At 40.3% G+C, this 41,398-nt stretch carries 38 protein-coding genes; 9 read left to right on the top strand and 29 right to left on the bottom strand.

Translation table 11 applies throughout. The annotated features are described in order from the left end of the window. Both I2F89_RS15820 and I2F89_RS14830 read right to left on the bottom strand, forming a co-directional pair. Nucleotides 1–92 (bottom strand): hypothetical protein (locus I2F89_RS15820; protein ID WP_153830417.1); only part of this gene is annotated, 92 nt, incomplete at its 3' end. A 98-nt stretch (nucleotides 93–190) separates the two neighbouring features. Next, nucleotides 191–442 (bottom strand): DUF896 family protein, encoded by a 252-nt coding sequence (locus I2F89_RS14830; RefSeq protein ID WP_074799670.1) that lies wholly within the window; start codon nucleotides 440–442, stop codon nucleotides 191–193. A gap of 151 nt (nucleotides 443–593) precedes the next feature. Here I2F89_RS14830 and lexA point away from each other — a divergent pair, with 151 nt between their 5' ends. Together lexA and I2F89_RS14820 are read left to right on the top strand one after the other, a co-directional pair. After that, entirely contained in the window at nucleotides 594–1,217 is a 624-nt protein-coding gene (gene lexA / locus I2F89_RS14825) for a transcriptional repressor LexA (protein WP_010735571.1), read from the top strand. A gap of 177 nt (nucleotides 1,218–1,394) precedes the next feature. After that, on the top strand, nucleotides 1,395–1,613 hold the full coding sequence (locus I2F89_RS14820; RefSeq protein WP_023519576.1) for a hypothetical protein: 219 nt from the start codon (nucleotides 1,395–1,397) through the stop codon (nucleotides 1,611–1,613). A 203-nt stretch (nucleotides 1,614–1,816) separates the two neighbouring features. On the opposite strand, the gene I2F89_RS14815 is transcribed toward I2F89_RS14820, so the two are convergent. The 9 genes from I2F89_RS14815 to I2F89_RS14775 all read right to left on the bottom strand — a co-directional run bounded on the left by I2F89_RS14815 (nucleotide 1,817) and on the right by I2F89_RS14775 (nucleotide 11,796). After that, nucleotides 1,817–2,329 (bottom strand): adenine phosphoribosyltransferase, encoded by a 513-nt coding sequence (locus tag I2F89_RS14815; RefSeq protein WP_010735573.1) that lies wholly within the window; start codon nucleotides 2,327–2,329, stop codon nucleotides 1,817–1,819. Between the two features lie 14 nt (nucleotides 2,330–2,343). Next, nucleotides 2,344–4,641 carry a single-stranded-DNA-specific exonuclease RecJ gene (gene recJ / locus I2F89_RS14810; RefSeq protein ID WP_074799671.1) on the bottom strand — a complete coding sequence of 766 codons (2,298 nt, stop codon included), beginning with the start codon at nucleotides 4,639–4,641 and terminating at the stop codon, nucleotides 2,344–2,346. 233 nt (nucleotides 4,642–4,874) lie between these two features. Further along, on the bottom strand, nucleotides 4,875–5,309 hold the full coding sequence (locus tag I2F89_RS14805; RefSeq protein ID WP_023519574.1) for a LapA family protein: 435 nt from the start codon (nucleotides 5,307–5,309) through the stop codon (nucleotides 4,875–4,877). Between the two features lie 9 nt (nucleotides 5,310–5,318). Continuing rightward, nucleotides 5,319–6,107 carry an SDR family NAD(P)-dependent oxidoreductase gene (locus I2F89_RS14800; protein WP_074799672.1) on the bottom strand — a complete coding sequence of 263 codons (789 nt, stop codon included), beginning with the start codon at nucleotides 6,105–6,107 and terminating at the stop codon, nucleotides 5,319–5,321. Next, nucleotides 6,104–7,045 (bottom strand): ribonuclease Z, encoded by a 942-nt coding sequence (gene rnz, locus I2F89_RS14795; RefSeq protein ID WP_071867809.1) that lies wholly within the window; start codon nucleotides 7,043–7,045, stop codon nucleotides 6,104–6,106. Before rnz ends, I2F89_RS14800 begins: the two co-directional genes overlap by 4 nt. A gap of 152 nt (nucleotides 7,046–7,197) precedes the next feature. After that, nucleotides 7,198–7,785, bottom strand: a complete 588-nt coding sequence (locus I2F89_RS14790; protein ID WP_074799742.1) for a DUF1269 domain-containing protein — start codon at nucleotides 7,783–7,785, stop codon at nucleotides 7,198–7,200. Nucleotides 7,786–8,049: 264 nt separating this feature from the next. Then, nucleotides 8,050–9,363: a GTPase ObgE gene (gene obgE, locus I2F89_RS14785; protein ID WP_034689254.1), complete on the bottom strand. Its 1,314-nt coding sequence runs from the start codon at nucleotides 9,361–9,363 to the stop codon at nucleotides 8,050–8,052. A 251-nt stretch (nucleotides 9,364–9,614) separates the two neighbouring features. Next, complete coding sequence (locus I2F89_RS14780) at nucleotides 9,615–10,547, bottom strand: alpha/beta hydrolase (protein WP_074799673.1); 933 nt, start codon at nucleotides 10,545–10,547, stop codon at nucleotides 9,615–9,617. A gap of 157 nt (nucleotides 10,548–10,704) precedes the next feature. Beyond that, nucleotides 10,705–11,796 (bottom strand): DUF871 domain-containing protein, encoded by a 1,092-nt coding sequence (locus I2F89_RS14775; protein WP_071867811.1) that lies wholly within the window; start codon nucleotides 11,794–11,796, stop codon nucleotides 10,705–10,707. A 186-nt stretch (nucleotides 11,797–11,982) separates the two neighbouring features. Between I2F89_RS14775 and I2F89_RS14770 the strand changes: the two genes are divergently transcribed. Next, complete coding sequence (locus tag I2F89_RS14770; protein WP_074799674.1) at nucleotides 11,983–12,735, top strand: peptidylprolyl isomerase; 753 nt, start codon at nucleotides 11,983–11,985, stop codon at nucleotides 12,733–12,735. A 464-nt stretch (nucleotides 12,736–13,199) separates the two neighbouring features. Here the strand turns inward: I2F89_RS14770 and fabZ are convergent, their stop codons facing one another. Then, nucleotides 13,200–13,640, bottom strand: a complete 441-nt coding sequence (gene fabZ, locus I2F89_RS14765) for a 3-hydroxyacyl-ACP dehydratase FabZ (protein ID WP_071867813.1) — start codon at nucleotides 13,638–13,640, stop codon at nucleotides 13,200–13,202. 210 nt (nucleotides 13,641–13,850) lie between these two features. On the opposite strand from fabZ, the gene fabI reads away from it, so the two are divergent. Continuing rightward, nucleotides 13,851–14,606: an enoyl-ACP reductase FabI gene (gene fabI, locus I2F89_RS14760; protein ID WP_010735584.1), complete on the top strand. Its 756-nt coding sequence runs from the start codon at nucleotides 13,851–13,853 to the stop codon at nucleotides 14,604–14,606. A gap of 66 nt (nucleotides 14,607–14,672) precedes the next feature. On the opposite strand, the gene I2F89_RS14755 is transcribed toward fabI, so the two are convergent. Further along, entirely contained in the window at nucleotides 14,673–15,686 is a 1,014-nt protein-coding gene (locus I2F89_RS14755) for a branched-chain amino acid aminotransferase (RefSeq protein WP_195514573.1), read from the bottom strand. Nucleotides 15,687–15,863: 177 nt separating this feature from the next. Here I2F89_RS14755 and I2F89_RS14750 point away from each other — a divergent pair, with 177 nt between their 5' ends. Continuing rightward, on the top strand, nucleotides 15,864–16,781 hold the full coding sequence (locus I2F89_RS14750; RefSeq protein ID WP_195514572.1) for a mechanosensitive ion channel family protein: 918 nt from the start codon (nucleotides 15,864–15,866) through the stop codon (nucleotides 16,779–16,781). 278 nt (nucleotides 16,782–17,059) lie between these two features. Here I2F89_RS14750 and cbpB read toward each other — a convergent pair whose 3' ends face one another. The 8 genes from cbpB to I2F89_RS14710 all read right to left on the bottom strand — a co-directional run bounded on the left by cbpB (nucleotide 17,060) and on the right by I2F89_RS14710 (nucleotide 23,477). Continuing rightward, nucleotides 17,060–17,566, bottom strand: a complete 507-nt coding sequence (cbpB, locus tag I2F89_RS14745) for a cyclic-di-AMP-binding protein CbpB (RefSeq protein WP_071867815.1) — start codon at nucleotides 17,564–17,566, stop codon at nucleotides 17,060–17,062. A 106-nt stretch (nucleotides 17,567–17,672) separates the two neighbouring features. Beyond that, complete coding sequence (locus I2F89_RS14740; RefSeq protein WP_071867816.1) at nucleotides 17,673–18,185, bottom strand: metallophosphoesterase; 513 nt, start codon at nucleotides 18,183–18,185, stop codon at nucleotides 17,673–17,675. Then, nucleotides 18,186–19,538, bottom strand: a complete 1,353-nt coding sequence (gene rph, locus I2F89_RS14735) for a ribonuclease PH (protein ID WP_074799743.1) — start codon at nucleotides 19,536–19,538, stop codon at nucleotides 18,186–18,188. It lies immediately after the preceding gene. Further along, nucleotides 19,538–20,365: a glutamate racemase gene (gene racE, locus I2F89_RS14730; protein WP_071867817.1), complete on the bottom strand. Its 828-nt coding sequence runs from the start codon at nucleotides 20,363–20,365 to the stop codon at nucleotides 19,538–19,540. Before racE ends, rph begins: the two co-directional genes overlap by 1 nt. 214 nt (nucleotides 20,366–20,579) lie before the next feature. After that, entirely contained in the window at nucleotides 20,580–21,236 is a 657-nt protein-coding gene (locus tag I2F89_RS14725; protein ID WP_010735591.1) for an amino acid ABC transporter permease, read from the bottom strand. Nucleotides 21,237–21,250: 14 nt separating this feature from the next. Further along, nucleotides 21,251–21,898 (bottom strand): amino acid ABC transporter permease, encoded by a 648-nt coding sequence (locus tag I2F89_RS14720; RefSeq protein WP_071867819.1) that lies wholly within the window; start codon nucleotides 21,896–21,898, stop codon nucleotides 21,251–21,253. 12 nt (nucleotides 21,899–21,910) lie between these two features. Next, entirely contained in the window at nucleotides 21,911–22,726 is an 816-nt protein-coding gene (locus I2F89_RS14715; protein ID WP_019724510.1) for a transporter substrate-binding domain-containing protein, read from the bottom strand. 13 nt (nucleotides 22,727–22,739) lie between these two features. Then, on the bottom strand, nucleotides 22,740–23,477 hold the full coding sequence (locus I2F89_RS14710) for an amino acid ABC transporter ATP-binding protein (RefSeq protein ID WP_010735594.1): 738 nt from the start codon (nucleotides 23,475–23,477) through the stop codon (nucleotides 22,740–22,742). Nucleotides 23,478–23,730: 253 nt separating this feature from the next. On the opposite strand from I2F89_RS14710, the gene trpS reads away from it, so the two are divergent. After that, entirely contained in the window at nucleotides 23,731–24,744 is a 1,014-nt protein-coding gene (trpS, locus tag I2F89_RS14705) for a tryptophan--tRNA ligase (RefSeq protein WP_019724057.1), read from the top strand. Nucleotides 24,745–24,814: 70 nt separating this feature from the next. Here the strand turns inward: trpS and pheT are convergent, their stop codons facing one another. The 6 genes from pheT to I2F89_RS14675 form a co-directional block, all read right to left on the bottom strand. Next, complete coding sequence (pheT, locus tag I2F89_RS14700) at nucleotides 24,815–27,235, bottom strand: phenylalanine--tRNA ligase subunit beta (RefSeq protein WP_195514571.1); 2,421 nt, start codon at nucleotides 27,233–27,235, stop codon at nucleotides 24,815–24,817. 4 nt (nucleotides 27,236–27,239) lie between these two features. Next, complete coding sequence (pheS, locus tag I2F89_RS14695; protein WP_071867821.1) at nucleotides 27,240–28,283, bottom strand: phenylalanine--tRNA ligase subunit alpha; 1,044 nt, start codon at nucleotides 28,281–28,283, stop codon at nucleotides 27,240–27,242. 308 nt (nucleotides 28,284–28,591) lie between these two features. Further along, a complete protein-coding gene (locus I2F89_RS14690) occupies nucleotides 28,592–28,933 on the bottom strand; it encodes a winged helix-turn-helix transcriptional regulator (protein ID WP_019724054.1) in 342 nt (113 codons plus the stop codon). Nucleotides 28,934–28,999: 66 nt separating this feature from the next. Next, a complete protein-coding gene (addA, locus tag I2F89_RS14685; RefSeq protein WP_195514570.1) occupies nucleotides 29,000–32,719 on the bottom strand; it encodes a helicase-exonuclease AddAB subunit AddA in 3,720 nt (1,239 codons plus the stop codon). Continuing rightward, on the bottom strand, nucleotides 32,716–36,246 hold the full coding sequence (locus I2F89_RS14680) for a PD-(D/E)XK nuclease family protein (RefSeq protein ID WP_195514569.1): 3,531 nt from the start codon (nucleotides 36,244–36,246) through the stop codon (nucleotides 32,716–32,718). The genes addA and I2F89_RS14680 overlap by 4 nt, the downstream gene beginning before the upstream one ends. Nucleotides 36,247–36,388: 142 nt before the next feature. After that, nucleotides 36,389–37,852, bottom strand: a complete 1,464-nt coding sequence (locus I2F89_RS14675) for a peptide MFS transporter (RefSeq protein ID WP_195514568.1) — start codon at nucleotides 37,850–37,852, stop codon at nucleotides 36,389–36,391. Between the two features lie 372 nt (nucleotides 37,853–38,224). On the opposite strand from I2F89_RS14675, the gene I2F89_RS14670 reads away from it, so the two are divergent. Then, on the top strand, nucleotides 38,225–38,821 hold the full coding sequence (locus I2F89_RS14670) for a nitroreductase family protein (RefSeq protein WP_071867825.1): 597 nt from the start codon (nucleotides 38,225–38,227) through the stop codon (nucleotides 38,819–38,821). Between the two features lie 69 nt (nucleotides 38,822–38,890). Here I2F89_RS14670 and I2F89_RS14665 read toward each other — a convergent pair whose 3' ends face one another. Further along, nucleotides 38,891–39,379 (bottom strand): hypothetical protein, encoded by a 489-nt coding sequence (locus I2F89_RS14665; protein WP_071867826.1) that lies wholly within the window; start codon nucleotides 39,377–39,379, stop codon nucleotides 38,891–38,893. 240 nt (nucleotides 39,380–39,619) lie between these two features. After that, entirely contained in the window at nucleotides 39,620–39,817 is a 198-nt protein-coding gene (locus I2F89_RS14660; protein ID WP_010735604.1) for a hypothetical protein, read from the bottom strand. Between the two features lie 272 nt (nucleotides 39,818–40,089). On the opposite strand from I2F89_RS14660, the gene I2F89_RS14655 reads away from it, so the two are divergent. Together I2F89_RS14655 and I2F89_RS14650 are read left to right on the top strand one after the other, a co-directional pair. Continuing rightward, a complete protein-coding gene (locus I2F89_RS14655; protein ID WP_071867827.1) occupies nucleotides 40,090–40,839 on the top strand; it encodes a C39 family peptidase in 750 nt (249 codons plus the stop codon). Between the two features lie 59 nt (nucleotides 40,840–40,898). Beyond that, nucleotides 40,899–41,321 carry a hypothetical protein gene (locus I2F89_RS14650; RefSeq protein WP_195514567.1) on the top strand — a complete coding sequence of 141 codons (423 nt, stop codon included), beginning with the start codon at nucleotides 40,899–40,901 and terminating at the stop codon, nucleotides 41,319–41,321. The last annotated feature ends 77 nt before the right edge of the window (nucleotides 41,322–41,398 follow it).

The raw sequence follows: 41,398 nt of genomic DNA, 5'->3' as shown, positions 1-41,398 counted from the left end.
AACCCCGGATGTCCTGAATTTGCTTTTTGTACTGCATCAACACTCAATGTACGGATCGTATTCACACCAAGCTGATCAATTTTATCAAACAATGTAACCCCTCCTGTAATTTAGGTTTTTTTTACCTATATTTCTACTTCTAATTTTATAGTATCTCCTCTAAAAAAGCAACGACTTTTAGTTTTTTTTACTAAAACTTGCTATTTCGGTCGTGTAGGCCTTTTCTCTTCTGGATTTCTTTCAATTTTTCTGGTGTGACATCATTTCCATCGGGATCAACAACTTTCATCCCTTCAATATGATGTCTCATGCCAGAACGAAAGGCTGTCAGATATGCTTCTCGTAATTCCTTTTGCTCTTTGACTTCAGCTGGTGTCAATCCTTCTGCTTTTTTCTTTTTAGCTAACTGATTGATACGTTCGATTTTTTCAGGCGATAACACAACTATTCCTCCTCGCTTTTGCTTCTCCTACATCTTATATAAAAAATGAAAAAAAAACAACTACATCAATAGTCTTTAATGCGAACATTTGTTTGAAATCAAGTATTTTCTATGGTACTATTTAGTTATCAAGTGAAAGAAGGTGTACCTTGTGGCCCGACAAACTGAAACAAGACAAATCGAAGTCTTACGATATATTCACGAACAAGTGACCCAAAAAGGCTATCCACCGACTGTCCGTGAGATCGGAGAAGCTGTTCAGCTTTCTTCAACATCGACAGTCCATGGTCATCTTGCCCGATTAGAGAAAAAAGGCTTTATTCAAAGAGACCCTACGAAACCACGTGCCATCGAATTGACGCAACAAGGATTATCAAAAATCGGGATTCGCCCAACAACGATCCCTGTTCTCGGAGTTGTTACTGCCGGAGAGCCGATACTAGCTGTTGAGGAAGCTTCTGACTTCTTTCCAGTACCACCAAACCTTTCATCAGAAGAAGGCAGTCTGTTCATGTTGACGATCCGAGGAGAAAGTATGATCAATGCTGGGATATTGGATGGCGATAATGTCATTGTCCGCAAACAAGAAACTGCACAAAATGGTGATATCGTTATTGCGATGACTGCAGAAGACGAAGCAACTTGCAAACGGTTCTATAAAGAAAGAGATCATTTCCGTTTGCAACCCGAGAATGATTTACTGGAACCGATCATTTTAGATGAGGTGTCGATCTTAGGTCGAGTCGTTGGTCTGTACCGTAGTCATATTTATTGATAAGAAAAGAAAATTCAGTTATTTATTTACGAGCTTGAGATCATGATCTCAAGCTCGTCTTTTCCTCTTTTAGCAGATATCTTTGTTCTTTTTGAACTTCCCTCTTTACAAACCGAACAAAAGTTCGTATACTAATAATACGAACTTTTGTTCGCATTCTATAAAGAGGTGAAAATCATGAAATCAATGAGACGTTTTGGTTTAGTATTGATCGTTTTGTTTTTAGGTATTATTATTGGTAATTTTGGTCTACGTACAGCGCTGTTGGTTTTTGTTCCTTTGTTTACATTGTGGTTTATGTTGTGGGATGAAAAAAAATACCGTCAATCACAACGTCGTCAATCCCATGAAGACTCCTTCTATCACGAAACCTATTACAGCTCCAGGCACTCGTAAAAGTAAATAAGATCGCTTCTATGAAAAATCCGTCCAAGCAAACGATGATCGCTCGTTTGCTTTTTTTAACGACAAACTGACTACCTACCCTTGCACTCATTTGTTCCATCAATAAATTGAGGCTACTCATCCAACGAACCCCCCCTTCCGCAAACGGTTCATCCGTTTGTGGAAGGGGGGGTTCTGTTCAATATTTTATTTGATTAATACTCCATCAAAGTAATCATGTCGTAGCCTTCGATTTTGTCACGACCATGCAAGTCCATCAACTCGATCAAAAAGGCACAACCAACAACAACTCCGCCAAGTTCTTCGATCAATTCGATTGTTGCTTTGATCGTTCCACCTGTTGCTAATAAGTCATCACAGATCAAGACTCTTTGTCCTGGTTGAATTGCATCTTTGTGCAGCGTCAAGGTATCTGTACCGTATTCAAGTCCGTAAGTGACTTCGATCGTTTCACGAGGTAATTTTCCTTTCTTACGAACAGGAGCAAAGCCCACACCTAATTCATAAGCTACTGGACAACCTACGATAAATCCGCGCGCTTCTGGTCCAACGACCATATCGATACGTTTTTCCTTCGCATAATCAACGATTTGCTTCGTTGCTTCACGATAAGCATCTCCATCAGCCATCAATGGCGAGATATCTCTAAATATAATTCCTTTTGACGGATAGTCAGGAATACTAGCAATATAATTTTTTAAATCCACTTTATTGTTTCCTCCTAGGTTGTTAACCATTTTTTTATTGTGGGAATGTCACTTAATAGTAAGAATTCCTCTGATTTGATTTTTTTCAATCGCTTCTGATAGCGGTCACTTGCAGTCAAAGGATGACTCGCCGGATCTGCGACTTTCTCCAAAACACCATTGTTTATTGTAACAAACTTCAACTCAAAAAACACCTGTATCATAAAAATTAATAATTTTTGTGGGATTTTTAAATAGTTGGCCATTGCACCTAATTTATGTCGGATATCGATCCGTTCTTGCGCATGGATCAATTTGAAGAGTCGTGCATATTGTTCTCTTGTTCCTACACCGTTCAAGTATGCTTCATCAACAGAAATACCTAAGAAGTAAACTCGACTAAATGCCCCAAAAGATAAGATCTCTTTCAAGTCGGTCAGATCCGTTGGACAATCGATCACTACTAATGCTTTTGGGTCATTTTCCTGAATCCATGATTGAATCATTTCTTTATCTGTCCCAAGAATGATGTGTTTTTGTATCGACTCATTTAGTTCTTTGATCGATGCTTCATTAAACGCTAAATAGAACGGACTTTCGATTTCATTTGCTAATGTTCGGTAACGTTTCGCCCGCCAATCAAATACTTGCAATCCTTCTACTGCAAAGTCAGAAACCATCAGCTGCGGTTTTTTACGCCCATTCCATTCATTGATCGATAATTGTCCGACAATATCAAGTGAATCATCTACAAATTCGTTTTCTTGTGGACCAAAACCAAACGCGACAGCATCTAATTGACTATCATCATCCACTAAAGAAAGCTTCAAGTGCTGTTGGTTCGAACCGATTCGTTTTACATTTTGGACAGCAACCTGTTTGAATAAGAAGTTAGGTACAGGATTATCTGTTCCGAATGGTGCCAGTAATTTCAATGTAGCGATTTGTTCGACCGTTACATCCTTTGGGGAGACGATTTCATCGATCGCCAACACAGGACCTTTGGACAAGTCAATTTTCTTTTCTTCTATATAGGCATTCATCCGGTCTTGTAACTGAGGGATATTCTCCGTTGGCATTGTTAATCCGACTGCTGCGTGATGGCCACCAAAAAATGTAAACAATTCACGCATCTCATTCAGCATATCGAAAAGATTCAACGCTTCGATACTTCGACCTGATCCTTTTGCAATGGTCTGGTCTTTGATGCCTAGAACGATTGTCGGTTTGCCTGTTTGGTTCATGATTTTTCCAGCGACGATCCCTAGTACACCTTCATGCCAGCCTGGATGTGCTAACAAATGGATCTGGTTCTCGTCATTGATCATCGCCAATGCTTCTGAGGTGATTTGCTCAACGATCGCTTTACGTTCTTCATTGACCGTTTGTAACTGCTCGGCTAATGTCTGAGCTTGACTTTCGTCGAATGTGGCTAGTAATTCAACCGCTGGATTAGGGTCTCCCATCCGGCCGATGGCATTCAAGCGCGGGGCAATCGAAAAACCGATCATCGTTTCATCCGCTTCATTCGCACGTACACTACTTTTCGCAAACAGTGCCTGTAAGCCTACTCGCTCGGTATGACGAATTGCCTCTAAACCTAACGCCACTAGCGTCCGATTCTCATCGGTCATAGAGACAAGGTCAGCGATTGTTCCAATTGCGACTAAATCTAAAAATTCTGCTGGTGGTTCTTCCAACAAAGCGGTCGCTACTTTAAATGCGACACCGACACCCGCTAATTCTCCAAAAGGATAATTGCCTTGTGGATGGCGGGGATGGATGATTGCATAAGCCGCCGGTAATTCACTAGGCAACTCATGATGATCTGTCACGATCACATCTACTCCCTGCTGTTGTGCATAAACAATTGCTTCATGCCCAGCTACACCATTATCGACAGTCACGATCAATTGGGTACCTGCAGCTATTTTCTCTTGATAAACGGTTAGATTAGGTCCATACCCATGTTCAAATCGATTAGGTAAAAAGACTTCAACTTGAGCACCTAGCAACTCTAACGTTTCTTTCATGACGGTCGCACTGGTGATACCATCTGCATCGTAATCTCCATAAACTAAGATCTGCTCGCCATTGATCACCGCTTCTTGGATACGGCTGATTGCCTTGTCCATGTCAAACATCAAATAAGGATCATAGAGTTTTTGTTCTTTTGGATGTAAAAACTGATGGATACTTTCTTCCTCTCGGTATCCTCTTTGCCACAGTAATTGCCCGATCAAAGGAGACAATTGCTGCTGTTTGATTATTTGGATAAAAGATTCAGAAGGTGTTGTTTCATTGACCTTCCAATCAAAATTTGCTCGTCTCACATGCTCACCCCTAACTTAGTCATTATAGCAAACGTCTTCTCTAAAAAAAAGAATTTCAGAAGAATAGATTCTGACAAATCCAACTAAAAGAAACCAAAGTAGGCAAAACAGATTCGTTTGCCCACTTTGGTTGCCTGCTAGAAATTGGATAAAACATCCTCTAATAATTTCTGAGATAATGATTTCTATCACTTTCTTCTATTTGCTTTTAGAAAATCAACAGTGATCCTTGATCAATCAAAGTAATTGACACTTTGCTTTGGTGTTTGAGAAGGTGATTCAGAAGGTGTTTGCATTTGTTCGATCTGTATTTGCTTTGCTTGTAATTCTGCTTGATAGGCCGCTTCAAGTTCCGCACGTTCATTACGAAATTGTCTTTGTTGTTCTTCTGTCGCCTCTTCGATTTTCTTTTGGATATCTGCTTGGTTCTCTGCTAATTCTTTTGTTAGTTGTTTCAATTGTTTCTTCTGTTGCCACAGTGTCGTAAAGGCTGTTAAAAACACAATCAATGCACCAATCAATGCTGAACCAATGATCACTAGAATCAATGGCGCATTAAAAGAAGCAAATCCAAAGCTTACAGGAACATTTTGATTGTTCAACACAGCGAACACGACAATGACAAGTACAAGTAAAAAACCAACGATCACACTACCTTGCTTTTTCATTTACTTCACCTACTTTTTATTAAAAATTCCACCTGCAAAATAATCCCCAATGGTTGGGAAAAGTGCATAAAATTTAGACGCGATTTCTAGCAATACCGGCTGATTGATCTCACGTTTAGGATGTTTCATCGCTCGCACGATCGTTTGTGCTAATTTAGTTGAATCCAAAACTAAGTGACCGACTTTTTCCAAATAACTACCACTTGGATCAGCCTTATCAAAAAATTCCGTTTCGATTGGTCCAGGATTCACCGTCGTGACCGCAACGCCTAGTGGTTTCAACTCTAAACGTAACGCATTGGAAAAGCCCAGAACAGCAAATTTAGTAGCAGAATAAATCGTAGATTTAGCTGTCGCCATTTTTCCTGCCATGGATGCCACATTGATGATATGTCCTTGACGTCTTTCTGCCATATCGATCGCAAATTTTTGTGTCAATACCATCATCCCCAAGACATTGACCTCGAACATATCGTAGGCTTTTCCTAAGTCAAAGGATAAGAAATCCTCAAAGATACCAAATCCAGCATTATTGACTAAGATATCGACACGTCCGACCTCAGTTATCACCTTGTCGTACAATTCATCTACACTGTCAGGATTACTAACATCTAGTTGATACGCGTATGCTGGTTTTCCACTTAATTCTTGACAAACCGCCTTCACTTCGCCGATTTGTTGGATTCTTCTCGCACATGTGACAACGATTGCCCCTTGTTTTGCTGCTTCATAACAGATCTGTTCACCTAAACCACCAGAGCCACCAGTGACTAATACGACTTTATTTTCTAAATTCAACTTTTTTCCTCCTCTTGAAACGGAACGTCCACAACCTCAAAATCTTTCATGACTTTTGTATTTGGAAAGATTTCTTGTGCTTCTTGTTCAAGTTCTTGTGTTGCTTTTCCTAGATATCTCGCACTGATATGGGTCAGTAATAATCTTTGGACATTTGCTTCTTTCGCCACTTCTGCGGCTTGATGAGTCGTCGAATGGAAATAGTTATGGGCCATTCTTGCCTCGTTTTTATTGAACGTACTTTCATGAACCAAGACATCTGCATTTTTTGCTAATATAACAGAATTGGTCGTTTTTCGAGTGTCTCCTAAAATGGTCACGATTCGGCCTTTTTTATCTGGACCGACAAAATCACGTCCATTGATGAGCTGTCCGTTATCTAATTGGACCGTCTCCCCTTTTTTTAGTTTTCCATAAATGGGGCCAGCTGGAATATTCAGTTCTTTAAGCTTATCCACTTGTAATTCGCCTTTGTGATCATGCTCAACGATCCGATATCCGTAGCTATCGATACCATGGCTTAATTTTTTTGCATACACAGAAAAGTGTGCGTCTTCAAAAATAGCTTGATCTTCTGATAAATCAATAAAAACAAGGGGATAACCTAGTTTTGTTTGAGAAATCGTCAGCGCATTGCGTACAAATGCTTCCGTTCCTTTAGGGCCATAGATTTCTAATGGTGTTTCGCCACCCTGAAAAGAGCGACTACTGATTAAACCTGGCAAACCAAAAATATGATCCCCATGAAGATGAGTGATAAATATTTTTTCTATTTTTCTTGGACGGATATTTGTTCGTAGAATCTGCATTTGCGTGCCTTCCCCACAATCAAACAACCAAACCTCATTTCGCTCGTCCAAAAGTTTCAATGCGATACTTGAGACATTTCGATGTTTAGCAGGAACCCCTGCGCCTGTACCTAAAAATTCTAGTTCCATAATTTACCTAACTTTCTATTCATTCTTATTAATTCTAGGGTAAAATCAGTCGACAATCAACTGAAATTCGCAGGATAATTTTTTAGAAGACTGTCCCTATAAATGAAAAGAGTGAATAAGTACCACTATTCTTACATCCATTCTTTTTATCGTTATTCAGAAGGTGTAGCATCCTCTGAGCTATCGGTTGTTTTTTTGTGCTTTTCATCCCAATTTTTCTGCGCTGTTTCTTTTGCATGTTTTTCTACCTCAGTAGCATCTTGAACATCTTGTTCTACTTCTTCATAATCCAATCGAGTGATTTCTCCACCTAATTCCATCATCACAAGTTGGTTCAATGGGCGGTTGTCCTCTTCTTCTGCGATCAAGATCAGACCTGTTGCGCCTTCGCCGATCTTATTTCCGACAAAATCAAACACCGTTTGTGCATCTTTGATTTCTTTGGCATCTTGGCTCGCACCAATCATTCCACCCGCAAACCATCCTAGCAAGATCCCTAATGGGCCACCTAAAACGCCAACTAGCATGCCGATCAGACCACCTTTAGAGGATTTATTGTTCCCGGTAAAATCTAAGAAGTCTTCGATTTTGAATTGATGGGCGCCATTAGACTGATGGCTGATGACCGCCATTTGTTCGCCTTTGATCGCTCTCGTCATGTGAAGCTTCTTGATTTCGGAAAATGCTTGGTAAGCTTGACTTTCTAACTCAAAATTCAATATGATCACTCGTTTGCTCATGGAGATCGCCTCTTTCTCATTTTCTTTTAGTGTACCTTGGAATAAACAAAAATAAAAGGGAAAACCTTTAAAAAATAACGCAGTATACAAAAAAAGGAGTTTGACATTCGTCAACTCCTCAAATCCGCTAAAGGTTCTACGAAAGCTTGCTCCTAAGAGGGTAAGTCAAAACCCAAAAAAATGAACGATTATTTTCTTAAATTCTACCTTACTACTTGGAACTGAACGGCTCTCTAGTCACCTAAATATGTGGTGTATCCAATACTATTCGACAAATTCAAACTCAAACTCACCAATACGCACCAAGTCACCATCTTTTGCACCTCTGGCACGCAAGGCTTCATCGACACCCATCCCACGTAATTGGCGAGCAAAACGCATCACCGTTTCATCGTGGTCAAAGTTAGTCATTTGGAATAACTTCTCGATCTTCTCACCTGACAATACCCATGTCGCATCTGGTTCACGATCGATCGTAAATTCAGGACCTTCTGGATTGAAGCCATAATGAACGGTTTCTTCTTCGATCTCTTCCTCATACAATGGGAATTCTGGTGTTACTTCCAATAGATCAGCTGTCGCATTCAGTAAGGCATCCAGTCCTTTACGAGTCACGCCAGAAATCGGGAATACTGGGATGTCATCGGCAAATTCATCTTCTTTGTTTTTATTTAGTTGTTCTTTGAATTTCACTAGATTTTCTTCTGCATCTGGCATATCCATCTTATTTGCTACAATGATCTGTGGACGTTCTAGCAAGCGCAAGTTATGAGAAGACAACTCATGGTTGATCGCCAAGTAATCTTCGTAAGGATCGCGCCCTTCCATTCCACTCATATCGATCACATGCAAAATGACACGAGTTCGCTCGATATGACGCAAAAATTGTGTGCCTAATCCGACGCCTTGTGAAGCTCCTTCGATCAGTCCTGGAAGATCCGCCGCCGCAAAACTACGTCCGTCACTTGTAGTGACCATTCCTAGATTTGGCACAAGGGTAGTAAAGTGATACGCACCGATTTTTGGTCTTGCCGAAGAGATCACAGAAAGCAAAGTCGATTTTCCAACCGATGGAAACCCAACAAGACCTACGTCTGCTAGTACTTTTAATTCTAATTCGATTTTACGTTCTTGACCAGGTTCGCCGTTTTCAGCGATTTCCGGCGCAGGGTTTCTTGGAGAAGCAAAACGGATATTTCCGCGACCGCCGCGGCCACCTTTTGCTACTACTAAAGTCTGGCCATCTTCAATCAAATCTCCTAAGAGTGCCCCTGTTTCTGCATCACGTACAGTTGTTCCTTGAGGGACTTTGACATACGTATCATCAGAACCACGTCCATGCATTCCCTTACTCATGCCATTTTCACCGGGCTGAGCCTTAAAGTGACGATTGAAACGGAAGTCCATCAACGTACGTAAGCCTTCATCAACGACTAAGATCACATCGCCTCCTTGACCGCCATCACCACCAGCCGGTCCTCCATCAGGTACATATTTTTCTCTACGAAACGCAACCATCCCGTCTCCGCCTTTACCAGCCTTCACGTCGATTGTTACTTGATCTAAAAACATGGACATATTATCGTCCTCCTATTTCCTTTTATCTATTCTAACTATACTGACTACCTGAATTTCCACAATAAACACAAGTCCTGTCTATTTTATCGGTGAATGGCCCGTTTGTCCATCATTAAACTGAAAGTTTCACGGAAATTCGTGGCTCTTTCTTTATTTTACTGCAAGAACGAATGGAGACAAAATAAAACGTTGTGACCAAAAGTTTCAAGAAAGTTCTTAAAGTTCTTTAAGAAACACTTTGGTCACAACAGTTATTTTACATATTTTTCTAGGAAACTACTTACAGTCTTTTGATAATTCTCAGGATCGATCGAATATGCTTTGGCATGCTCTGCTCCTGGGACGATATATTTTTCTTTTGGTCCGTTCGTCGCTTGGTAGACTTTGTCCAACATTTCGTAAGGAACAAATGTATCCGCATCCCCATGGATAAACAGCATCGGTAATTGGTTTTTTTCTAATTGTTTGATTGCATCAGCTTCTCCAAAGAAATAGCCGGCTCTGATTTTTGTCATCAAGCTAGTTACTTGGATCAATGGGAACGGTGGTAAGCTAAATAATTCATTAAGCTGATAAGCCAATTCTTCGTTAACAGAGGAATAGCCACAATCTTCGATGATCGCTTTAACATTTGTAGGCAATGGTTCTCCGCTAGTCATCATCACAGTAGCTGCCCCCATACTAATACCGTATAAAACGATTTCTTCAGATTGACCGTTTGTTTCAAGCACTTGATCGATCCATTTCACATAATCTTTCCGTTCGTGCCAGCCAAAGCCGATATAATCCCCTTCGCTTTTTCCGTGTCCGCGGGCATCAGGAACTAATACGTTATAGCCAAGATCATGGAACATCTTTGCGTAATTTGCCATCGTTTCCGCATTTCCCATATATCCATGAGCCACGATCGCTGTTTTATGACTGTCTGTTGCTGGTAGATAAATGGCTGATAACTTCAATCCATCCGCAGATGTCTGTTGCCATTCTTTACGATTTTCAGGGTTCGCAAACCAAGAATGTGCACTCGATTCTTCATTTGTTTTTGTTGTGCCAGGAGTATCGCCTTCTAAAAAGTCTTTTTCTGAAGGAACAACGGCATAGTTATAAAAATAATTACCCGCAAAGACTAATACGACTGTCACGAGTAATGTCACGCCGATTAAAATTTTGATCCAAAGTTTCATCTTATACCTTCCTTGCTTTTACATTGATGTACTGTCTAAAATTAGTATAAACAAAGAGGACGTGTGATGCAATCTAGAATAAATAATAATCGTCATTGAAAAGCCCCGTAAAGCTCTGATCGCTTTACGGGGCTTTTCAATATTTATAATTACACAATTATTTACTTTCGATCAACTTGAAGTTTGACCATGGTTTCAAGAAATCAAGTAAGAATAACTCATCGTCTGAGATACGTCCGACGACATTCACTCGTCCATCATTCTTCATTTCTTTTAAAGCAATTTGTGTTTCACCTTTATATTGTCCGTAACCAACGTTATCGATCAATACATCCCCACGGGTCATATCTTTCGTATTATGCGCTGGGAATGGTTTGTCTTTGTAATAGATGCGTGTCATCGTTGAACGCAAGATATACTCTGAGCGATCTCCACGATAACTATGAAGATTATCGAATAGACAAATACGTTCATCTTCTGTGATATCTTCTGCTACATCAACTTTTAATGTAGGATAGCTTGCAAAGAAAGCTTCAGACATTGCACGTAATTCCTCTTCACTCGCATAAGCATTTCCTACAGAGATATCATCGATCAAACCTGTCAACATCAAGTGTTTGACTTGCGTCGCGATTTCAAGATCACGATGGTCTTCTAATGAGCAAAGTCCGTCTTGCGTCGGCCATGGGCCAAAGTCAGCTGTTTGTGAATTTACGAATGCCATCGTATTCAAATTATATTTGCGGAATTTCTCCGAACAAGCGACAAAATGATCATAGCCTAAACCAGAATAACGATGAGGGTAAAAGTTATGTGAACCTAGTAAGTTATCTGTGTTCGGCGAATAACTCATGATATTGTCAACATAATTCGTGCCTGAACTCATGTTGATCTCGATTTTGATATTGTATGGATTCCGAGTCATTTTTGCTTCTTCTGCTCCAGTAAATCCAATGTCCAAACGAATGCCGTCGGCGCCCATCTCATCGAAGAACGATAGATCATCATATGAGATCTCTAACTGTTCAAATAACGCTGGATTGATATCCACCATGACTTCCATCTCTAATTGATTGGCATAATCGACGACTTTTTTAAAGTCTGCTAAGACTTTTTCTTTATCGTCTGCAATTTGTAATAAACTTGTGAATACACGTTTAAATCCGTATTTATGTGCTAAATCTAAATATTCTTTGTCCTTTTCAAACGTTGAACGTTCTGGATAAATTGAAATTCCTAATTTTCCCATGTGTTGATACCCTCCTGGATGTGCGTTTTTGTATCCACTTACATTATAACAAACCGCTTTCAAATGGTCTACACCTTTTACTATTTATTAAATAATTTCGCTTATTGTTCGAAAAAGTGTAGGTATTTATCTGATAATTTGCTATCATTAAAGATAACAACGAACAAAAAAAGAAAGGAATTACTTATGAAACACAAAAAATTATTTTTAACTATGAGTATGGCTGCAACGCTATTATTTGCAGCTGGTTGTACGTCGAACGGTTCAGATACCGCCTCTTCAAGCACGAAAGAATCAACAGAAAAAACAACAGAGACTAGCACTGTAGAAAGTATTGATTTAAATTCTTTAGAGTTACCTCAATTGAATACAGAAGTCGCTGATAACGAAGATCTAGTTGAAATGGTCACAACTAAAGGAACGATCAAGATCAAACTATTCCCAGAGCTTGCACCAAAAGCTGTGGAGAACTTTATGACTCATGCCAAAGATGGCTACTACGATGGCGTCACTTTCCATCGTGTCATCCAAGACTTTATGATCCAAGGTGGCGATCCTGATGGGAACGGAACTGGTGGAGAAAGTATTTGGGGAGAAGGTTTTGAAACGGAGATCTCAAACCAACTTTATAACATCCGCGGTGCCCTTTCAATGGCTCGTACACAAGACCCGAATAGTAATGGTAGCCAATTCTTCATCGTACAAAACTCTGATGATATGCATGATGGTTTATTGAAAGATGATTACCCACAAGCCATTATTGACGCCTACAAAAACGGCGGCTACCCTAGTTTAGATGGTGAATATACGGTCTTTGGTCAAGTCGTTGAAGGAATGGACGTTGTTGATGCTATTGCTGCTGTCGAAACAGATAGCTCAGATAAGCCAACAGAAGATGTGAAGATCGAAAAAATCAACATCTTACAGGAAGCAAAATAAACACACATTTGATCACTTTCTACTGAAACATCAAATGAGGTGGGGACAGAAGTGTTCAGCCTCGAGAAATAAGGCGCCATCCACGAAAATTGTATTTCAAATTTTTGTGGATGGCGCCTTATTTTCGAAGAGGTTACTTTTTGTTCCCGCCGTTTATTCGGTTATAGGTGGGAGAGGTGAACGAATGTCCCACTCCCTTTTTTTAATTAAAAAAATTTTGATGGCTGAGACTTTACAACTATTTTTTATATTTTCGCTAAAAAATAGTTGTTTTCATTTTTACCTTTAGTAAAACTTAACATTTTCAAAACAGTCTTAAATAGACAAAAAAAGACCATCCAAGAATAGAAAACTATTCAGAAGATGATTCTTTTTTTGTGGAAAGCTGCTTTCCGCTCCCCTATTGCCATATCTATTGATATTTTTAGAACCGCTCTATGGGTTCCTAAAGTTTATTTTTATCTTTATGCTTGCTCATTGACGATAAATGTAAATTCACATTCACACACTTTTGTATCGTCAACAAAAGCTTCAGAAATCGCAGTCCCTACAGGTCCTTTCATTTTGATGATCTCAAAATGACACTTCATCACATCCCCAGGAACGACTTTTTGGCGGAATTTTGCTTTGTTGATCCCACCGATATACGCACGTTTCCCTAGGAACTCTTCTGATTTTAAAATCAAGATCGAACCTGCTTGTGCAAGGGTTTCTAGAATCAACGCTCCTGGCATGACCGGATTGTCAGGGAAATGCCCTTGGAAAAAATCTTCATTGATCGTTACATTTTTTGTTGCAATGATCTTCTTTCCTGAATCGATCGAATCCACGTAATCGATGTAACAAATTGGGTAACGGTTTGGAATAAGATCCATTACTTCCGTTGCTGATAATGCGTATGACATAGTTTACTCCTTCTTTCGGGCAATAGCCGTAATCAATACTTTGATTATCAAAGTATCATATTCTTGATTATTTGGCAATCATTTTTTATTCATCAAAAAAATAGTTTGACAATCAAAGCATTTTACTGAATAATAAGAAATCAAGAAGTTATTTTTTTGCACTTATATTATCGTCAAACAAAACTTTTATTGAATCAAAGGAGTGTCTATATGTCTTTTTTAGAAGGAAAAAAAATCGTGATCATGGGTGTTGCGAATAAACGCAGTATTGCTTGGGGTTGTGCGGAAGCAATGATGCAACAAGGCGCTGAGATCATCTATACGTACCAAAATGAACGGATGAAGAAATCGTTAGTCAAATTAGTCGGTGAAGATGCCTTCACTGTAGAGTGTGATGTCGCTAGCGATGAGAGCATCGAAAAAGCGATGGATACGATTGGTGAATATGCCGGTGAGATCCATGGTTTGGTCCACGCTGTTGCTTATGCCAACAAAGAAGAGCTTTCAGGTAACGTTTCTGATATTTCAAGAGATGGTTATCAATTAGCACAAGACATCAGTAGCTATTCATTGATCGCTGTATCGAAGTATGCCCAAAAGTACTTAGCTCCCAACAGCGGCATCGTAAGTATGTCTTATCTTGGTTCACAACGAGCGATCCCTAACTATAATATGATGGGCATCGCGAAAGCTTCACTAGAAGCTGCCATTCGCTACTTAGCCGCTGAATTCTCACCTAAAGGAATCCGTGTCAATGGGATCTCTGCTGGTGCGATCAAAACGTTAGCCGTGACTGGTGTGAAGGATTACCAAAAATTGATCGAGTTATCCGAATCACGCACCCCCGATCAACAAGGTGTGACGATCGAAGAAGTCGGAAATACTTGTGCCTTTTTGATCAGCCCCCTATCTAGCGGGATCATCGGTGATATCATTTACGTAGATAAAGGTGTTCACTTATCTTGATCCAATAAAAAATCAGCCCTCCAATGTGAGAGCTGATTTTTTTGTAGTTATTTTTAAAGCCAGACATTATTCGACGACTTCGATCCAACCTTCTGGTGCTTCGATATCCCCAAACTGGATACCCGTCAATTCTTCATACAAGCGCTTAGTTACTGGTCCTACTTCTGTCTCACTATAAAAGACATGTAAATCATTTTTATAGTAGATTCCACCAATCGGTGAAATCACCGCTGCGGTTCCACACGCACCTGCTTCTGCAAATTGATCAAGTTGATCGATGTAGATATCTCCCTCAACTGCTTTAAGTCCCAAACGTTCTTCCGCAATCTGCAACAAGGAATACTTCGTAATACTTGGTAAAATCGAAGGCGATTGCGGTGTGATGAACTGGTTGTCTTTAGTGATACCAAAGAAATTCGCCGCGCCGACTTCTTCAATTTTTGTGTGCGTCGCTGGATCTAGGTAAACGCAATCTGAATAATTTAATTCTTTCGCTTCAGTTCCTGGTAATAAACTTGCTGCGTAGTTACCTCCTACTTTGGCAGCTCCCGTACCATTTGGAGCAGCTCGGTCATAACCAGAAACGATAAAGTTCGTTGGTTTCAATCCACCTTTGAAATAGGCTCCTACAGGCGTACAGAAAACCACAAACAAATACTCAGGCGCTGGATGAACACCAATGTTTTCTCCGACACCGATCAGGAAAGGACGTAAATATAACGTTGCTCCTGAACCATAAGGTGGCACAAAGGATTCATTTACCTTTACGACTTCTTTCACTGCATCAACAAACATTTTTTCTGGAACCATGGGCATCAATAAACGTCTGGCACTCTGGTTCAAGCGACGACTGTTTTGCTCTGGACGGAATAAATTGATCTTTCCATCTTTTCTGCGATAAGCCTTTAATCCTTCAAAGCACTGTTGGCCATAGTGAAGTGCGGGCGATCCTTCATGAAGTGACAGATAATTATCCTCAGTCAATTCGCCTTTTTCCCACTCTCCATCTTTCCATTTGGCAACGAAGCGCCAAGGTGTTTTGATGTAAGAAAATCCTAAGTTATCCCAATCTATTTGCATGTTCATACCACCAATCGTCAGTTTTGAAATATTTTAGCACTATCTCTCCCATTTGTCATCGTTTATTTTAACCACTTGTTATTGCAAGTGTGATTGGTAGCTTATCTAATGATTTATTTTGATTTTTATGCTGTTCTTGTTACAATACAAAAGAGACTAATTAGAAAAGGGGATTTTATGTTTTCATTCATTGCAACAGCAGAAACAACAAGCTCAACCGGAGAAAATTTGACCGATCAAGCGGTCAGTCAACTCAATGCGTTCCAACGTTTTTGGAATAATATTGATTGGGATGGGATTTTTTCTACAATGATCCAAAAAGGATTATTCCTTATTTTTTTGATTATTCTTTTTGGACTCATCAATCGAATCAGTAAATACTTGATCGACAAATCTTTTAAACAATATTCAAAAAAAACCGTTCTTAACGGTAGCCGCTTAAAAACGTTACAAAGTCTTTTAAATACCATTTTCAATTATACGATTGGCTTTTTCTTTATTTATGCCATCCTATCCGTGATTGGTGTGCCGATTGGTTCACTATTAGCCGGAGCAGGGATTGCCGGAGTAGCCATCGGTTTAGGGGCACAAGGCTTTATGAGTGATGTGATCACTGGCTTCTTTATCATCATGGAACAACAAATGGACGTAGGCGACTATGTCAAATTAACGAATCTAACTATCGAAGGAACCGTGGTATCCGTTGGTATCCGGACACTGCAACTCAAAGGTGTTGACGGTACCGTTCACTTCATTCCAAACCGTAGTATCACAACGATCAGTAACCTCTCTCGTTCCAATATGCAAGTCGTTCTTGATATTCGGATCGTTCCGGAAGAAGGCTATGATAAGATCTATGAGATCATTCAAAAAGTTAATGAAACGTTAGCTGTAAAATACGAAGAGGAATTACAAACTGAACCATCGATCTTTGGATTGGTCGATATCGGCAACAGCAACTTTGCGATTCGGACGATCTGCTACGTTTTAAATGGTAAACAGTTCGAATTGAAAGAAGAATTTTTGAGTTCATATGTCAAAGAACTGACAGCTGCCGGTTACAGCATCCCAAATACACCAATCGTGTTGAAATAGTTTATGTAGCGTCTACGCTGGGCGTGGGACATTAGCCCTCTCCTACCACCTAAAACCGAATGAACAGAAGTGTTTAGGTTTGACCTCTTTTTTTAATCATTAGAAAAATGTCTAAAATGACTAAAGTATTTGATTCTCAGGACAACTTTATTCCCACTCGTGTCATTCCTTAATACAACAAATAAAGCGACGTCCAAAAGTTAGAAATATAGTCTAACTTTTGGGCGTCGCTTCGTTTGTTTTATGTCTTTATCTTTAGTGAGTAGGATCAATTACCTTTAACTAACGATATCGATTCTTTCTCTCAATTCATCTACATCTATTTTTGGTGATACAATATTTTGGCGTTCTAATTCGTGTACCATGTAATTGACTGCTTTCAGTAACTCTTTTCGTGTGATGATTCCTTTGAACACTTTATCCTCTGTGACGACTGGCAAGAACGAAGCATCAACTAGTAAATGAAGAACTTCTTCTAGTTCCCAATTTTCATCAATGGTTGGTACATCGGTTTCCATTACATCAGCCACTGTTAGGCCTTCTAATGGTTCCATACTGATTGTTTGTAGGTCCATCATCTTATTGACAACATTTGATAGACTGACTAGACCAACAAAGCGATCATCTTTCCCTAAGACAGGGATTTTAGTGTAGCCAACTTTCGATAAAACTAATAGTCCATGCGATAACGGATGTTGATACATAACATTTGCCACGTTTTCTGCTGGAACCAAAAATGTCTCTTGATTTTGCAGTAATAACTCTCTTACAATTGGTCCAATCATGTATTGGCCCTCCATTTCAAATTCTTTCAATATCTCTATTTTACCGAAAACGGATGCAAAATCTATACAAACATTTCTATTTTTAGCAAAAATTAGAGTTTGTTTGTCAGCGTTTATATTCAAATGCCATGTTATCGATTTTTTTGTGTGATCGATTATAGTACTGGACAGCAAGTGTCTCTTTCGTACTCTCGATGATTGCGTATGCTGGGATTTGGATCATTCCTCGAGGTTGGGAAATGCTTCCTGGATTCAAGAACAAGATACCTTCTTCAAATTCACACCCTAGTTGATGGGTGTGACCAAAAAGAGCAATCGTTGCGTGTTGCTCTTTTGCTTCAAGGGCTAACTGAGTCAAACCAAAGCGGACATTCGATAAATGGCCGTGAGTCATATATACCCGATCAAGCCCAGTATCTACAACTCGTTTAGTCTCAAAGTCTGTGCCGAAATCACAATTGCCTTGTACACCGAAATAAGTTTCCCAAACTTCATCTGTTGCGTCAAGTTCTGAATCACCGCAATGAAAAAAATAATCAACTTGATTTTGGTATTGGGATAGCAATTCTTTGATGATTGCTCGATCCCCATGATTGTCACTAACGACTAAATAGCGCATCTACTCCACTCCTTCCAACCATGCCTGCCAAACTTGGCTTAGTTTTGCCATGGCCAAGCCTCGGTGACTGTGGTTATTTTTTTCTTCACTTGAGATTTCTGCCGCTGTTTGAGTGTACCCATCAGGAATGAACAAAGGGTCATAGCCAAAGCCATTTTCGCCTTTAGGTATCCGACCAATTCGTCCAGGCCACTCTGCTTCCACGACTAAACTTTCTTTATTTGGTTCAGCAAAAACCAACGTACAATGAAATTGTGCGGTGCGTTCTTCATCAGCTACATCGGTTAATTCAAAAAGCAGTTTTGCGTTATTTGCCGCATCACTCTTATGTTCGCCAGCAAAACGGGCAGAATAAACTCCTGGTCTGCCACCTAACGCATCGACTTTCAGGCCAGAGTCATCCGCCAATACTGGCTGGTTCAATACTTGAGCAATCGTTTCTGCTTTTAACCGGGCGTTTTCTTCGAATGTTGTACCTGTTTCTTCGACATCAGGTATCTCAGGATAATCGAACAATGTTTTGACTGTATAGCCTTCCTTCGCAAATAAGGTACGGAATTCTTCTGCTTTGCCTGCGTTTCGAGTAGCAATCACAATCGTTTTTTCTGTCGGTTCAGGCGTAGTGTCTGACCATTCGCTCAACAAAACATTTTTTTGTTCAAAAATCAGTGATTCGATCGCTGTTTTACCATAAACAAGCATTTCGTTCAATTGTTCACCATCAAAGGTAGCTTCTTCGCCTGTGCCTTGGATCTCCACAAATCTGCCTGATTCCGTCATCACTAAGTTCATGTCGACTTCCGCTGCCACGTCTTCGTGATAATCCAAATCAGTCACACATGTCCCATCAGCTAAAATCCCTACACTGATGGCGGCTAAATGTTCTTTGATTGGATCATTCGCTAACACTTTTGTCTGTAATAATTTTTCGATTGCTAATCTTAAAGCCACAAATGCACCGGTAATACTTGCTGTTCGTGTGCCACCGTCTGCTTGGATCACGTCACAATCAACGATGATGCTACGTTCACCAAGTTTCTCGAGATCGACGACCGCACGCAACGAACGACCGATCAAGCGTTGGATCTCCATCGTCCGTCCACTTAACTTACCTTTGCTGCTTTCACGACGATTTCTCGTATTCGTGGCGCGAGGTAACATACTGTATTCTGCTGTCACCCATCCTTTACCAGTCCCTTTTAAAAAGGGGGGCACTGACTCTTCAACCGTTGCCGCACAAATCACTTTCGTATCGCCAAAGCTGATCAAAACTGATCCTTCTGGATGCTTTAGCACATTTGTTTCAATCGTGATTTTACGTAAATCTTGGACATTTCTTCCGTCATGACGCATCATTGCTCTTTTCCTCCTAAATCAATCGATTCAACGATCAGTTCTTTTAATCCTAACCAATCTTGGGCAATCTCATGGAACATTTTAGCTGATCCTGTCGTATAAAACTGACAAAGCGTTCGGCCATTTTGTGGTGAATTACTGATTTCAAAATAGTCAAGTAACATCGAAACTTCGCCAATCGTTTCTGCTCCTGAATCGATCAGCATGACTTTATCCCCCATAACATTCTGAATGATTGGGCGAAGGAGCGGATAATGGGTGCAACCTAAAATCAAGGTATCGATCCCTTTTAATTCTAATGGAAGCAAAGTTTGAGCCACGATTTTTTTAGCGACTGATGATCGGTATTCTTTACTTTCTACGACTGAAACAAACTTTGGACACGCCAAGCTGGTAACTTTCAGTTCGGGTGCTTTATCCAATAATGCCGTCTCGTAAGCAGCACTTTTGACGGTACCAATTGTTCCAATCACCCCTACTCGATGATTTTTCGTCTGCTTGACTGCCGCTCTCGTTCCTGGCAAAATCACACCGATCACTGGAATCGAGAGTGTTGCTTTGATTTCTTCTAATGCGACCGCAGTTGCCGTATTACAGGCAATCACAAGCATCTTTATGCCTTTTTCAACTAAATAATTCGTCATTTCCCATGTATAAGCGATCACTTGCTCTGCGGGTCTTGGTCCATATGGACAGCGCGCGGTATCGCCAACGTATAATATGTTTTCATTCGGCAATTGCTTCAATGCTTCTTTGACGACTGTAAGACCGCCAACCCCTGAATCAATAAAACCGATCGGACGTTTATCTGTCAATCGAATCATCCTTTTTCAAAAAAATTCTACCTTCTATATTGTGGACTTTTTGACGTGAATTATCAAGTCCTACAATCTGCTTTCCGGCTCTTTTCCAACATTGGGATCCTCCTTGTATATCGATGGAATTTTTGGATAACAGTAAGAAGGAATCCACAAAAAATTTTTTAAAAAAATTTCGTGGATTCCTTCTTAATTACCATTTAAAATACGATTTTTTCTACTAATAGCTGTACTTTCTTCTTTCTAGGTAAGAAGAAAGTAAAGAAAGTGCGTAACATACGACAAAATACATGAAAGTCATCATAACGAACATTGGTAAGACATAATTGGTATTTTGACCGTAGACGATCCGCGCTTGGTGTGTCAATTCTGGCAACGAGATAATCACCGCTAAAGAAGTGTCTTTGATCAACGAGATCAACTGACTGACGATAGCAGGGATCATTGACTTGAATGCTTGTGGCATGATGATCGTACGCATCGTTTCCACATAGCTTAATCCCGTGGAAAGCCCTGCTTCCATCTGACCTTTCGGCACAGCATTCAAACCTGCACGGAAAATCTCTGATAACATGGCAGATTCAAAAATTGTCAATGCTGCAACTGCTGACCAAAAGATGTTCATTTGGATACCGATTTGTGGCAAAGCAAAATAAGTGAAAAAGATGATAAGCAATAATGGCAGATTACGAATGATGTCGATAATCAAACCTACTATTTTTGATAAATAAGGAATACTCGCAAAACGAAGAACACCTGTCAGCCCACCGATCAGAAAACTAAAAATGATGGAGAAGAGCGAAACTTCGATCGTTACTTTTAGTCCTTCCAGTAAAAAGCGAATATTCATCCATGAAAATGCACCACTAAAATCCATTGAGATTCTCCTTTCTATGAACGAACTGCCCATTTTTTCTCAAGATAAACCATCAAATAAGACAATGGTAAGGTAATGATCAAGTAAAATAAACCGACAATGATATAGGTATCAAACGTGTTGAAGGTTTCACTGGCAATCAAATCCCCTTGGTACATGATATCCAAACCAGCAACAATTGCTAAAATCGATGAATTTTTGACCAAATTGATAAATTGATTGCCTAATGGTGGGATAACGATTTTAAATGCCTGTGGCAATACAATGTAACGCATTGTTTCTGAGTAAGTAAACCCCGATGAAAGACCAGCCTCCATTTGACCTTTTGGCACAGTTTGGATGCCAGAACGAACGGTTTCTGCAATAAATGCGGAAGTATAGATCGTCAGCCCGATCGTTCCTGCTTGAAAACCGTCAAAGCTGATCCAATAAAGTGGTAATACGACATAGAAGAACATCACGATGATCAATAACGGAATATTCCTAAAAAATTCAACATAGGCTTTCGCAAAACCACGAATCCATTTATTGTGTGACAATTGAAAAATCGCCATCAACGTTCCGATGATCAAACTGAATAAAAGCGCCAAGACACTTGATAGGATCGTTACTTTAAATCCATCAAGGAAGGCTGGCCCATAAGTTTGTATCAATTCACTCATTTTATTCCCTCCTTAATCAATTTTTCCCTGAGTCGTATCTGGGAACCATTTTTCATAAATCTTATCGTAGGTGCCGTCTTCAACCATTTCTGCTAATGCTTGGTTGACTGCATCCAAGAAATTTTCTTGTCCTTTGTTGATTGCAATCCCATAAGGCTCTTCGGTAAATGTTCCTCCTGCTAATTCATAGCTAGGGTTCTCCGCTGCCATTCCTAGTAAGATCGCATTATCTGTTGTCATGGCATCGCCTTGCCCCGATTGTAAGGCAGTAAATGCTTCGGCATAGTTCTCTAACTCCAAGATCCGTGCATCAGGTGCATGTTCTCTGATGTTGGCAGCTGAAGTCGAGCCTTTTACCGCTAAAACAGTCGTTTCAGCGTTTAGATCCTCCACACTTTTGATGGGACTACCCTTTTCAACGAGCAATGATTGTCCGGCGTCAAAATAAACAGAAGAGAAATCGACTTGCTTTTTACGTTCTTCGGTAATCGTCATCGTCGCAATGATTGCATCGATATTCCCATTTTTTAATAATGGGATTCTTGTTTTAGAAGTGACTTCGACAAACTCTGCTTTTCCGTCCTCTCCTAAAATCTTCTTCGTGATTGCTTTGGCGATATCGATATCAAACCCTTGAACTGTGCGGCTTTCGATATCCATCATCCCAAATAATCGTGTATCGTATTTGACACCCCAAATGATCTCGTTCGTTTCTTTGCTACGAGTCAAAATATCTTTTTCTGCCAAACTGCTACCTTTACAGCCGCTCAATACTAGAAATACTAGTCCAAAAAGAAATAATAAACGAGTGAATGTTGTCTTACGCATATCGTTCCTCCTATCAATGATTGATTACTTTACTGATAAATTGTTTTGCACGTTCTTCTTTTGGATCATCAAAGAAATTACGTACATCGCGACTATCTTCTAATACTTGTCCATCCGCCATAAAAATGACACGATCTGCCACTTCTTTCGCAAAGCCCATTTCGTGGGTGACCACGATCATGGACATGCCATCTCTTGCCAATTTTTTCATTACGTCCAATACATCGCCGATCATCTCTGGGTCCAATGCAGATGTTGGCTCGTCAAATAACAGCATTTCGGGATTCATCGCTAAGCCGCGAGCAATCGCTACACGCTGTTGTTGTCCACCAGATAACATGGAAGGATAGGAATCTTTTTTATCTAGCATGTTGACTGTCTTTAAGAACTTTTCCGCATTTTTTACAGCAGTTGCCTCATCTTGTTTTAATACTTTGATTGGTGCCAATGTGATGTTTTCTAAAACTGTTTTATTGGGGTAAAGATTAAAATGTTGAAAGACCATTCCGACATTTTTTCTGATTTCCGTCAATTTTGTGTTTTTATCGCGAATATCGACATCATTGATCAAAAGCTTTCCTGAAGTGATTGTTTCCAAGCCGTTGATACAGCGAAGCATCGTACTTTTCCCTGATCCTGATGGACCAATGACAACGACAACTTCCCCTTTTTCAAACTCAAGATTGATGTTTTTCAACGCATGGAATTTGCCGTAATACTTTTCCACGCTATCAAATTTAATCATTGTCATAACATTACACTCCCATTATTATTTAGTAAGATTTCATTTAAAGATATATAATAGAACACATTATATCCGAAAGCGAAGCAACTTGTAAAGTTTCCAAGAAAATTCCTTTGTGCGTTTTCTTTTACCATTTGTATAAATAACGATTTCCTAACTGATTTTTTCAATGATTTTCGGTTTATCCTGTTGTTAATTCTGCAAAAAAACGGTAAGATATTAAGTATTAGTCTTAGAAATTACAAAGAGGTGTTCTTTTTTGAAAAATATTATTTTAACAGGAGACCGTCCTACTGGCAAACTACACTTAGGCCATTATGTCGGGTCTTTGAAAAAACGTGTAGAAATGCAAGCGGATGAGAACAATCAGTTGTTCGTAATGATCGCAGATATGCAAGCCTTGACTGACAATGCGAAAGACCCTGAAAAAGTGTCTTCCAATGTATTAGAAGTTGCTTTAGATTACTTATCGGTTGGTTTAGATCCTGCCAAATCAACATTGTTTATCCAGTCGCAAATCCCTGAATTAGCTGAGTTGACAATGTATTACTTAAACTTAGTAAGTGTTGGTCGTGTGCGTCGTAACCCGACTGTTAAAACGGAGATCGAGCAAAAGAAATTTGGCGAAAGTGTCCCAACAGGCTTCTTTATCTACCCTGTCTCACAAGCTGCTGACATCACTGCGTTCAAAGCGAATCTAGTGCCAGTTGGTGAAGACCAAAAACCAATGTTGGAACAAACGCAAGAGATCGTCCAAAGTTTCAATCACACTTATGGAGAAGTACTAGTTGAACCGAAAGGCGTCTTCCCTCCTAAAGGAATGGGTCGTTTACCTGGGATCGATGGTAACGGAAAAATGAGTAAATCATTAGGAAATGGCATCTACATTTCTGACCCTGCGGATGTTTTACAGAAAAAAGTGATGAGTATGTATACTGATCCAAATCACATCCATGTCCAAGATCCAGGACAAGTCGAAGGCAATATGGTCTTTACGTACTTAGATGTTTTTGGTACAGACAAAGAAGCAATAGAAGAGATGAAAGCCCACTATCGTCGTGGTGGACTCGGTGACGTGAAAATCAAGCGTTACTTGATCGACGTATTAGAAGCAGAGTTCGCACCGATCCGCGCACGTCGTGAAGAATTGGCGAAAGATCCGCAAGCCGTGATGGATATCTTACGTCATGGTAGCGAAGAAGCGGCTAAAGTTGCGGCAGCCACACTTTCTGAAGTGAAAGCGGCAATGGGCATCAATTATTTCAATCAGTAATCACACAAAAAAGCTGGAACAAAAATCATTGAATGATTTTTGTCCCAGTTTTTTCTTCTATTATTAAGGTTTAACGAATACTTGCATCGACTGTTTCTGTCAACGCCTTTTCAACCTTGCTCATTGCTTGGTTGATTTCTTCATCTGTCAACGTTGCTTCGGGATTTTCAAAGCTTAACGTATAGGCGACTGATTTATGCCCTGCTTCAATATTTGCTCCTTGATAGACATCGAATAATTCCACACTCGTCAAGAATCGACCAGCTGCTGATTGGATCGTGCGAACGATTTCTTGATTCGTCACTTGTTCAGCTACTAACATGGCAATGTCACGCGTCACACTTGGGAATTTTGTGACTGGTCGGAAAGTGATGCCTTTTTGTGATGCTTCCACGACTGTGGCTAAATCAAACTCTGCCACATACGTTTCTGGAATATCGTAAGCTTTAGCAGTCATAGGATGCACTTGACCAACAAACCCGATCATTGTTTCACCTAAATAAATGGCTGCTGTACGACCTGGATGAAGTTCATCGATCGTTGTCAACGCTTGATAAGTGATTTCCTCATTGATAGAAAGTTGTTCGAATACATTCTCTAATATGCCTTTTACTGTAAAGAAATCAACCGCTTGTGGCTTACTTTGCCAACTCTTTTCTTCCCATGTGCCAGACACCGCAAGGGCTACGTGAGTGACTTCTTGTGGCAGATGTGTCAACGGATCGTTTTCTTGATAGAAGACGCGACCCACTTCATAAAATGCGACATCTGCATTTTTACGTGCTGTATTGTATTGGACGTTATCCAAAAGACCACTGATCAAGTTCATACGTAAGACAGAACGGTCTTCACTCATCGGCCAATCCAAGCGAGTGATGGCTGTTTCTTTCAAAGCGAATTGACGTGATTTATCTTCCGTTGTCAGTGCATAACTAATGGCTTCAGTTAGACCACTGCCTTCAAGTAATGTACGGATCTTTCGTGTAGTCGCTTGTTCTTGTGTCAAACTACCTGCAACTGTTTCGCCGCTTGGTAACGTTGAAGGTAAACGATCATACCCATAAATACGTGCCACTTCTTCAATGATGTCTGCTTCGATCTGGATATCCCAACGTCTTGGAGGTATAACAACAGTATAAGTTTCTCCATCGACGTGATAGCCGAATCCTAATGCTTCAAAGATCTCACTTACTTCAGCGACATTTAAGGTTGTGCCAAGGTACTGGTTGATGCGCTTCAATGTGATCTGTACTTCGACTTCTTTTGCTTGATACTCAGAACCTTTGACCGCTCCTTGTAACACTTCTCCTCCTGCTAAAGCAACGATCATCGCCGCTGCAACATCGCTTGCTTCGCCGACGGTTCCTTTATTGATGCCTTTTTCAAAGCGCGCAGATGATTCACTACGTAAATTGAAACGTTTTGCTGTGCGACGAATCGAGATGGGGTCGAATAGAGCGGATTCTAACGCAACGGTTGTCGTTGTTTCCGTAATCTCTGAGTCTTGTCCGCCCATTACCCCAGCTAAGGCGACTGGCACTTGTCCATTCGTGATGACTAAGTCTTCTGAGGTCAATGTGCGCGTTTCACCATCTAACGTCACGATGTTCTCTTTTTCTGCTGCATGACGTACCACGATTTCTTCTGAACCTAACTTATCATAGTCAAATGCATGTAACGGTTGACCGAACAATAACAAGATATAGTTTGTGATATCAACGACGTTATTGATTGGTCGGATTCCTTCATTCATCAAGATATTTTGCAGCCATTGTGGACTCGGTTGGATCTTGACGTTTTCAATGATGCGGATTTGGTATGCTGGTACCAATTCTTCATCTTCTACTTTTACCACAATTTTTTCTGAAGCTTTACGTTCAACTTCTACTAACTTTTCATCATTGAATGTTGGTTTTTGGCGGTAGATCGCGCCAACTTCATACGCCACACCTCTCATTGATAGTGCATCCGCACGGTTTGGTGTGATGGATAATTCGATGATGGCATCGTCCATATCTAGATAAGAAAAGACTGGTTCCCCATTGACCGCTTCTTGTGGCAAATAGTAGATGCCTTCTGAATATTCTTTCGGTACGACACTGTCAGAATAACCGATTTCTTGTAAGGCACAGATCATCCCATTTGAAACTTGTCCGCGCATCTTGCCTTTTTTGATTTTGACATTGCCCGCAATCCGTGAATTTGGTAAAGCCACGATGACTTTGATTCCTGCTTTGACATTCGGTGCTCCACAAACGATTTGTGATAATTCCTCTTCGCCGATATCGACTTGACAGATCGATAGATGATCCGAATCAGGATGCGGAATACATTCCTTCACTTCTCCGACAACGATTTTCTTCAAGCCTTCTTCAGGTACAGTCACACCTTCGACTTCGATTCCTGTGACGGACATTTTGTCTGCAAGTTCTTGCGGTGTCACATTTGATAAATCAACGTATTGATTCAGCCATTTATATGATACTAACATTCTTTTACTCCCCCTTGAACTGACTTAAGAAGCGCAAGTCATTTTGATAGAAATTACGAATATCGTTGACCCCATAACGTAACATTGCGACACGATCTGGGCCAAGTCCAAAAGCAAATCCGGAGTATTCTTCAGGATCGATCCCTGACATTTCCAAGACATTTGGATGAACCATACCAGCACCTAAGATCTCGATCCAACCTGTGTGTTTGCAGACGTTACAGCCTGAACCACCGCATTTGAAACAGCTGACATCGACTTCAACAGATGGTTCTGTAAATGGGAAATAGCTTGGGCGTAAACGGATTTGGCGATCTTCCCCAAACATTTTCTTCATCACGACTTCAAGTGTTCCTTTTAGATCACCCATCGTCACGTTCTTGTCAATCACCAATCCTTCGATTTGATGGAATTGATGGCTGTGTGTTGCATCATCCGTATCACGTCGGAAAACTTTTCCTGGTGAGATCATGCGTAGCGCACCTTTTGAAAAATCATGTTTTTCCATGGTACGTGCTTGGACAGGCGACGTATGCGTACGGATCAAGATTTCTTCTGAGATATAGAAAGTATCTTGCATATCACGCGCTGGATGGTCTTTTGGTAAATTCATTCGTTCAAAGTTGTAATGGTCTGACTCGACTTCATATCCTTCAACGATTTGATACCCCATGCCGACAAAAATATCTTCGATTTCTTCCATGATCTGCGTCAAGATATGGCGTGTCCCTTGTTTGACTGAGCGACCTGGAAGCGTGACATCGATTGTTTCTTTTTCTAATGCTTCATTCATTGCAGCGGTTTCCAATACTGCTTTTCTCTCTTCGATTTCTTGTGTCAATAGATCACGGATCTCATTGGCAAAGCTTCCCACTTTCGGACGTTCTTCGGCACTTAGATCTTTCATTCCTCGTAAGACCTCAGTGATCGGTCCTTTTTTCCCTAATGTTTCGACACGGATTTGATTTAGTTCTTTCAAATCCTGCGCCTGCTTGATCTTGACGATCGTTGCTTCTTTCAAGCTTTCGAGTTGTGCTTGTAAAGACATGCGATTTCCTCCTTTAAATTCAACTACAAAAAAGACCTCATTCCTATCAAGGAACGAGGTCTTCGCGTTACCATCCTAATTTACGATCCCAACGAGATCGTACACTCATTTTAATAACGACAGATATACTGCCGGTCTGAAAAATCTCTCAGACGAACTCGGAAAGTGAACTTCATTTTTCAAACACAGGATCTGCTTTCAGTCCATGACAGATCTCCCTATACTGGTTTAGCCAAACTACTCTTTTTCGTCAACATTCTTTTTGTCTATTCAACTAAAAACTAGTGTACAAGATTTTTGATGCAAAATCAACTGCATTCTTCGGGTGTGACCCATTTCTCACTCCAAAGCTGCAACTGGACCATCGCTTTTTGTAGATCTGCCCCTTTTTCTGTCAGCATATATTCTGAACGGCTGGATTCATTACACGAAAAATTACGGGTAACGATCTTTTCTTTTTCAAGCTCTTTTAATCGTTCGACCAAGACACGGTCACTGACCATCGGGATTTTTGCAGAGAGATCAACAAAGCGCTGCGGACCATTTTCGAGTAATACATCGATAATCAATCCATTCCATTTTTTCCCTAAAATCGAGAATGTTTTTTCAAATTTGGGACACAGAATGAATTCTGTCTGTGTTAGCTCCATCTTACTCACCTCTTTTCATGAGTATAGCATATTACTTACAAAGTGTAAGTCCAGTTTGCTCACTTCTTATTCTTTATTAAGATTTATTATTTTCTTCGCCTGTAACAAAACCAAAAAGACATCTTGAACGGGTTTATTCAACGCTTCACTCAATGCACGTTGGTATAAGTTCAATTGCCCGCGGTATTTGCTGATGACCTTAGCGATTTCCTCTGGGTTTTCAGGATGTAAAATAAAATCAGTCTTGAAATCATAAAGCTGCACGTACTCCCCAAAATCAAGGTATCCATCGACGATCCCATGGATCAATAATTCATCGTCTTCATTCGGGTAGTGATCGAATACCTTTTCTGCTTGTAGAAGCATTGAAAATGGTTGTTCGCGTTTCACTTTTTCTGGATGTTCGATCAGTGATCGGCCAAGGGTAGATTCATAAAACCATAAGATCGAATCAATCGGCACACGTTTCGCTACTTGTTCATCGACTAAACGTTTTTTGACGAGGGTTGTCAATTCGTTTTCGATGCTTTGTTTCGTCACATTTTCTAGCGGCAGCACTTGTAATAGGAAATGTGTCGCTGTCCCAATAGCTGTGGCAGAAACTTTACGCTCTTTTTGTACAAAGCGTGGTTCAGCTAATTGGTCTTGTGTATACCTGAAAGGCTGGGCAAAGGCTTTTTTATCACTGCTTTCCCAAGTCAAACGTGCCTCTGGAGAATCATCTGGATCTTCAAACAGCCGTTTGATCTCAGAAACCGATTGATAACTTGTTGTTTGCGAAGAGGCTTCATAAGGATAAGTGAAAGCTAAACGAGCTTGTAGTTCAGCGGTTAATGGTGTTTGATCTCCTTTTTGTTCCTCTGCTTGCTCTTCTTTGACTGTCAATGCTTGGCGTTGTGTTAAAATCACTTGTTGATCCATCCAGGTGATCGTAAAGTCTCCCGGTGAATGTTTCAGTTGTGGCAAAGGCGTGGCTTCTGGAAAATATTCGGTCATTTTAGGATGACGGATCAAGCTGTAACCGATCCAATTCATCAAGCTACTCGAACTTTTTAGGCGAATCACAGGGTCTAACACTACATCCGTTTGTTCACTTGCCTCTGACCACGCTTTGAACGTGTCTTCTTTACTTTTGTACGAACCGACAATAAACAGTTTTTGCTCGGCACGTGTCAATCCAACGTATAATTTACGCATTTCTTCAGAAAGCAATTTTTTCTGCTTAGCCAATTTGATGGCTTGATAAGGCAATGTGTCAAACAAGACCCGCGTGTCTGGCTCCATGTAGCGCACGCCCGCACCTAGTTTTTCTTCGAAGGCATAACGGTTTTTCAAGTCTTGTAGATTGAATTGCTTTGTCATATCTAATAAGAAAACGATGGGGAACTCTAATCCTTTACTTGCATGGATGGTCATGACGCGAACGGCATTGTCACTAGAAGCAATCACTGGTTCCGCCAAGTCTTTGTCTTTCTCCTGCATTTTCTCAATAAATCGTACAAATTGATAGAGACCGCGAAACGAGCTTTGCTCATAAGCTTTGGCACGATCCACTAACGCATACAGATTCGCTTGTCGTTGTGCACCAGCTGGCAACCCAACGACATATTCTAAATACCCTGTTTGGTAATAGATCTCCCATAATAAGTCCGTGATCGAAGAACGCCGCGCTAACTCTCGCCATTGTTGCAGTTGCTCATTGAAATGAAGCAATTTAGCCGCTAATTCATCTTGGTTATTATTTTGATAAGCCAAGACTGCATCATAGTAAGTATGCGCCTTATCGGCTAATCGGATACGTGCTAACTCTGGTTCGATCAAGCCCACGACTGGTGAACGTAACACTGAAGCTAATGGGATATCCTGATAAGGGTTGTCAATCAATTGGAGCAATGAAATCATGATCCTGATTTCTGTCGCTTGGAAATAATTTTGGGCATCATTGAGTTCCAACGGAATATCAAACGTTTTGAATACTTCTAAAATCGTCAAATTATTTTTCTTCGTGGGTGTCAATAACACGATATCTTTGTATTCAATCGGGCGCTCTTCTTGACTTTTTTTGTCGTAGATCATGAATTTTGAATCGATCAATTCACGGATCTTCAAACCAGTCATCAAGAGTTCACCTTCTGTTTTGTCTTCCAACATATCATCTATCGGCAACTCGATTTCTGTCGTTTCTTGTTCCTTTTCATAGATCAAGACTTCTGGTGCAAATTGTTTATTTTCTGGGAATCCAGAAAAGCCAAGGACAAGCCGAGCCGCTTCATCATAAGCGATTTGTCCGACGGTTGGGTCCATCAACTGCTCAAAAATCAAGTTGGTAAACGCTAGGACTTCCTGCCTTGAACGGAAATTCTCAGCTAAGACGATTCGTCGTCCCCCTTTTTCTTCAGAGAATTTCTCATATTTATTGATAAATAGAGTTGGATCTGCTAAACGGAAGGAGTAGATCGACTGTTTGACATCTCCCACCATAAAGAGATTGCCGCTCTCTTCATCTGGCTCTCTGACCCAATAGAGCAATTCTTCTTGCAATTGATTGACATCTTGGTACTCGTCGACCATGACTTCTTTAAACTTTTTGCGATAATAAACCGATGCTTCGCTTGGTAGCCACTCTTCCTCTGTTTGTTTCGTCAATATTTGTAACGCCAAGTGTTCCAGATCATTGAAATCTAGTACGCCTTTTTCACGTTTGCGCGCACTGAAGCCTTCCATGAAAAACTTAGTGACTTCGGTCATTTGTTCCACGAGGGGGAACGCTTTTTGACTCAACTCTTCAATTTGTGCAGGTGAAACCGGGAAGTAGTTTTTACCGATTTGTTGTAAGATTTTTTTGGCACGGTCTCGCAAGTTTTTGACTTCAGCCGAACGTTCTTTCAACTCTGCTTTACGACTGCTTTTGAAGGTCGAAAACGTCAGATTTTCTAAAGCTTGGTAAGCTTCGTCTAACTCATCACCAAGAAAACGTTCATAGATTTGTTGGATGCTCGCTTGTTCCTGTGAGACTTGATCAAACATCTTTTCAAGTCCTTCTTCTTGTGCCAAAACGACCATTTCTTCGTATAGCTGCGTACAATGAAGTAAATCAGCTAAGACGAGCGGTCGGATCTGTTCTTGGTACAATGCAGAAGCTGCTAATCCCTCTTCTAGCCGATATGCTTCTGGTAAACGATCCAACCAAGCCAACGGATCAGGATTTGCTCGAGCAAAATCATAGAGAGAAAACACGAGATTAGTCAAACCATCGTCTGAGCGATCATTTGAAAAGTTCATCGTCAGCTGAAAAAAAGCTTCGCGATTTTCTGCATAAAGTTGTTCTCTGATCTCATCCCAGACATCTTCTTTCATCAAGATCGTTTCCGTTTCATCCGTCAACATCCGAAAGACTGGATCGATATCGATCAAATAGTAATATTTACGGATCACCGTTAAACAAAACGCATGGAGTGTCGAGATATTGGCGGTGGGTAGTAAAACGAGCTGTTTCGTAAAATGTTTTTGCCAGACCGGATCACTTTCACTATTCACTGCTTCTTGCAAGGCTACTTGGATCCGTTCCTTCATTTCTCTTGCTGCTGCTTCTGTAAACGTCACGATCAGCAACTCGTCGATATTGACACCCATTTTTAACTTTTCGATCACTCGGCGGACTAACACAGTCGTCTTACCTGAGCCAGCGGAAGCCGAAACAAGTAGGTTGTCGCCTTGGTCAAAAATCGCTTGCCATTGTTCATCGGTAAAACGTTCATTTTCCGGTTTTAAAGGAATTGATGTCACTCGTCTTCACTCCTTTTTAGTATTCTGCGCAATGCTTCATCTTTATCCAGTTTTTCTAAACGATGATAATTATTTTCTTTGAGCATGACATCAAACGTACAAATACTTCTGAACGGACAATGCTCACAAGCAATCCGTTGTTTATCTTTGTAAGCGGGATTCAGTTTGATCTCCCCTGAGGTGATCGCTTCCCCCGCTAAACGCATATTCTCACGATTATGGTTCATAAATAATTGAAGTTCTTCTTCTGTATAGAACTTCTCTTTACTATAACTACCCTTTTGTAATTCGTCTTTGGCGTTTTTCTTCACTGGATAGATCAACGAACTTTCTTTTGCTTCCAATGAATGATCGAGCACTTCTAACAGACCGGGATCATCGACAAAAACACCGTCATAGCTGAATTTTTTCAACGTATTTTTCTCGACATCTGTCGTATCTGTCAAAACTGGATTATGCACATGCAAGTAATAGGAGCCTGCTGGTTTGACTGCAGCTTTCCCAGTCAATCGTACAGCATCCATCAATGCCACATCAAGATATGTCAATAGTTGCATCGCCATGCCGTAGTAAGCTTCAGTCACATCAAAAGAACGACCACTTGATTTATAATCGACTACACTTAACCACGTATCACTTTGTTCAGTTGCCACATCGATGCGATCGATTTTTCCGCGAACGTGGAGTTTCCCGCCTTTGTCTAAAGGTATTTCCAAACCTGGAATCCCTCGTGCGCCAGCGATCTGTCCGAATAAAATCTCTGTCTGTAATGGTTTCATGCCCGTATTCTTACTTTGTTTTTGTAACGCCCAAGCCACTTTTTGGATCGTTTGCCCTAATTGGTATCGAATATAGTTCATCCGTGCAGAGCTATCTAAAATCTCAAAGCGTAATTCACCAAATACTTCTTGTAAGACTTTTTCGGTAAATTCTTGTCGTTCCTTCTCCGACATCGCCACAAGTGACAATTGATTCGAGAATAGCAATTTGAAGAAGCGATCCAATGATTCATGATAAAAGTCCCCAGTAGCAGCTGGTGTCAACCCATAGATATTACGTTCTTTCAGCTTCAAACCAAACTGGACAAAGTATTTATATTCACAGTTATAAAAGTTTTCCATGCGTGAGATCGACGTGTAGATTTCTTTGCCATAAAGAGCTTCTGCCATCTCTTCTGATAAGGAAACTGGTACATTCAGATGATCTTGACTTTCAAAAATCGTCAATGCAAAATTTCGTTGGTCAGAGCGTAAAACTAACTCTTTTAATTGTTGCCAATAAAGGGGTACTGCTTGTTTGGCTTCTTTTGCTAAACGATAGACCCGATTGATCGTATTGATCCCACTACGGTAAGTGCCAACGTAACAATCTGGCTTACTCGTCAATTGCAACTGACATTTTGGTTCAACTGGAACACCTAGATAGTCCACGACTCGTTTCAAATACGGAGACATTTTCAAGCGATTGGTATCATAGCTTTGCGCATAACTTAAATACAAACGTTCCGTTCCCGAAACAAACACTAAATACGCTTGGAAAGGTTCGAAAGACATACTTTCTTTTGCTGGATCAAATAAAAATTGATCCTCGCCTAACCCTTGATTCAACGCTTCACGTTCTTCACTCGATAATAAGCCTTTGGTTTCATGACGATCTGGGAACACTTGGTCATTCAAGCCGACCGCAAATGTTACTTTTGCTTGATTAGGTCGCACAAGTTCCAAGCGGTTGATCCTCACCTGATCGATAGCCGTAGGAATTTTCCCATAGCTAAGATTTTCTAGCCCACTCGTAATGATCTCTTGGAATAATGACCAGTCGAATGCTGTTTCTCCATAGATCAATGAATACTCATCCAAAAGATCCATCAACGCGCCCCACGTTTGTTCATGATTTCTAGCCGCAGCTAATCCGCCACGTGCCACTTCTTGGTCCCGCCAGAAAAGCAATTGTTGCTGTACGCCGCTTTCGATCAAGAAGCGATAAAACAAAGTGACTGCTTCTTGCCCTGTTTGGCATTTTTTGATGTTCTTCAAAAATACCGGCACCATGTCGCGAAAAAGTCTCCGGATCGTATTTGATTGCTCTTCTAGTTGTTTGACGTCTTCTAGCTGTTCTGCTTCAAAATCATAGGCAACAAATTGCCAATCTTTCTCACGGAGCCAATAATTGCCTTGGTAGTTGTAAGCTAGTGCTACGTTTTCCGTGATATCTAAATTCGTGCGGAATTGATTTCTAGTAGCTTCCCAAGTCTCAAGATCCAGTTCTTCTGCTGGGGCACCGATCGTCAACTCCGTCTTGAACAAACGCATGATATCGTTTAAACGGTATTGATAACGATCCAATGCAAATAAGCTGTTGATCCATTCAATCAGTGGGTGATTTTCCATCAGTTGTTCTTCATCTAGATAAAAAGGGATCTCCATCTCTTGGAAAATTGGTCGCAATAAATTGCCATAAAGCGTCATATCCTTCGTCAACACTTGGATATCTCGATAGCGAAACCCTTCTTGACTGACCAAGCGACGGATCTCCACCGCTAATTGGCGGACTTCTTCCGTTGGATTCTCCGCCTCCCACAGATGTAATGTCTCTTGCGCGCCAAGTTCAACAGATTGGCTTTTCTGATGGCTGGAGGTCTCTTCCCACATTTGTTGTAAGATTTGAAGTTCTTTTGGGTATTCCCGATTCGGTGCATAATGATCGACAGAGACAGGAACATTCAATTCTCTTGCTGCGTTAAGTAGTTGGAAATAGACTTTCCCTGTATTGAAAAACAAGGTCAACGGATCTGGTAGATCGGATTTGTAGGGACGATCCAATAGCAAATCCACCACTAGATGTCCTTTTTCCATCATTTTTTGCAGCAATTGGTACTCTTGGGCATTGATCCGAGCGAAACCACTCACTAAGAACTTGATCTTATGATAATCCTGCGTCGCCATATAATTTGCTAGTACAGTCAACGCGTCTTCAGATTGTAGCGCACGTTGGACTAATTCCTCTTCGAATGCCGAGAAGATCAGTTGTAGATCCTTCATTTTCAATTGTCGGTCTTCTTCTTTTGGCGACTCTCCTGTCACAGAAGTGAGCAAATCAACAGGCGAAATTTTTCCGACTTGCAGTTCGCTGTATAGCTCTTGTAGTTGACGGATAAACCCTTTTTTACGGATTTCTCCTCGAAATATCGTCAATTCTTCTTGTTTTTTTTCTAGGATTTGGCGGAGGATCATTGCTGAACCAGATTCGGTCAATTCACTACCTGTCAGCAACGTGGTTTGTTGCAACAAGTACCAAGCCAAACGATAGAAACTGAATACTTGCATATTCGTTGTGCTAAATGAGCTTTTTCCGCTTTTTTTGCGCATCTCAGCGAGTAATTCTTGCTCTTGTTCAAATTTATTATAGTTAGGTACAAGGAAAAATACTTGATTGTCTTCATCTTTTTCAAGCCAAGCGGCGGCTTCATCGATCAGTGCTTTGCGGTGGTCTTTTTGACCATTCCCTAAGATAAATTGTAACGACACCTTATTGCCTCCTTTTCCTGGTTGATATACCTCTTCATTATAACAAAGATAGCTGAACATTTGTTCTATTATCGTTTAAATTTTGGAAATAAAAAAGCCGGAGCAGGACGACTGTCCTCTCCGACAAATGACGCTGATCCAATCAGTGGATCGAGCCCATTAATTTTTTGATTGGTTCTTTGATTGCAAATAAAATCACTGCACCAACGATTGCTATGACACCAATGATCCCAAAGTACGCTGATTCGGTACCAGGTGTATAAAAACGAGCGATTTGTGCATTGATGGCTTGGGAAGAAGCATCGGCTAAAAACCAGATCGCAATCGTTTGCGATTCAAAGGCTCTAGGTGCTAATTTCGTCGTAACAGAAAGACCGACAGGTGATAAGCAAAGTTCAGCGATCACGATAATGAAAAAGCTACCGATCAGCCAAAGCGGGCTGACTTTTCCAGCTGTTCCATATAACATCCCCGGCAACATCAATAACAGATAGGACAATCCGGCAAATAACAAACCTAGTGAGAACTTCACTACAGTTGATGGTTGACGTTTACCTAACCGTGTCCATAAAGTAACGAACACAGGAGTCAAAATAAAGATGAAGATCGGGTTCAATGATTGATACCAACTCGCTTGGATCGGAACACCCATCAAAGTCGATTGTGTCCGTTCACTTGCAAACAGCGCGAGGATCGATGACCCTTGTTCTTGCAATGACCAAAAGATGATCGCTGCTAAGAATAACGGAATATATGCCCATACGCGTGGTTTTTCTTCCACTGAAACATCTTTTGAAGTCAACATTTTGATAAAGTAATAAAGTGGTAAAACGATTCCTAAGACACTGATCGTATTAACAAAGAAATCGATCGTCAAATGTCCAGTCAGTTGCGCTCCACCAAAAATAATAGCAAATACGATCAAAGCAATCACAACATTACGGATAAATCCTTTGCGTTCGCCTTGTGTTAAAGGATTTGGAGGTGTCATACCCACTCCATCCAATGTCTTACGTCCTTGGATCACATATTGCAACAACCCGAAGAACATACCGATAGCGGCTAATGAGAAACCTAAATGGTAGTTATACTCTTGACCGATCGTACCGACGATCAACGGCGCGAGCAATGCGCCTAAATTGACACCCATATAAAAAATCGAAAATCCTGCATCTCTTCTTAAATCGGTTTTCGTATACAAATGCCCAACCATTCCCGAAACGTTTGGTTTTAAGAAAGCTGTACCGATGATGATCAGTGCCATCGAGATAAATAAAGTAGAGACACCAAACGGCAATGCCAAAACAACATGACCGATCATGATGAAGATCCCACCAATAAAGACGGTTTTTTTGGCTCCTAACACACGATCTGAAAACCAGCCGCCTACGATACTCGACATATAAATCAACGAACCGTAGATCGACATGATCGACAACGCTGTGGCACGAGGTAAACCAAGTCCACCATTTGCTACCGTGTCGTACATATAATAGATCAGTAAGGCACGCATACCATAATAACTGAATCGTTCCCACATCTCTGTGAAGAACAATGTAGACAATCCCTTCGGCTGACCGAAGAACCCTTTGTCTTGTTTTTCCATATTCCCATACCCCAATTCTTTTAATTTTCAGAAAATAATACACATATTTACCGAAAATCCGTGTAAAAATATTTATTTAAGAAATATATACTTATTTTCTATAAATACAACAAAATTTTAATGGGAAAACGATAAGAAAAAACATAGGTTATTTTTAATAATTATATAGTCTACTTCATGTCATAAAGCTTAAATGTCGGTATATTCAGTATGTAAACGGTCTCGTAACGAATTTTTTATGTAAAAGAACATCTTTTTTCTATTCTTACATTTTGTTGAGCGTTTTGTTTTACTTACTTTTTGTAAGATGATATACTTCGTTTTGTCATCAAGAAAAAAACGCAGAAAAGCGAATTAAAGGAGAACTAATCTATGACTGAATTTACAAATATCTTAAAAAACCGCCGTTCGATCTATGATCTAGGCCGTAACGTATCACAATCAAATGAAGAATTAACAACATTGATCCAAGAAGCAATCAAAGAAAGCCCTACTGCTTTCAATGCGCAATCAACACGTGCAGTAATCTTATTTGGCGATGCACATGAAAAATTATGGGAAATGACAGAAGAAGCTTTACGTCCATTGACACCTGCTGATGCTTTCCCAAATACTCAAAACAAATTAGCTAGTTTCAAAAAAGGTTACGGTACTGTCTTGTTCTTCAAAGACACAGATGTGATCAAAAACTTGCAAGAGCAATTTGCATTATATGCAGATAACTTCCCTGATTGGTCAGAACAATCAAATGGTATTGCTACAGCCAATACTTGGGTGGCATTAAGCGAAGAAGGTTTAGGTGCAAACCTACAACATTACAATCCAGTGATCGATGAAGCTGTCGCAAAAGAATGGTCGATTCCTACAAACTGGAAATTACGTGCACAATTAGTCTTTGGTTCACCTGAATCTCCAGCTGGCGAAAAAGAATATATGAACGATGCTGATCGTTTCCGCGTGTTTGGCTAATTCCACTAATACAAAAAGACAGCTCCCTCTATTAAAAGAAGGAGCTGTCTTTTTTGTCATTTCAATGGATCATTCATCCTCATGCTCGATCATGATATCAAGTTCTGCATCATCATTTAAGTGTTTTGCTAAAAAAGGAATCAATTCTTCTAATGAGACAGAAAATTTCAATAACGGGCCACGCCAACCGTTCCGGAAAAAATTCATTTTGACTTCTTTCGAATCTTTTGGTTGGTAAAGAACGACTTTGTTGATTTCAGAATATGGCACTCCACGGCGGTCAAAGCTGTTCAAAACTAGCCCTTCTGTAGTAAGTCCTCGACTATCTAACAAGAAACTCAATAACACAAGAGAAGCCAAGATGCCTTTCACTAACTCATCAGTGGTTGGTTGACTAACCAATGTATACCATAGAACCAGTACAGCAAGGAAAGGAACAACTAAATAGACCCAGCGATTCCGAACCGTTTTATAAACGATCTCTCGTCGTACAAGCCATAGAAATAAGCACATGACGATGACAAATAAAAAAAGAACTATTGTAAAAAAGGAAACCATCTTATCGATCCACACCTTTATTTTCAACTCTTGAAACTAGAAAATCAAAGGGGTAAATCATGTCCCCTCTAACTGAACAAACGGTATTCAAGGAGCAGCACTTCGGTCATAAGCCAAAAAACTCAAAAATGAAATAGGCATTTTCGTTTTTTCTGTCTGATACCTTAGTGTTCAATGCTCCTTTCATAAACTTAAAAGGACCTGCAACATTATCATTCGATGTTGCATGTCCATATCTTCTTATTCAAATGTATCATATTTAGCTACTACCATGCTAGCTTTTTCTTCTAATAATTCTTGATCTTCTATAGCGCATTGGGCAACTTTGACTACGGCGCAATTCGTCATTTTTGAAACAACTTCTCCAACAACTGATTTGGTAAAACCAATGGGCCTACATGAATATTGTTCTCCTAAATTAATCATTTCTTCCGTCATCAAAATCCTCCTAAACTACTCAAACAGTTTGCCACAGAAAATCATTTCGTTTTATCTGTGTGTTTCGTTAGTGGTGTTTTGATCAAACTCTTATTTGATCTATCCGCATTATAGCGTACTGTTTTCGTTTTCACAAATTTTAACAGCTAAACATAATAAAAAAATCGTTTTTGGGACTGTTTTTCCTTGTTTTTTTACATCTGATCAGGCAGATTCATGTAGTTTTTTTTAGAAAAACAATTATAATAGAAAGAAGTCTGGGGGAGTCTTTCATGTCAAAACAAAAAAGTAAAAAACGATTACTACTAGGTGGGGCAACGCTAGTGTTGATTTCAAGCGTCTTTTACTTTACAAATAAACAATTAGAAGATCAGAAATCAATAACGGAGGAAAACATAGAGCAGACAAGCAAAACCGAAGAAAAACAAGTACTACTCGACGTACCTCTTGAAAATCAATTCGATGAACCTGCACTAGAGAATGGCTGTGAAGTAACCGCCTTATCGATGTTGCTGCGCTTCTATGGCTACGAAACCACCAAGAATCAATTAGCCGAACAATTAAATTATGTCCCCGTTTTCAATGCTGATGGCACTCATGGCGATCCAAATGAAGGGTTCGTTGGTGAGATTTGGGGTGGTGACTGGGCAATGGGTGTCTATGTTCCACCAATCGCTACGTTAGCGCAAGAAATCCTACAAACCGATTATCATACCGAACCGCAAACGGATGCAAGCTTGACTGACATCAAAAATGCATTAAAAGAAGAAAAACCTGTGTGGGCTTCTGTCACGATCGATTTTCAAGGGCCGACAGAAAATGATTTCATGACTTGGACGACTGCAAACGGTGAAGTACAAGTCACGCCATTAGTCCATGCCTGTGTTGTAACTGGCTACGATGATCAATCGATCTATGTCAATGATCCTTATGGCATAAAAAATCGTGCGGTACCAATCGATGACTTTGAGCAAGTATTTACTGCTATGGGCGGACAAATGCTTACTTTAGAAAAGAACTAGTATTTCCTAGAAAAATAGCTTATACTCAAGCTAACAACGCATGGAAGGAGCAAGAATCTGTGGAACGATTTATTCATAAAAAGGCGGATCCAAATGAAATCCCAATCATCTTCGTCCGTGATACTGCTGGGAATATCCAAAAAAAAGTGTCAGTCAATGAATGGACGAACCGATACAGCCCTGCTTCCCTCGATTTACTTGAAATCAAACTTTATCGACAAGCATTGACTTATTATTCAGAGCAAGACTACGAGAAAGCCATTGATTTGTTGAAATTTTTGATCATTCAAACTGGCTATACTCATTTTGAGTACATCGAACGTTTAGCCACCATTTATCGTAAAACCCATGCAGAAGCACTTGAATATCAGTTGCTCTCTTCTGTCTTGGCATCCGCTGAGATCATCGGCTTGCCTGCTGGATTGATCAAAAAATTGGAACGGCGAATCGATCAATTGAAATTGAACATGGCAAGAAAATAAGGCTCTTTGTCAATAAGGACTGATGAGTTGCGAAAAATTAAATCTGGGTCAGAATGAACCTCATTCTGGCTCAGATT

This window comes from Enterococcus sp. 1001283B150225_161107_E12 (assembly GCF_015556925.1).
Classification (GTDB): domain Bacteria; phylum Bacillota; class Bacilli; order Lactobacillales; family Enterococcaceae; genus Enterococcus_B; species Enterococcus_B mundtii.
The sequence above is the reverse complement of the archived record's forward strand: the minus strand, read 5'-3'. Positions and strand labels throughout refer to the sequence as shown.

Excerpts from the sequence above, each read along its gene's own strand:
- I2F89_RS14820 (WP_023519576.1), top strand. The coding sequence starts at position 1,395 with ATGAAATCAATGAGACGTTTTGGTTTAGTATTGATCGTTTTGTTTTTA.
- I2F89_RS14805 (WP_023519574.1), bottom strand. The coding sequence starts at position 5,309 with ATGAAAAAGCAAGGTAGTGTGATCGTTGGTTTTTTACTTGTACTTGTC.
- rnz (WP_071867809.1), bottom strand. The coding sequence starts at position 7,045 with ATGGAACTAGAATTTTTAGGTACAGGCGCAGGGGTTCCTGCTAAACAT.
- I2F89_RS14790 (WP_074799742.1), bottom strand. The coding sequence starts at position 7,785 with ATGAGCAAACGAGTGATCATATTGAATTTTGAGTTAGAAAGTCAAGCT.
- obgE (WP_034689254.1), bottom strand. The coding sequence starts at position 9,363 with ATGTCCATGTTTTTAGATCAAGTAACAATCGACGTGAAGGCTGGTAAA.
- I2F89_RS14780 (WP_074799673.1), bottom strand. The coding sequence starts at position 10,547 with ATGAAACTTTGGATCAAAATTTTAATCGGCGTGACATTACTCGTGACA.
- I2F89_RS14775 (WP_071867811.1), bottom strand. The coding sequence starts at position 11,796 with ATGGGAAAATTAGGAATTTCAATTTATCCAGAACGTTCAACGTTTGAA.
- I2F89_RS14770 (WP_074799674.1), top strand. The coding sequence starts at position 11,983 with ATGAAACACAAAAAATTATTTTTAACTATGAGTATGGCTGCAACGCTA.
- fabZ (WP_071867813.1), bottom strand. The coding sequence starts at position 13,640 with ATGTCATACGCATTATCAGCAACGGAAGTAATGGATCTTATTCCAAAC.
- fabI (WP_010735584.1), top strand. The coding sequence starts at position 13,851 with ATGTCTTTTTTAGAAGGAAAAAAAATCGTGATCATGGGTGTTGCGAAT.
- I2F89_RS14755 (WP_195514573.1), bottom strand. The coding sequence starts at position 15,686 with ATGCAAATAGATTGGGATAACTTAGGATTTTCTTACATCAAAACACCT.
- I2F89_RS14750 (WP_195514572.1), top strand. The coding sequence starts at position 15,864 with ATGTTTTCATTCATTGCAACAGCAGAAACAACAAGCTCAACCGGAGAA.
- cbpB (WP_071867815.1), bottom strand. The coding sequence starts at position 17,566 with ATGATTGGACCAATTGTAAGAGAGTTATTACTGCAAAATCAAGAGACA.
- I2F89_RS14740 (WP_071867816.1), bottom strand. The coding sequence starts at position 18,185 with ATGCGCTATTTAGTCGTTAGTGACAATCATGGGGATCGAGCAATCATC.
- rph (WP_074799743.1), bottom strand. The coding sequence starts at position 19,538 with ATGCGTCATGACGGAAGAAATGTCCAAGATTTACGTAAAATCACGATT.
- racE (WP_071867817.1), bottom strand. The coding sequence starts at position 20,365 with ATGATTCGATTGACAGATAAACGTCCGATCGGTTTTATTGATTCAGGG.
- I2F89_RS14725 (WP_010735591.1), bottom strand. The coding sequence starts at position 21,236 with ATGGATTTTAGTGGTGCATTTTCATGGATGAATATTCGCTTTTTACTG.
- I2F89_RS14720 (WP_071867819.1), bottom strand. The coding sequence starts at position 21,898 with ATGAGTGAATTGATACAAACTTATGGGCCAGCCTTCCTTGATGGATTT.
- I2F89_RS14715 (WP_019724510.1), bottom strand. The coding sequence starts at position 22,726 with ATGCGTAAGACAACATTCACTCGTTTATTATTTCTTTTTGGACTAGTA.
- I2F89_RS14710 (WP_010735594.1), bottom strand. The coding sequence starts at position 23,477 with ATGACAATGATTAAATTTGATAGCGTGGAAAAGTATTACGGCAAATTC.
- pheT (WP_195514571.1), bottom strand. The coding sequence starts at position 27,235 with ATGTTAGTATCATATAAATGGCTGAATCAATACGTTGATTTATCAAAT.
- pheS (WP_071867821.1), bottom strand. The coding sequence starts at position 28,283 with ATGTCTTTACAAGCACAACTCGAAAGCTTGAAAGAAGCAACGATCGTC.
- I2F89_RS14690 (WP_019724054.1), bottom strand. The coding sequence starts at position 28,933 with ATGGAGCTAACACAGACAGAATTCATTCTGTGTCCCAAATTTGAAAAA.
- I2F89_RS14675 (WP_195514568.1), bottom strand. The coding sequence starts at position 37,852 with ATGGAAAAACAAGACAAAGGGTTCTTCGGTCAGCCGAAGGGATTGTCT.
- I2F89_RS14670 (WP_071867825.1), top strand. The coding sequence starts at position 38,225 with ATGACTGAATTTACAAATATCTTAAAAAACCGCCGTTCGATCTATGAT.
- I2F89_RS14665 (WP_071867826.1), bottom strand. The coding sequence starts at position 39,379 with ATGGTTTCCTTTTTTACAATAGTTCTTTTTTTATTTGTCATCGTCATG.
- I2F89_RS14660 (WP_010735604.1), bottom strand. The coding sequence starts at position 39,817 with ATGACGGAAGAAATGATTAATTTAGGAGAACAATATTCATGTAGGCCC.
- I2F89_RS14655 (WP_071867827.1), top strand. The coding sequence starts at position 40,090 with ATGTCAAAACAAAAAAGTAAAAAACGATTACTACTAGGTGGGGCAACG.